General features: G+C 70.7%; 52 protein-coding genes and 1 tRNA gene (1 of these 53 only partly in view). 24 read left to right on the top strand and 29 right to left on the bottom strand.

Annotation, left to right across the window (positions count from 1 at the left end):
• The 13 genes from MFF58_RS04475 to MFF58_RS04535 form a co-directional block, all read right to left on the bottom strand.
• On the bottom strand, positions 1-12 hold the 5' portion of the coding sequence (locus tag MFF58_RS04475; RefSeq protein WP_238285621.1) for a DUF3096 domain-containing protein. The gene continues 132 nt to the left of window position 1, outside the view; the window shows 12 of its 144 coding nt (coding positions 1-12); its start codon is at positions 10-12; the stop codon falls past the left edge of the window.
• Between the two features lie 121 nt (positions 13-133).
• A complete protein-coding gene (gene pufC / locus MFF58_RS04480) occupies positions 134-1,246 on the bottom strand; it encodes a photosynthetic reaction center cytochrome PufC (RefSeq protein ID WP_238285622.1) in 1,113 nt (370 codons plus the stop codon).
• 10 nt (positions 1,247-1,256) lie between these two features.
• Positions 1,257-2,237 (bottom strand): photosynthetic reaction center subunit M, encoded by a 981-nt coding sequence (gene pufM, locus MFF58_RS04485; protein WP_238285624.1) that lies wholly within the window; start codon positions 2,235-2,237, stop codon positions 1,257-1,259.
• Positions 2,238-2,318: 81 nt separating this feature from the next.
• Positions 2,319-3,143 (bottom strand): photosynthetic reaction center subunit L, encoded by an 825-nt coding sequence (gene pufL / locus MFF58_RS04490; protein ID WP_238285625.1) that lies wholly within the window; start codon positions 3,141-3,143, stop codon positions 2,319-2,321.
• A 79-nt stretch (positions 3,144-3,222) separates the two neighbouring features.
• Positions 3,223-3,411: a light-harvesting antenna LH1, alpha subunit gene (pufA, locus tag MFF58_RS04495; RefSeq protein ID WP_238285626.1), complete on the bottom strand. Its 189-nt coding sequence runs from the start codon at positions 3,409-3,411 to the stop codon at positions 3,223-3,225.
• A 10-nt stretch (positions 3,412-3,421) separates the two neighbouring features.
• Positions 3,422-3,658 carry a light-harvesting antenna LH1, beta subunit gene (gene pufB / locus MFF58_RS04500; protein ID WP_238285627.1) on the bottom strand — a complete coding sequence of 79 codons (237 nt, stop codon included), beginning with the start codon at positions 3,656-3,658 and terminating at the stop codon, positions 3,422-3,424.
• 123 nt (positions 3,659-3,781) lie between these two features.
• Entirely contained in the window at positions 3,782-4,003 is a 222-nt protein-coding gene (locus tag MFF58_RS04505; protein ID WP_238285628.1) for a hypothetical protein, read from the bottom strand.
• Positions 4,004-4,038: 35 nt separating this feature from the next.
• Positions 4,039-5,505 carry a chlorophyllide a reductase subunit Z gene (gene bchZ, locus MFF58_RS04510; protein ID WP_238285629.1) on the bottom strand — a complete coding sequence of 489 codons (1,467 nt, stop codon included), beginning with the start codon at positions 5,503-5,505 and terminating at the stop codon, positions 4,039-4,041.
• A complete protein-coding gene (bchY, locus tag MFF58_RS04515) occupies positions 5,505-7,034 on the bottom strand; it encodes a chlorophyllide a reductase subunit Y (RefSeq protein ID WP_238285630.1) in 1,530 nt (509 codons plus the stop codon). The genes bchZ and bchY overlap by 1 nt, the downstream gene beginning before the upstream one ends.
• A gap of 5 nt (positions 7,035-7,039) precedes the next feature.
• Positions 7,040-8,044 (bottom strand): chlorophyllide a reductase iron protein subunit X, encoded by a 1,005-nt coding sequence (locus MFF58_RS04520; RefSeq protein ID WP_238285632.1) that lies wholly within the window; start codon positions 8,042-8,044, stop codon positions 7,040-7,042.
• A complete protein-coding gene (gene bchC, locus MFF58_RS04525) occupies positions 8,041-8,979 on the bottom strand; it encodes a chlorophyll synthesis pathway protein BchC (RefSeq protein WP_238285633.1) in 939 nt (312 codons plus the stop codon). Before bchC ends, MFF58_RS04520 begins: the two co-directional genes overlap by 4 nt.
• A gap of 93 nt (positions 8,980-9,072) precedes the next feature.
• Entirely contained in the window at positions 9,073-10,200 is a 1,128-nt protein-coding gene (locus MFF58_RS04530) for a methyltransferase (protein WP_238285634.1), read from the bottom strand.
• A gap of 38 nt (positions 10,201-10,238) precedes the next feature.
• Positions 10,239-11,108, bottom strand: coding sequence for a polyprenyl synthetase family protein (locus MFF58_RS04535; protein WP_238285635.1), 870 nt, complete (start codon positions 11,106-11,108; stop codon positions 10,239-10,241).
• 107 nt (positions 11,109-11,215) lie between these two features.
• Between MFF58_RS04535 and crtD the strand changes: the two genes are divergently transcribed.
• From crtD to MFF58_RS04585, 10 genes are all read left to right on the top strand, one after another.
• Entirely contained in the window at positions 11,216-12,751 is a 1,536-nt protein-coding gene (gene crtD / locus MFF58_RS04540) for a 1-hydroxycarotenoid 3,4-desaturase CrtD (protein WP_238285636.1), read from the top strand.
• The gene (locus MFF58_RS04545; RefSeq protein ID WP_238285637.1) at positions 12,748-13,605 is read left to right on the top strand and encodes a carotenoid 1,2-hydratase family protein; all 858 of its coding nucleotides are present in this window, start codon (positions 12,748-12,750) and stop codon (positions 13,603-13,605) included. The genes crtD and MFF58_RS04545 overlap by 4 nt, the downstream gene beginning before the upstream one ends.
• Before the next feature lie 299 nt (positions 13,606-13,904).
• Positions 13,905-15,143: a glycosyltransferase family protein gene (locus MFF58_RS04550; protein ID WP_238285638.1), complete on the top strand. Its 1,239-nt coding sequence runs from the start codon at positions 13,905-13,907 to the stop codon at positions 15,141-15,143.
• On the top strand, positions 15,140-16,420 hold the full coding sequence (locus MFF58_RS04555) for a glycosyltransferase family 4 protein (protein WP_238285639.1): 1,281 nt from the start codon (positions 15,140-15,142) through the stop codon (positions 16,418-16,420). The genes MFF58_RS04550 and MFF58_RS04555 overlap by 4 nt, the downstream gene beginning before the upstream one ends.
• Positions 16,408-18,354: a glycosyltransferase gene (locus MFF58_RS04560; RefSeq protein ID WP_238285640.1), complete on the top strand. Its 1,947-nt coding sequence runs from the start codon at positions 16,408-16,410 to the stop codon at positions 18,352-18,354. Before MFF58_RS04555 ends, MFF58_RS04560 begins: the two co-directional genes overlap by 13 nt.
• Positions 18,351-20,192, top strand: coding sequence for an ABC transporter ATP-binding protein (locus MFF58_RS04565; RefSeq protein ID WP_238285641.1), 1,842 nt, complete (start codon positions 18,351-18,353; stop codon positions 20,190-20,192). The genes MFF58_RS04560 and MFF58_RS04565 overlap by 4 nt, the downstream gene beginning before the upstream one ends.
• Positions 20,192-21,058 carry a hypothetical protein gene (locus MFF58_RS04570; protein WP_238285642.1) on the top strand — a complete coding sequence of 289 codons (867 nt, stop codon included), beginning with the start codon at positions 20,192-20,194 and terminating at the stop codon, positions 21,056-21,058. The genes MFF58_RS04565 and MFF58_RS04570 overlap by 1 nt, the downstream gene beginning before the upstream one ends.
• Before the next feature lie 242 nt (positions 21,059-21,300).
• A complete protein-coding gene (locus MFF58_RS04575; protein WP_238285643.1) occupies positions 21,301-23,202 on the top strand; it encodes an ABC transporter substrate-binding protein in 1,902 nt (633 codons plus the stop codon).
• Positions 23,199-24,215 carry an ABC transporter permease gene (locus MFF58_RS04580; RefSeq protein WP_238285644.1) on the top strand — a complete coding sequence of 339 codons (1,017 nt, stop codon included), beginning with the start codon at positions 23,199-23,201 and terminating at the stop codon, positions 24,213-24,215. Before MFF58_RS04575 ends, MFF58_RS04580 begins: the two co-directional genes overlap by 4 nt.
• Positions 24,212-25,357 carry an ABC transporter permease gene (locus MFF58_RS04585; RefSeq protein ID WP_238285646.1) on the top strand — a complete coding sequence of 382 codons (1,146 nt, stop codon included), beginning with the start codon at positions 24,212-24,214 and terminating at the stop codon, positions 25,355-25,357. The genes MFF58_RS04580 and MFF58_RS04585 overlap by 4 nt, the downstream gene beginning before the upstream one ends.
• A gap of 116 nt (positions 25,358-25,473) precedes the next feature.
• Here the strand turns inward: MFF58_RS04585 and MFF58_RS04590 are convergent, their stop codons facing one another.
• Both MFF58_RS04590 and MFF58_RS04595 read right to left on the bottom strand, forming a co-directional pair.
• Positions 25,474-27,687, bottom strand: a complete 2,214-nt coding sequence (locus MFF58_RS04590; protein ID WP_238285647.1) for a sensor histidine kinase — start codon at positions 27,685-27,687, stop codon at positions 25,474-25,476.
• A gap of 55 nt (positions 27,688-27,742) precedes the next feature.
• Positions 27,743-28,060: an Rdx family protein gene (locus MFF58_RS04595; RefSeq protein ID WP_238285648.1), complete on the bottom strand. Its 318-nt coding sequence runs from the start codon at positions 28,058-28,060 to the stop codon at positions 27,743-27,745.
• A gap of 427 nt (positions 28,061-28,487) precedes the next feature.
• On the opposite strand from MFF58_RS04595, the gene MFF58_RS04600 reads away from it, so the two are divergent.
• Positions 28,488-28,562 (top strand) — tRNA-Val (locus tag MFF58_RS04600).
• Between the two features lie 145 nt (positions 28,563-28,707).
• The gene (locus tag MFF58_RS04605; protein ID WP_238285649.1) at positions 28,708-30,240 is read left to right on the top strand and encodes an acyl-CoA carboxylase subunit beta; all 1,533 of its coding nucleotides are present in this window, start codon (positions 28,708-28,710) and stop codon (positions 30,238-30,240) included.
• 37 nt (positions 30,241-30,277) lie between these two features.
• Here MFF58_RS04605 and MFF58_RS04610 read toward each other — a convergent pair whose 3' ends face one another.
• The gene (locus tag MFF58_RS04610; RefSeq protein ID WP_238285650.1) at positions 30,278-30,739 is read right to left on the bottom strand and encodes an ABC transporter ATPase; all 462 of its coding nucleotides are present in this window, start codon (positions 30,737-30,739) and stop codon (positions 30,278-30,280) included.
• A gap of 410 nt (positions 30,740-31,149) precedes the next feature.
• Entirely contained in the window at positions 31,150-32,070 is a 921-nt protein-coding gene (locus MFF58_RS04615) for a metallophosphoesterase (RefSeq protein WP_238285651.1), read from the bottom strand.
• A gap of 198 nt (positions 32,071-32,268) precedes the next feature.
• Between MFF58_RS04615 and hemC the strand changes: the two genes are divergently transcribed.
• The 3 genes from hemC (at position 32,269) to MFF58_RS04630 (ending at position 34,727) form a co-directional block, all read left to right on the top strand.
• Positions 32,269-33,192, top strand: coding sequence for a hydroxymethylbilane synthase (hemC, locus tag MFF58_RS04620; protein WP_238285652.1), 924 nt, complete (start codon positions 32,269-32,271; stop codon positions 33,190-33,192).
• Positions 33,193-33,202: 10 nt separating this feature from the next.
• Complete coding sequence (locus tag MFF58_RS04625; RefSeq protein ID WP_238285654.1) at positions 33,203-34,075, top strand: PhzF family phenazine biosynthesis protein; 873 nt, start codon at positions 33,203-33,205, stop codon at positions 34,073-34,075.
• A 103-nt stretch (positions 34,076-34,178) separates the two neighbouring features.
• Positions 34,179-34,727, top strand: a complete 549-nt coding sequence (locus MFF58_RS04630; protein WP_238285656.1) for a sugar O-acetyltransferase — start codon at positions 34,179-34,181, stop codon at positions 34,725-34,727.
• A gap of 397 nt (positions 34,728-35,124) precedes the next feature.
• Here the strand turns inward: MFF58_RS04630 and MFF58_RS32200 are convergent, their stop codons facing one another.
• The 3 genes from MFF58_RS32200 to MFF58_RS04640 are packed head-to-tail and all read right to left on the bottom strand — an operon-like array spanning position 35,125 to position 37,837.
• A complete protein-coding gene (locus MFF58_RS32200; RefSeq protein WP_279603211.1) occupies positions 35,125-35,253 on the bottom strand; it encodes a hypothetical protein in 129 nt (42 codons plus the stop codon).
• A 9-nt stretch (positions 35,254-35,262) separates the two neighbouring features.
• A complete protein-coding gene (locus tag MFF58_RS04635; protein WP_238285657.1) occupies positions 35,263-36,333 on the bottom strand; it encodes a phytoene/squalene synthase family protein in 1,071 nt (356 codons plus the stop codon).
• Positions 36,314-37,837 carry a phytoene desaturase gene (locus MFF58_RS04640; protein ID WP_238285658.1) on the bottom strand — a complete coding sequence of 508 codons (1,524 nt, stop codon included), beginning with the start codon at positions 37,835-37,837 and terminating at the stop codon, positions 36,314-36,316. Before MFF58_RS04640 ends, MFF58_RS04635 begins: the two co-directional genes overlap by 20 nt.
• A 225-nt stretch (positions 37,838-38,062) precedes the next feature.
• Between MFF58_RS04640 and fcl the strand changes: the two genes are divergently transcribed.
• From fcl to MFF58_RS04655, 3 genes are all read left to right on the top strand, one after another.
• Positions 38,063-39,034: a GDP-L-fucose synthase gene (gene fcl, locus MFF58_RS04645; protein WP_238285659.1), complete on the top strand. Its 972-nt coding sequence runs from the start codon at positions 38,063-38,065 to the stop codon at positions 39,032-39,034.
• 77 nt (positions 39,035-39,111) lie between these two features.
• On the top strand, positions 39,112-40,149 hold the full coding sequence (locus tag MFF58_RS04650; RefSeq protein WP_238285660.1) for an SGNH/GDSL hydrolase family protein: 1,038 nt from the start codon (positions 39,112-39,114) through the stop codon (positions 40,147-40,149).
• A gap of 4 nt (positions 40,150-40,153) precedes the next feature.
• Positions 40,154-40,813, top strand: a complete 660-nt coding sequence (locus tag MFF58_RS04655) for a GDSL-type esterase/lipase family protein (RefSeq protein WP_238285661.1) — start codon at positions 40,154-40,156, stop codon at positions 40,811-40,813.
• Between the two features lie 87 nt (positions 40,814-40,900).
• On the opposite strand, the gene MFF58_RS04660 is transcribed toward MFF58_RS04655, so the two are convergent.
• Positions 40,901-42,655: a DEAD/DEAH box helicase gene (locus MFF58_RS04660; protein ID WP_238285662.1), complete on the bottom strand. Its 1,755-nt coding sequence runs from the start codon at positions 42,653-42,655 to the stop codon at positions 40,901-40,903.
• A gap of 403 nt (positions 42,656-43,058) precedes the next feature.
• On the opposite strand from MFF58_RS04660, the gene MFF58_RS04665 reads away from it, so the two are divergent.
• Positions 43,059-44,156, top strand: coding sequence for a calcium:cation antiporter (locus MFF58_RS04665; protein WP_238285663.1), 1,098 nt, complete (start codon positions 43,059-43,061; stop codon positions 44,154-44,156).
• Positions 44,157-44,230: 74 nt separating this feature from the next.
• Here MFF58_RS04665 and MFF58_RS04670 read toward each other — a convergent pair whose 3' ends face one another.
• Positions 44,231-44,968 (bottom strand): FAD-binding oxidoreductase, encoded by a 738-nt coding sequence (locus MFF58_RS04670; protein WP_238285664.1) that lies wholly within the window; start codon positions 44,966-44,968, stop codon positions 44,231-44,233.
• Positions 44,943-45,548, bottom strand: a complete 606-nt coding sequence (locus tag MFF58_RS04675; RefSeq protein ID WP_238285666.1) for a sulfite oxidase-like oxidoreductase — start codon at positions 45,546-45,548, stop codon at positions 44,943-44,945. Before MFF58_RS04675 ends, MFF58_RS04670 begins: the two co-directional genes overlap by 26 nt.
• 154 nt (positions 45,549-45,702) lie before the next feature.
• Here MFF58_RS04675 and MFF58_RS04680 point away from each other — a divergent pair, with 154 nt between their 5' ends.
• Entirely contained in the window at positions 45,703-46,005 is a 303-nt protein-coding gene (locus tag MFF58_RS04680; RefSeq protein WP_238285667.1) for a hypothetical protein, read from the top strand.
• Here the strand turns inward: MFF58_RS04680 and MFF58_RS04685 are convergent.
• The 3 genes from MFF58_RS04685 to MFF58_RS04695 form a co-directional block, all read right to left on the bottom strand.
• Positions 45,975-46,943 carry a DMT family transporter gene (locus tag MFF58_RS04685; RefSeq protein WP_238285668.1) on the bottom strand — a complete coding sequence of 323 codons (969 nt, stop codon included), beginning with the start codon at positions 46,941-46,943 and terminating at the stop codon, positions 45,975-45,977. The two genes, MFF58_RS04680 and MFF58_RS04685, sit on opposite strands and share 31 nt — an antisense overlap.
• Complete coding sequence (infA, locus tag MFF58_RS04690) at positions 46,940-47,215, bottom strand: translation initiation factor IF-1 (protein WP_012320343.1); 276 nt, start codon at positions 47,213-47,215, stop codon at positions 46,940-46,942. The genes MFF58_RS04685 and infA overlap by 4 nt, the downstream gene beginning before the upstream one ends.
• Positions 47,216-47,426: 211 nt before the next feature.
• Complete coding sequence (locus tag MFF58_RS04695) at positions 47,427-48,566, bottom strand: branched-chain amino acid ABC transporter substrate-binding protein (RefSeq protein ID WP_238285669.1); 1,140 nt, start codon at positions 48,564-48,566, stop codon at positions 47,427-47,429.
• A gap of 209 nt (positions 48,567-48,775) precedes the next feature.
• On the opposite strand from MFF58_RS04695, the gene MFF58_RS04700 reads away from it, so the two are divergent.
• Together MFF58_RS04700 and MFF58_RS04705 are read left to right on the top strand one after the other, a co-directional pair.
• Positions 48,776-49,981, top strand: coding sequence for an amino acid aminotransferase (locus tag MFF58_RS04700; protein WP_238285670.1), 1,206 nt, complete (start codon positions 48,776-48,778; stop codon positions 49,979-49,981).
• 4 nt (positions 49,982-49,985) lie between these two features.
• Complete coding sequence (locus tag MFF58_RS04705) at positions 49,986-51,017, top strand: hydroxyacid dehydrogenase (protein ID WP_238285671.1); 1,032 nt, start codon at positions 49,986-49,988, stop codon at positions 51,015-51,017.
• 189 nt (positions 51,018-51,206) lie between these two features.
• On the opposite strand, the gene MFF58_RS04710 is transcribed toward MFF58_RS04705, so the two are convergent.
• The 3 genes from MFF58_RS04710 to MFF58_RS04720 form a co-directional block, all read right to left on the bottom strand.
• Positions 51,207-52,001, bottom strand: a complete 795-nt coding sequence (locus MFF58_RS04710; protein ID WP_238285672.1) for a hydroxypyruvate isomerase family protein — start codon at positions 51,999-52,001, stop codon at positions 51,207-51,209.
• A gap of 3 nt (positions 52,002-52,004) precedes the next feature.
• Positions 52,005-52,676 carry an aspartate/glutamate racemase family protein gene (locus MFF58_RS04715; protein WP_238285673.1) on the bottom strand — a complete coding sequence of 224 codons (672 nt, stop codon included), beginning with the start codon at positions 52,674-52,676 and terminating at the stop codon, positions 52,005-52,007.
• A 102-nt stretch (positions 52,677-52,778) separates the two neighbouring features.
• Positions 52,779-53,816, bottom strand: a complete 1,038-nt coding sequence (locus MFF58_RS04720; protein ID WP_238285675.1) for a LacI family DNA-binding transcriptional regulator — start codon at positions 53,814-53,816, stop codon at positions 52,779-52,781.
• Positions 53,817-53,987: 171 nt separating this feature from the next.
• On the opposite strand from MFF58_RS04720, the gene MFF58_RS04725 reads away from it, so the two are divergent.
• Both MFF58_RS04725 and MFF58_RS04730 read left to right on the top strand, forming a co-directional pair.
• Positions 53,988-55,295, top strand: coding sequence for an alpha-hydroxy acid oxidase (locus MFF58_RS04725; RefSeq protein WP_238285676.1), 1,308 nt, complete (start codon positions 53,988-53,990; stop codon positions 55,293-55,295).
• A 276-nt stretch (positions 55,296-55,571) separates the two neighbouring features.
• The gene (locus MFF58_RS04730; protein ID WP_238285677.1) at positions 55,572-56,636 is read left to right on the top strand and encodes a lactonase family protein; all 1,065 of its coding nucleotides are present in this window, start codon (positions 55,572-55,574) and stop codon (positions 56,634-56,636) included.
• The last annotated feature ends 78 nt before the right edge of the window (positions 56,637-56,714 follow it).

The raw sequence follows: 56,714 nt of genomic DNA on the forward strand, positions 1-56,714 counted from the left end.
CGTGACGGTCACGGGCGCCTCCTGTGGCCAAGCTCGGCCGTGGGGTATCGACGTCCATAGCCCGTGGAGGTTCCCTGACGCTGATCTGAGACGAGGCAGCCCCATGGTCCGGGCCGCCTCGCTCATCGATCGGTCAAGGTTGGGTCGGTTTCGGCGTCGGCGTGTTCGTGCCGGGGATCGGATCCTTCGCCTCGCCGGTCGGCAGGCTCGCGGAGATCGTCGGGTGCGACAGCTCCGGATAGGGTCCGATGACGTTGGCTCCGTTCAGGGGCTTGTTCGCGCCGTTGTGGCAGGTGGCGCAATTGATCTTGGGCGCATCCCCCAGGACGCCGAGACGGTTTCGGGGGAAGGTCGAGGTCAGGGGCGTCATGTAGTCCTGATTCAGCTCACGCACCATGCGGATGCCGTACCAGGCGTGGACCCGGTTCGGCGTGCTGGTGTCCCACTGCGCCACCGAGCGGGTGTTGTGACAGAAGGTACAGTTCACCCCGAGCGACTGGGACATGCTGATCATGATCGCGAAGGTTTTCTCCGCGTCCTGGATCGGCTTGCCCTTGGTTTCGGGCAGCGCCGTGGTGGCGTTGACCCGAACCGCGTCTTCGGACGTCTCCTTGTGCTGGTAGAAGGCTTGGTAGACGTCGTAGGGCAGCGAGGTGTTGCCGACTTCGGGGGAGGCGATGTTCTGGCTGTTGTTGCGCGGGATGAACCGTCCCGCACCCTGGACCGGATGGTCGAACCAGATATTCGCCGGCACCGGATTGCCGCGGTGACAGGTGTAGCAGGTCACGCCCGCCTCGTGGACGTGGTTTTCCTTCCAGGTGGAGTTGATGGTCTGCGTCATCTGGAGCATGCGGCGGGCGACGCGCTTCTGGTAAAGCTCGTCGGAAGCCATGTTCTCGGTGCTGTGGCAGTAGGTGCAGCCCTGCTGCGGTGCGACCCATTCGGTGATCGACACCATCAGCCGGTTGAACTGCTCGGCCGAGAGGTCGCCCAGCACCTGCACGTTCTCGTAGACGGCCGACGCCTTGTCGCCGCCCGCATCGGCCGGATCGGCCGGTGCCGGCGCCCTGTTGGCCTCCGCCAGCGCCTCGTTGCCGGCCCGGGTGCGGATCAGATCCATCCCGGTGCCGCGGAACCCGGTCTGCTTGACCGCCATCGGCGGGTGGGTCCAGCCGGCACCACCGAACATCGCGATGGTGAGGAAGAGGGCGAGCGCACCGCCGACGACCGCAAGAATCGTCTTCATGACGTCCTCCTTACGGCCTCGGGCCGGGTGCGAGATGAGCGGGATCGACGATCGGGCCGTAGACCTGCGGGTACGAGGGTGCGACGCCGTGCTTGACCGCCCACAGGTACCAGTTGTCGACGACGGTGCCGGTGAGCAGGATGCCGATGCCGCCGGTGAGCGTGGTCAGGACCGCGAACCACCACGCCCAGCGATGGACCGATTCCATGGTGGCGTTGAAGCCCATGGTCCAGCGCCAGAACAGGGCGGCGCGCTCGGTGGCCGTTCCCCGATCGACGATCTGGTCGATCTCGCGCTCGGCGCCGTAGCGCGAGCAGGCCAGGATGGTGCCGCCGTGCATCGCGAACAGTAGCGTCGATCCGTAGAGGAACGTGATCGAGAGCATGTGGAACGGGTTGTAGAACAGGTTCCCGTACCGGAGCGAGAAGGCGGCGGTCCAATCGAGGTGCGGGAAGATGCCGAAGGGCACGGCCTCAGACCACGACCCCATCAGCAGCGGCCGGATGAAGCCGAGGACGAGGTAGAGCCAGATCGCCGAGGCGAAGGCGTAGGGGACGTGGAGACCGAGGCCCAGCGCCTTCGCCCGCTTGTAGAGGTGCACCCACCAGAGCAGGATCGACGTGGTGAGGAAGAAGCCGGCGATCAGCCACCAACCGCCCTCGTTGAGCGGCGGCAGGACCTTCAGGCCGTATTTCGGCAGCGGCGGCTCCAGTGCGAGCCACGGCAATTGCCGCACGAACTGGACGGGATCCCAGTTGACTGAGGCCCACATGTTGAGCCCGATGATCTCGAACGCGATCACCCCGCAGGTGATCGAGAGCGCCGCGATATAGCCGATGTAGATCGGGCCGACCTGGCTGTTGCCCAGCAGGCCGAACAGGTAGCTGTTGAACGGCTTGCCGACCCGGTCGTCGACCGCGACGGGAACGCCCTGATCCGGCACGAGCGGGCGCACCTGAACCTGCGTGAAGATGTTCTGGTAATAGGCCATGGCCTGCCCTCCCCCGGAGTGCCGCGCCGCTGGGCGGCGGCGACCCGTAATGCCCGTGTCGTCTCGTCCGCGTACCGCCGGTCACCGCCAGACGGGCAGGTTGAGCCACCAGCCCCACCATTGCGGCCAGCCCTGCGTCCAGAACGGACCGCTGATCACGATGCAGACCGCGCTCCAGAATCCCGCCGACAGCGCCAGGAACAGGCCCAGGCGGTGGATGCCCAGCGTGCCGATCGAGTAGCCGATCGTGTCGCGGAAGAACGTGTCCTCGTGCTCCGGTGTCTTCACCGTCTCGCCCTTCGAAGGATTGGTCGAGGACAGGATCAGGCCGCCGTGCATGGCCAGCGCCAGGGTCGTGGTGAAGAAGAACGTCACCGCCAGCATGTGAGCCGGATTGTAGTGAAAGTGGAGATATTGATATCCCGTGTTCGAAACCCAATCGAGATGGCTGAGAATACCGTATGGGAAGCCGTATCCCCACGCGCCCATCAGGAAGGGCCGGACCACCACGAGGGTGAAGTAGGCGAAGATCGCCATGCCGAAGGCGACGGGGACGTGATAGCCGATGCCGAGCTTGCGGCAGATTTCCACCTCGCGCAGCGCCCAGGACACGAAGGAGCCCAGCGCGCAGATCGTGATGATCTGCCAGAGGCCGCCCTCCTTCAGCGGCGCCAGCTTCAAGCCGTAGCTGATATCCGGCGGCGCGATGTTGATCTGCCAGACGTTCCAGGTCGGCCCGATCGCCGCGCCGTAGATCACCAGCGCGGTGCCGAGCACCGTGAAGAACAATCCGACCACGCCGAAGAAGCCGACGAAGAATGGCCCGACCCAGAAGTCGAACAGGTCGCCGCCCAGCAGCGTACCGCCGCGGACCCTGTATTTACGCTCGAAGCTCAGCATCGCCATGGCGGCTGCTCCTCAGTCAGGCCGGAGAAGAGGGTTGGGGGTGACCGCGGCCCTCGCGCGCCGCGGTCCGGACCGGGGGTCAGGCCGGCAGGTGCGGCAGTGCGAGCGTGATGGCGTTCGCCGCCTTGTTGGCCTTCGGACCTTCCAACCAGTTGAACCGGTCGGTGGAGAGAAGGATAAAATGGATCAGCAGCGCCAGGATGAAGAGGAAGGTGAACAGAGCCACCAGCGTGCGCCGCGGATCGAACAGCAACCAAACCTTATGCATGCGAGCCTCCTCAGCCGATCATCGTGACGAGGGCGCGGGCCGCATCGGTGACGCCGTCGAGTGACGCGTAGCCCTGCGGTCCTGGAAGCCACGGACGCCACAGCCAGACGAGGATGTGGGCGACCACGGCGATCGCCGTGAAGATGAGGAAGCTCGTCAGGAAGATCGCGTGGAACTCCTTGGCTTCCGGTTCCGTCAGCCCGGACAGGCTGCTCGGTCTTTCTGTTGTGACGGGTCCACTCGCCATGGTTCAGACCTCCGTGTGTTGGCCGCGCTTCTCGCGAAGCGCGACGGGTTCAGCCGTGTCGCTGGTACGGTCACGGCCTGACTTCCCCCGCGTCACCGGTCGGAAGCATCTCGAGCAGGGCGTTCAGCCCATGAAGGCGAAGGGGATGGCCTGCACCGCCATGGCGCGGGCCTCTCCGAAGATGGTGCGGCGCACGGGCGCGAGACCCGGCCGCGAGGCATCCCGGGAGGGCCGGAGGCGCCCGGCGGCCGCGGCTGCGAGGAAGAACGGGTAGGTCGCCGCCAGGATCAGCCGGAACTGGATCTCTTCCTGGTGCTGGCGGGGAGTCGGGACCATCGTTCGCATCGTCAGGTCTCCTTCGGGGTCAAGGGAAAGCAGGGTCACGCCGGGATCCCCCCGGCGAAATCGGTGCGGGCCCGCTCGACATGGGCGGTCGCCACGGCAGGGGATTCGGTGTTGCGGGCCGCGCGCTCGGCGGCGTCGCGCAGGCGCTTGGCGGCGGAGATGCGAGCCAGGACCGGTTGCGCCTCGACCAGCGCTTCGAGGGCCTGCCGCGCCGCCTCGTCCCAGGGCAGTTCCGCGTGGCGCCGCGCCGGGGTGGCCTCCACCGTGTCCATGTCGCGGGCGAGCGGCAGGATGTGGAAGAGGGTGTCGAACAGGGCGTTGCAGACCTCTTGGACGAGGTAGGTCGCGCCGGCGTAGCCCATGAACGGCGTGCCGGTGTGCCGCCGGATGATGGCGCCGGGGAACGAGGCGGGGACGTAGGTCGCCCGCGCGCCGCACTCGGCGAGGTACATCCGCTCGTTGAACGAACCGAACAGGACCAGGGGCGGCCTGGCGGCGATGGCGGCCCGCACGGCCGCGTTGTCGGGCTTCTGGCCGGCCGAGCGGCCGAAGGCGAAATGGCAGGGCAGCCCCATCTCGTCTTCGAGGAAGTGGCGCAGGCCGCGGGCGTAGGTCTCGGTGGCGACGATGCCGAAGCTCGCCGTTCCGAAGAAGTCCTGGGTCACCGACCGCCAGAGATCCCAGACCGGCTTGATGGTCGTGTGCCGCTCCCGCTCGATGAACGGCTCGGGATCCAGGCCCAGGATCTCACCGAGCGAGCGCAGGAACTTGGTCGTCGACAGGATGCCGATCGGCGCCTGCAGGTAGGGCCGCTCCAGATCCTCGCAGAGGAGCCGGCCGAACTCCCGGTACAGGCAGATATTCGCGTCGGCGTTGACCAGCTTCGGCACGTCGGCGAGGTGCGACCCGAGCGGGAAGGTCAGGTTCACCTCGGCGCCGATCCCCTCGACCAGCCGGCGGACCTCCGCGAGATCGGACGGCATGTTGAAGGTGCCGTAGGCCGGGCCGATCAGGTTCACCCGCGGCCTCTCGCCGGGCTTGCGCTCGGGCCGGGCCGGGATGCCCTTCTTGGCGAACTTCTTGGCGCCGTATTCCTGCCAGAGCCAGCGCATTGCCCGGTCGGCCGCCTGCCACTGGTCCTCGTCGATGGTGCGCGGCAGGAAACGCTGGAGGCCGGTGCCCTCCGGCGTCACGCCGCCGCCGATCATCTCGGCGATGGATCCGGTGACCACCACGCTGGGCTGGCCGGGATCGAGGGTGGCATGGGCGCGCTTCATGGCGCCCTCGGTCCCGTGCCGGCCGAGTTCCTCCTCGGCGAGGCCGGTGACGACGATCGGGAGCTCGTGCGGCGGCAGCGCGTCGGTGTAGTGCAGCACCGAAGTGACCGGCAGGTTCTCGCAGCCCACGGGGCCGTCGATGACGACCTGCAGGCCCTTGACCGCGGTGAAGACGTAGACCGCGCCCCAGTAGCCGCCGGCCCTGTCGTGATCGAGGATCAGCATCACGCCATCTCCCCGATCGGCTTCTTCGGGCCCTCGATCTTCGGGCCCTGGCGGCGCTGCGGCACCTCCTGCCAGACGCCGGCGGCATGACCGGTGCCGACACCTTCGAAGAAGGCGCGCATCGCGGCGAACCGCGCCTTGTTGCCCATCGCCGCGTTGATCACGGTCGCGAGCGAGCCGGCGCCGGCCGCGCCCATCAGGGGGCGCGCCGAGATCAGGTTGGTGAAGTACAGCGCCGGGGTGCCGCGCTCCTTGGCCCGCTGCACGACGGGGGTCGTGCCGATGGCGAGGTCCGGCTTCAGCGACTCGAAAGCGTAGAGGTCGTCCTCCAGGGAAGCCCGGTAGCGCACCTGGGTGCCGCGGGCCTCGAGCCAGTCGCGGTCGGCCTCGGACCAGGTCGTGCGCGGGCAGGCGGTGCCCACGTAGGGAACCTCGGCGCCGCTCTCGACGAGGAGTCGCGCCACGAGGAGTTCCGACCCCTCGTAGCCGGAGAGCGTGATCCGGCCCTTGATCGGCATGGCGCCGAGCGCCCCACGGATGCCCGGCAGGATCCGGTTCTTGGCCGCCTCGACGGTGGCGCGGGCGACACCGCAGGCCTCGCCGATCCGGTCGAGCCAGTCGGCGGTGCCGTCGACGCCGACCGGGGCGGAGCCGACGATGGGCCGGCCGGCAGCCTCGAACTCACGGATGGAGGCGGTGTAGAACGGGTGGATCGCGGCCACGGCGGCACAATCGAGCGCGCTGTAGAGTTCGCGCCACTCGCGCGTCGGCACCACCGGGCCGGCCGCGAGGCCGAGCGGCTCCAGCAACGCGCCGATCACCACGGGATCGGCCGGGAAGATCTCGCCGAGGAGCGCGATGCTCGGGCGCTCGGAACGTCCGCCGCGGGGGGCGGCGACCGGACCCCGCTCGACCTCCGAACGGGCGACCTTCAGCATGGCGCCCGCCAGCACGTCCTTGGCCTCGGCGTGGGTCGGAACCCCGAAGCCCGGCACGTCGATGCCGATCACGCGGACGCCGTCGATCTCCTTCGGGAGCAGACGCAGCGGCACGCCGGAGGCGGTCGGCACGCAGAGGTTGATGACGACGACGGCGTCGTAATCCTCGGTCCGTGCGGTGGCGTGGACCGCCTCGCGGATGTCCTCGAACAGCTTGCCGGTGACGAGCGTCTCCGAGTTGAACGGCACGTAGCCGACGCTGCGCCGCGCACCGTAGAAGTGGGACGTGAAGGTCAGGCCGTAAACGCAGCAGGCCGAGCCTGACAGGATGGTGGCGGTGCGGCGCATCCGCAGACCGACCCGGAGCGAACCGAAGGCCGGACACATGCTCTGGGGCTGGTCGTGCGGCCCCTGCGGATAATCGCTCCGCAGCTGCGCCAGGGTCTCCGACATGCCGGCCGCTTCGGCTGCCGCCCGCATCGCGTCGCCGCCGGCGTGGCAACCGACCCCGTCGCCCCGGGTGGCGGCGAGGTCAACATTTGCGGGCGCCTTGCGGGCCCGCAGATCGGCGATGTCGAGGGAGACGGCCATGCGCGTCAGACCTCGTCGTAGACGACTTCGAGGGACGGCTTGGACACGTGGGCGACGCCGCACATGTCCTCGTGGGTCGCCGGGACCAAGACCACGTCGCGGCCGGTGACGTCGCTGGAGAACAGGCCGAGCAGCCCGTCCTGCGTCAGCGGCGTCGGCCGATGCGGTGCCGCGTCGGCGACGTTGGCGGCCAGATCCGAGAACAGGCTGCCCCAGCGGCTCTCCGGTCGGCCGATGATCTCGTAGTTGGCGCTCTTGCGGCGGATGTCGTCGTCTGCCGGGATCGAGGCCAGGACCGGGATGCCGGCGGCGTCCGCGAAGGCCTGGGCCTCGCCGGTGCCGTCATCCTTGTTGATCACCAGACCGCCGACGCCGACATTGCCGCCGAGCTTGCGGAAATACTCCACCGCCGAGCAGACGTTATTGGCGACGTAGAGCGATTGCAGGTCGTTCGAGCCGACGACGATGACCTTCTGGCACATGTCCCGGGCGATCGGCAGGCCGAAGCCGCCGCAGACCACGTCGCCCAGGAAATCGAGCAGGACGAAGTCGAAGCCCCAGTCGTGGAAGCCGAGCTTCTCCAGCAGTTCGAAGCCGTGGATGATGCCGCGGCCGCCGCAGCCGCGGCCGACCTCGGGACCGCCCAGCTCCATGGCGTAGACGCCGTCGCGCTTGAAGCAGACGTCGCCGATGGCCACAGCCTCGCCGGCGAGCTTCTTCTTGGTCGAAGTCTCGATGATCGTCGGGCAGGCTTTGCCGCCGAACAGGAGCGAGGTCGTGTCGCTCTTCGGATCACAGCCGATCAGCAGGACCTTCTTGCCCTGTTGAGCCATCATGTAGCTGAGATTGGCCAGCGTGAACGACTTGCCGATGCCGCCCTTGCCGTAGATCGCGATGATCTGCGTCTCTTTCTTGGCCGGCGCGGTAACGACCGGATCCGGCTCGACCGCCGCCTCGGCGCGAAGCTGCGCGGCTTGGGACAGGGCGGCCTTGTTCAGTTGAACATTCACGCGGCGTTCCTCCAGTCGAGGATCATCTTCAGGCAGGACGGATCGGCGAATGCCGTGCGATAGGCGTCCTGTGCCTGGTTCGCCGGAACACGGTGCGTGATCAGCCCGTCGAGGGAGAGCCGGCCGCTCTCGATCAGCATCGTGACGGCCGCCGTGTCTTCCGGCCGGAACTCGGCGGAGATCCGGATCCTGGCCTCCCGCATGAAGGCCGGGGGGAAGGCAAAGCTGAGCGGGGCCTCGTAGAACCCGGCCAAGACGATCTCGCCGCCCGGCGCCAGGTGCGCGATCAGGTCGTCGAGGCCGGCGGCATTCCCGCTGACATCGGTGATCGTCGTGTAGTCGCGCCGCGGGTCCGCCTGCGGCGCGAGGATCGTGTAGCCGTGGTCGCCCGTCGCGCGGATAGGATCGGTCTCCCAGATCGTCGGCTCGGCACCGGCCGCCAGCGTCAGGCGCGCCAGAAGCCGCCCGAGGACACCGTGTCCGACGATCAAGGGTTTGGCGCCGGGCCGGATGCCACCGAGCGCGCGGTAGGCCGTCGCCGCGAGAGCCAGGAGGCAGGCACGTTCGCCGAGAGCCGGATCCACCGGAACCAGTCGCTCGGTTGGCGCGACGAGATGCGAGGCGGCGCCCCCGAAGAGGCCGCGAACGGAACCGAAGCAGCGCGCTCCCGGAACGTAGACGCTCTGCCCGACCCGGATCGAAGCACCTGGCTTCACGTCGACGACGGTGCCGACGGATTCGTAGCCGGGCACGAGCGGGTACCCCATCCCGGGGAACGACGGCATGCGGCCCGACCAGAGCAGGCGCTCCGTGCCGGTGCTGATACCGCTCCAGGACACGGCCACGACGGCATCGGCTTCACCGGCCGGAGTCAGCGGCAACCGCTGAATAGCAAGATGCTCCGGTTTTTCAAGGATGATGGCGAGCGCGTCCATGGCTGGAATCATCCGCCTGTGTTTGGCCGACTCTCTGGAGAGGGAGTCGCTTTGTGTCATCCTAGATAGACATACTTCAGCGTCAAGTCACACTTACACTTGGGCGTCTGATTTTTGGGCGCGGAGCACGCGAGTGAGCAGCGGCCGGCGGGTCGGAAGCTCCTGCACGTGCGCGAATCCCGCGCTCCGGAGCATCGCGCGGAGCTCCGCAGCGCGGCGCGGACGGCCGGAGCCCATCGCCAGCAGGTAAAAGCCGAAATACGCATCCCCGACCGGTTCGGCGCCGGGCGTGCCGGCCATCGGCTCCGCGAGGAGGAGCGTCCCACCGGGTGGCAAGGCGGCGCAGACGGCCGTGAGCAGCGCCAGGGCCGGTGCGTCGTCGTGGTCGTGAACGATCCGGACGAGGGAAACGGTATCGGCGCCGGCGGGCAGCGCGGCGTGGAAATCACCGCCGCGGCACGCGATTCGCGCGCCGAGCCCGACCCGCACGAGCCGGTCCGCGGCCCTATCGGCGACCGCCGGCAGATCGAAGAGGGTCAGCCTCGGTCCCGCATGCCGGCGAGCGACCGCCTCCAGGAAGGCTCCCTCTCCGCCGCCCACGTCCATGAGGTGCCCGGCCTGCGAAAGGTCGCAGGCGTCCAGCACGTCTTCGGCGATCAGCGCCTGCGAAGCGCCCATCAGGCCGCCATAGGGCGCGACCGTTCGTGCATCGCTCGCCGCGCCGTGCGCATAGGGCCAGTAGCCCGCCAACCGGGTCGGCTGGGCCGCGTCGCGCAGGAGTGCCACCGGATCCGCCAGATCGGCGTAGAGGAGCGCGTGGTGCTCGATCATCGCGGCGACGCCGGGATTGCCGACGAGCGCGGCGCCGAGATCGGCCAGCCCGTACCGGTCGCCGGATAGCGCCCGCAGCAATCCCAGCGACTCGGCGGCGCCGAGCAGGCGGCGCGCGTTCTCCGGCGGAAGCTCAAGCCGTCGCGCCAGCGCGTCGACGGACAGCGGTCCGCCGGCCAGGATCGAGAAAAGGTCCAGGCGGACGCAGGCGGTGAGGACCTGGGTGTAGACGAACCCCGCGCAGAGATCGAACAGCGCTCGGGTGTTCCGGCGCGCGATGCCGCGGGTCAGCGGGAAGCCCGCCGCCCAGCGCTGGAAGCGGGGGCTGGCGACGAGGCGGTTGCGCCACGCGAGCCATCGGTCGGTCCAGCCGCGCGGAACCGGTGGCACCGGCGGCACCGCGCCGGTGCCGGGAAGGGAGCCCGCGCTCAGGCCACCACCGCGCGCAGGCTCGCGGGCAGGAAGAGCCGCGCCTGCGCCTCAATCTCCGCGGTCAGTCCGGCCGCCCCGGGGCAAGCCGGGATCGACGCCACGGCCTCCCGGGTCAGGCGCGACAGGCGCGCCATCGCCCCGTCGGTGCCGAGCAGCGCGGCAGCGTTGGGCCGGCCCAGAGTGGCGTCGCGCCCGGCGGGCTTCCCGATCTCCTCCTGGCGGCAGGCCACGTCGCGCAGGTCGTCGGCCACTTGGTAGGCCTCGCCGAGGCACTCGCCCAGGCGGCGCCAGGGCTCCGGTTCGGCACCGGCGGCCGCCGCGCCCGCCACCGTAGCGGCTGCGAACAGGGCCCCCGTCTTGGCCTGCTGGTAATCGCTCAGGCTGATATGCGCCTCCGATTCCCAGGCCTGTCCCGCCGCGATGCCGGATGGGGAGCCGGCGGCGCGTCCGAGCAGACCGACGAGGCGGACGAGCCGCCCAGGGCGCCGGCCGGCTGCGCGGGCCACCGTCTCGAAGGCGAGGACGATGAGCGCGTCGCCGGTCAGCACGGCGATCGGCTCGCCGAAAGCCACGTGGACGGCGGGCTTCTGCCGGCGCATCGGCGCGTCGTCGAAGCAGGGCAGGTCGTCGTGGACCAGGGAGGCGCAGTGCAGGAGTTCGATCGCCGCCGCGGCGGCTTCGGAACCTGCGGGATCGTCGTCCCCGCAGGCCCGCGCCACCGAGAGGCAGAGGCGTGGGCGGATGCGGTGGCCGCCCGGGAAGACCGCATAGCGCAGGGCTTCGGCCAGGAGGGGGGGCGCACCGGGCGCCTCGGCGTAAGCGACGGCGCGATCCAGCGCCGTCTCGATTCGGCGACCCGGCTCCATGCGTTGCCCCCGTGTTGTGTGCGGTTGTCAGCAACAAGTGTCATTTCTTATTGACACTTTCGCGACCGCAGATCAATCCGGCTTCAGGGTCGAAGCGTGAGGCAAGCGTGGCGCAAGAGCGCGTCGTCGTAATCGGTGCCGGTATCGGCGGCCTCGCCGCGGCCCTCCGGCTGGCCGATGCCGGCCTCGACACGATCGTCGTCGAGAAGGCGCCGCATCCGGGCGGGAAGATGCGCAGCATCCCTGCGGGAGGCCGCATGATCGAGGCCGGCCCCACCGTTTTCACCATGCGGTGGGTCTTCGAGGAGCTGTTCGCCGAATGCGGCGCGCGATTCGCCGAGCGGGTCGCCCTCGCGCCGGCCAGTCTGCTGGCCCGACACGCCTGGAGCCGCGACGAGCGGCTCGACCTCTTCGCCGACATCGAGGCGTCGGCGGCGGCCATCGCGGATTTCGCCGGTCCCCGGGAGGCCGAGGGGTACCGGCGCTTCTGCGCGCGGTCGGCCGAGGTCTACCGGACGCTCGAGGGACCGTTCATCCGCGAGGGGCGGACCAGCCCGGCCGGCCTCGCGCAGCGGGTCGGGCTGTCGGGCCTCGGCGACCTCTGGCGGATCCAGCCCTTCGCCACCCTGTGGTCCGCCCTCGGGACCTTCTTCCGCGATCCGCGGCTGCAGCAGCTGTTCGGCCGCTACGCGACCTATTGCGGCGCATCGCCGTTCACGGCGCCGGCGACGCTGATGCTGGTCGCCCACGTGGAGCAGGCAGGGGTCTGGACGGTCGCGGATGGGCTCAGCGGGCTGGCGCGGGCGGTGGCTGACCTCGCCGCCGAGCGCGGCGCCGCGTTCCGCTACGGCGCGCAGGTCGAGCGCATCCTCACCGAGCGCGGCCGCGTCGCCGGCGTGGTGCTGGCCGACGGCGAGCGGATCGCGGCGGACCGCGTCGTCTGCAACGCCGACTGCGCCGCGCTGGGCGCGGGCCTCCTCGGACCGGAGACCGCCGCCGCTGGCGAGCGCCTGGCCCCCACCGACCGCTCGCTCTCGGCCGTGACCCTGTGCGCCGCTGCGACGACGCGGGGCTTTCCGTTGTCCCACCACACGGTCTTCTTCTCCCAAGACTACCGTGCGGAGTTCGACGCGATCCTGCGGGCGCGCCGCCTACCCGCGGATCCCACCGTCTACGTATGCGCTCAGGACCGGATCGAGGGGCACACCATGCCCGACGGGCCCGAGCGCCTTCTGATGCTGGTCAACGCCCCGGCGGACGGCCGGGACCACCCGCCCTCACCGACGGAGATCGAGACATGCGCGAGGAACCTGTTCCGCCGGCTGGGGGCCTGCGGCTTGAGCCTGGACATGGCCTCGCCGGCGGTGACGACGACGCCGCGGGACTTCAACGCGCTGTTTCCCGGGACGGGGGGAGCCCTGTACGGGCGGGCAGCCCAGGGCTGGGCGGCGACCTTCAAGCGCGCCGGAGCGCGGACGGCGGTGCCGGGCCTCTATCTGGCGGGGGGTTCGGTGCATCCCGGCCCGGGCGTGCCGATGGCGGCGCAGTCGGGCCGGCTAGCGGCGGCGGCGATCCTGGACGACCGCGCTTCGACGGCCCGGTCGCGCGGAATGGCTACGCGTGGTGGTACGTCGATGCGGTGAGCGACGACGGCCGCCAGGGCCTCACCATCATCGCGTTCATCGGCAGCGTGTTCTCACCCTATTACGGCTGGAGCATCGACAAGGACCCGTTCGCCCACTGCGCGATGAACGTGGTGCTGTACGGCAGCCCAAGCCGCTTCGCCATGACGGAGCGCGGCGCCGCCAGCCTGTCGCGCAGCGCCGACCACATCGCCATCGGCCCGAGCGCCATGCACTGGGACGGCACCGCGCTGACGGTCCGGATCGACGAGCGCGGCGCGCCGGTGCCGCACCGGATCCGCGGCACGGTGCGGCTGGAGCCCCGGGGCTTCACAGGCGGCCCGTTCCACCTCGACCGGGCCGGCCGCCACCGCTGGTGGCCGATGGCGCCCTCCTCGCGAGTGGAGGTGGCCTTCGACCAGCCGGATCTGCGCTGGCGCGGCAGCGGCTACTTCGACACGAACGACGGCGACGAGCCGCTCGCCGCCGCCTTCTCCCGCTGGACGTGGTGCCGGGCCGATCTGCCGGACGGCGCCGCGATCCTGTACGACGTCCAGCACCGGGAGGGCGGCGGCCAAAACCTGTCGCTCCGGTTCTCCGCCGATGGAAGCCGTCGCGAAATCCGGCCACCCGCCGCCGCGCCGCTGCCGGCGACGTCGTTCTGGCGCATGGCCCGCGAAACCCGCAGCGACGACGGCCGCGCCCGCGTACTGGCCACCTACGAGGACACGCCCTTCTACGCCCGGTCGCTGCTGGCCTCGACGCTGTGCGGCGAACCGGTGCGGGCGATGCACGAGAGCCTCTCGCTCGACCGGTTCCGCAACCCGCTGGTGCAGCTGATGCTGCCCTTCCGGATGCCGCGGCCGATGGCCTGACCGGGGGCGACCGGTACAGCCTCTCGGCGCCGCCGCGCGAGGCGCCGCAAGAAGCTCCTTTGCGCCGCATGCCGGCCCGGGTTGAAGGGGTCCCGGCCTGAACGTCGGGACGTCCAGTACCCTGCGGACGGCGAGGCTTTTCCGAGGGGGCGCGCTCACGCTCGTCCGTTCCGGACGGTGAAACGCCGAGACGCATCGCGCGGCGCCTCGGCTATCCAACCGGTTTGCCGCTCGGACCGGCTTGTGCGAGACGGCTGCGGCTGCGATCCTCGCGCCGTCAACCGAGGCGGTCTGAACCGATGCGCGTGGACGAGCCGGCCCCCGCCTCCCGCGTCCTGATCTACAGCCACGACACCTTCGGGCTCGGCCATTTGCGCCGCTCGCGGGCCATCGCCAACGCCATCGTCGGCGGTGACCGCGGCGCGCGGGCGATGATCGTCTCGGGATCGCCGGTGATCGACCGCTTCGCCTTCGCGGCCGGCGTGCGCACGGTCCGGTTGCCGCCGGTGACGAAGTTCCCCGACGGCAACTATGCCAGCCTCGATCCCGCGGTCCCCCTCGCCCGGACCGTGGCACAGCGCTCGGCCGCCATCGCTCGAACCTGCGCGGCCTTCCGGCCCGACCTGATCCTCGTCGACAAGGAGCCCGCCGGGTTCCAGGGCGAGCTGATGCCTGTGTTGGACAGCGCAGCCGCCCGCGGGATCCGGCTGGTGCTCGGCCTGCGCGACGTGCTGGACGACGCCGACCGCCTCGTGCCCGAATGGGAGCGCAAGGGCGCGATCGAGACGATGGCGCGATTCTACGACGAGATCTGGGTTTACGGCCTGAGCCGCATCCACGCGCCCTTGGCCGCCCTGCCGATGGATCCCGAGACAGCCGCCCGGATCGATGCGCGGTTGACCTACACGGGCTATCTCCGCAGGGAGCTGCCGGACCGCCGGGCCGGGCGCGAGGAGCCCGCCATGGCCGACGGGCCGTTCATCCTCGTGACGCCGGGCGGCGGCGGCGACGGGGCCGCGCTCATCGACTGGGTGATCGCCGCCTACGAGGCCGATCCCGGGATCCCGTTGCCGGCGCTGATCGCGTTCGGACCCTTCCTCGACGCCGCCACCCGGGACGGCTTCGCGACGCGCATCCGCGGGCTCGCCGGCCGGATCGCCGCCATCACCTTCGACAGCGAGATCGAGTTCCTGATGCGCAAGGCGGCCGGCGTCGTGGCGATGGGCGGCTACAACACCTTCTGCGAGATCCTGTCCTTCGACCGCCGCGCCATCCTCGTGCCGCGGACCGAGCCGCGCCGGGAGCAGGCGATCCGGGCCCTCGCGGCGGAGCGGCTCGGCCTCGTGCGGGTGCTGCTGGAGGAGGACGGCCGCGCGCCGGAGCGCATGGCCGCGGCCCTGCGCGCCCTGCCGGACCAGACCGAGCCGTCGCGCGTCTTGGTCCCGGGCCTGCTCGACGGGCTCGAGGCCGTGGCGCGCCGGGTGCGGGCACTCGCCCGCGCAGGGGACGGGCAGCAAGCCCTGCGGGCGATCTCGTGACGACCGGCCGGATCGCCGTGGTGCTGAAGGGGTATCCGCGGCTCTCGGAAACCTTCATCGCCCAGGAGATCCTGGCGCTGGAGCAGCGCGGTCTGCCGCTGGAGATCTGGTCGCTGCGCCAGCCCACCGACCGGGCGCGACACCCGATGCATGGGCAGATCTCAGCCCCGGTGGCCTACCTGCCGGAATACCTCCGCGCGGCGCCGCTGCGGGTGCTGCGCGGTCTCGGCGCCGCCCTGCGGCGACGCCGGCTGCCGGCGCTGCTGGCGCTCTTCGCCCGCGACCTGCGGCGCGACCCCTCGGCCTCCCGCCTGCGCCGGCTGGGGCAGGCGCTGGTGCTGGCCCGCGAGCTGCCCGGAGCGGTCACCCACATCCACGTCCACTTCCTCCACACCCCGGCCAGCGTCGCCCGCTACGCCGCCCTGCTGACGGGGCGCGGCTGGAGCTTCTCGGCCCACGCCAAGGACATCTGGACGACCCCGGACTGGGACCTCGCCGAGAAGCTGCGCGACGCCGCCTGGGGGGTCACCTGCACCCGTGACGGCCTCGCCCGCCTCGAAAGCCTCGCCCCGGGAAAAACGCTCCTCGCCTATCACGGCCTCGACCTCGGCCGCTTCCCGGCTCCCCCCGCGCGGCATGACGGGCGCGACGGAACCGATCCCGAAGCCCCTCTCCGTCTGCTCTGCGTCGGCCGGCTCGTCGCCAAGAAGGGGCACGACGACCTGATCGAAGCCCTCGCCGCGCTGCCCGCCGGGCTGCACTGGCGCCTGGACCTGATCGGCGGGGGCGAATTGCGGGAGGCCCTCCAAGGGCACGTGCGCGCCCGGGGCTTGGCCGACCGGGTCGCGTTCCGCGGGGCGCTTTCGCAACCCGAGGTCGTGGCGGCGATGCGCGCCGCGGACCTGTTCGTCCTGCCGACCAAGCCGGCCCCGGGCGGCGACCGGGACGGGTTGCCGAACGTGCTGATGGAGGCCGCGAGTCAGACGCTGCCGATCCTGGCGACCGCCTTCGCGGGCACGCCCGAATTCATCCGCGACGGTCTCCACGGGATTCTCGTGCCGCCCGGCGATCCGGCGGCGCTGGCCGGCGCCGTGCTACGCCTCGCCGGCGATCCGGATCTGCGGCACCGGATCGGCGACGCGGCGCGGGGGCGGCTCGTGCGCGAGTTCTCGGCCGAGGCCGCCGTGACGCTGATCGCGGCACGGCTGCGCGCCTCGGCGGGATTGCCGGGCGCCGCCGAGCCGGGCGAGACGGAGCTGACCGCGTGCGCGTCCTGATCGCGGTCACGCATCTCCTCGGGGCCGGACACCTCACCCGGGCAGCCGCATTGGCACGCGCCTTCGCGGAGGCCGGCCACGAAGCCGCGCTGGTCTCCGGCGGCGTACCGGCCCCGCTGGTGCGGCTCCACTGCGTCCGCCTCGTCCAGCTGCCGCCGCTGCGGATCGCCGGGACGGACTTCGCCACGCTGCTCGGATCGGATGGCCGCCCCGCCGACGCGGACCTGCTGGCGCGACGCCGGACGCTGATGGTCGAGGCGGATGCGGCCTTCGCGCCGGACGCGGTGGTGACCGAACTCTTCCCCTTCGGACGCCGGGCCCTCGCGGCCGAGTTCCTGGCCCTGGTGGAGGCCGCCCGGGCGCGCCGGCCGCGCCCGCTCGTCCTCGCCTCCGTGCGCGACATCCTCGTCGCCTCGACGAAGCCCGAGCGGATCGCGCAGGCCCATGCCCGCGTGGCGGCGCTCTACGACGCCGTGCTGGTGCACGGCGATCCGGCCCTCGCGCCGCTGGACGCGTCCTGGCCCCTTGATCCGGCCACGGCCAGCAAGCTCACCTACACCGGCTACGTGGACGAGGGCGCGCCCCCGGCCCCGGCCGCCGCCCGCGCGGGCGTGGTGGTGGCGGCCGGGTCCGGTCCGGCCGGGCTGATCCTGCTGCGCGCCGCTGCCGAGGCGGCGCGGCGGCGGCCGGAACTCGGCTGGCGTATCCTGGCGGGTCACGGCGTGCCGGAGGCGGCACTGACCGCGATGGCGCGCGACCTTCCGGACGGGACCGTTTCCCGCGCGCGGCCGGACTACCGCGACCTGCTGGCCGAAGCCGCGCTTTCCGTGAGCCAGTGCGGATACAACACCGCCACGGATCTCCTCGCCACCGGGACGCCGGCGGTTCTCGTGCCCTTCGAGGCCGGGGGCGAGACCGAGCAGCGGCTGCGTGCCGAGCGCCTCGCGGCGCGCGGCCTCGCCCGGGTCCTGCCGGAGGCGGCGTTGAGCGCCGAATCGCTCCTGCACGCCGTGGACGCGCAGCGCGCCGCGCCCCTCCCCGGCCGCCACGGCATCGACCTCGGCGGGGCCCGGCGCACGGTGGCGATCGTCGAGGAACTGCGCGCCGGGCGGGGATCGGTCCGCCACCCGCCGCGGACGCCGCGCCGGGGCCGCGATGCACTCCGTTCCGCGCTCGATACCGCTGCCGACCGCGGCCGGTCCGTGCCGTTCTTCTGGCGCGACGACGACGCGGTCACGGCGACCCCCGCCCTCGACCGACTGATCGCCCTCGCCGCGCGGCACGCCACTCCGCTGCTGCTGGCCGCGATCCCGAACGGGCTGGCGCCCGTCCTCGGGCTTCGGCTCGAGGAGGCCGGGCACGTGAGCGTCGCGATCCACGGGCTGGCACACCGCAACCACGCGCCCCCCGGTGAGAAGCCCGCCGAGTTCGGCGCCCACCGGCCGCTCGACGCTCTGCGCGCCGACGCCGCCACGGGGCTGCGGATCGCCCGCGACCGCCTGCCGAAGGCGTCGGTCCTGCCGGTCTTCGTGCCGCCCTGGAACCGCTTGGCGCCGGATTTCGCGGCCGCCCTGTCGGATCTCGGGTATCGCGGGCTCTCGGCGGTGCCCGGACCCGACGTGCCGGGCCTGCGCCGGCTTGACGCCACCCTGGATCCCATCGATTGGCGCGGCACGCGTTCCCTGGGAAACCCGGACGCGCTGCTCCGCGATCTCGCAGCCGCGGTCGCGGAGGGACGGACGGTCGGCCTCCTGACCCACCACCTCGTCCACGACGCCGCGATCTGGTCCTTCGTGGAAGAGCTGATCCCGGTGCTGGTCAAGCATCCGGCGGTACAGGTCGTGGATTTTCGACACCTGTTCGATCAGGTCACGGTGGACTCCGATGCGGGGCCTTCTAAGTCTCGGGTTGCCCGGATCGCGAGGACTGGTTGAGCCCACTTCTGTCCATCCGCGACCTTGCGGTCGCCTTCCGCACGGAGAGCGGACCGTTCGAGGCCCTGCACGGTCTGTCCCTCGACGTACCGCGCGGTCGGACCCTGGCGCTCGTCGGTGAATCGGGATCGGGCAAGTCGGTGACCGCGCAGGCGATCCTGCGGATCCTACCGCCGTCGGCCGCCATCACCCGGGGCCAGATCCTGTTCCGCGACGGATCGTCGGAGACCGACATCGCGCGGCTCCCCGCCGAGGGGCCGGCGATGCGGGCGGTCCGCGGGCAGCGCATCGCGATGATCTTCCAGGAGCCGATGACCTGCCTGTCGCCCCTCCACACGATCGGCGACCAGATCGGCGAGGCCCTGCGCATCCACACGGGCGCGGACCGCAAGGAGGCCGACGCGCGGACTGAGGAGTCGCTCGCCCGCGTCGGCTTCCCGGATCCCCACCGGGCGCTCCGGACCTACCCGTTCGAGCTCTCGGGGGGGCTGCGCCAGCGCGCCATGATCGCCATGGCGCTGATCCTGAAGCCCGCCCTGCTGGTTGCCGACGAGCCGACCACCGCGCTGGACGTCACCACCCAGGCGCAGATCCTCGCCCTCCTGGCCCGTCTCCAGGAGGAGACCGGCATGGCGATCCTGCTGATCACCCACGACCTCGGCGTCGTGGCCAACATCGCCCACGACGTGGCGGTGATGTATCGCGGCCGCCTCGTGGAGGCCGGTCCCCGGGATACGGTCATGCGCACCCCGGGCCACGCCTATCTGCGGGCCCTGCTCCACGCGGTGCCGCGGTTCGACATGGCGCCCGGCGAGCGGCTCACGCCCATCCGGCCGGCCCGGGCCGAGATTCCGCCCGGGCAGGCGCGTCCGCCGCTCGCCGGTCCGGTGCTCGAGGTCGAGGGGGTGAGCAAGACCTTCACGCTGCGCGCCGGCCGCCTGTGGCAGAAGCCGCGGCTGGTCCACGCCGTCGCGGACGTGTCCCTGAGCCTCAAGGCCGGAGAGACGCTGGGCCTCGTCGGCGAGTCGGGCTCGGGCAAGACCACCGTCTCGAAGATGATCATGCGGGCGCTGGCGCCGGATTCGGGCCGGATTTTGTTCGACGACGGCAGCGGTCCGCGCGACGTCCACACCTTGAGCGGTGACGCCCTGTTCGCCTTCCGGCGCAACGTCCAGTTCGTGTTCCAGGACCCCTACGCGTCCCTCGATCCGCGGATGACGGTGCGCCAGATCCTGTCCGAGCCGATGGAGATTCACGGCGTCCCCGCGCCGGAGCGGCGGCAGCGCTGCCGCGACCTGATGGCGATGGTCGGCCTGGAGCCGGGCGGCCTCGGTCGCTACCCGCACGCCTTCTCGGGCGGCCAGCGCCAGCGCATCGGCATCGCCCGGGCGCTTGCCGCCAAGCCGCGCCTGCTGGTGCTGGACGAGCCGGTCTCGGCCCTCGACGTGTCGGTGCAGGCGCAGATCCTGAATCTGCTCAAGGACCTCCAGGCGGCCCTGGGCCTCTCCTACCTCATCGTCTCCCACAACCTCGCGGTGATCGACTACATGGCGGATACGATCAGCGTGATGTGCCGGGGCCGGATCGTCGAGGAGGCTCCCCGCGCTGCCCTGTTCCGCCGCCCGGTCCACCCCTACACGCGGGCGCTCCTCGCCGCGGTGCCGGATCCGAGCCTCGACCACCCCCTCGACTTCGCCGCGGTGACGGCGGAGCAGAACGATCCGACCCGCTGGGCGGAGCCGTACCGGCTGGGGCCCGACGAGGCCGGCACCATGCGGGCGATCGAGGCCGGGCACCGGGTGCGCTTCGGCGGCGCGCAGGCCGCGGAGGCCGCGTGATGCAGCAGCGCCCGCCCGTATTGCTGGAGCGTCTTCGGCGCCGGGTCCTGTCGCCGCTGTTCGACCGGCTGGGCTACGACCTCGTCCCGGCGGCGCCGGACTGGAGCCATCGGCCGACCTCCGCGCACGAGGTGGCGACGCTTCTCGGAGCCGCGGCGGCGATCCTGGAGCGCGACCTCGCTGCCGCCGGCCTGGAGCCGGACGGCGACGTCCTGGAGCAGGTCCAAACGTTCTGGACGCTGATTCCGACGGCGCCGGTCCGGCAGCGCCGGGGCGGCAGCGGCTTCAACGGCGCGCTGCAGCTCTACGTGGCGATGCGGGCTCTGAAGCCGGACTTCGTGGTCGAATCGGGTGTGTTCCGCGGGCTGACCACGTGGGTGATCCGGCAGGCGCGGCCCCAGGCCGAGATCTTCTGCCACGATCCCGACCTGTCGGGGCTGCAGTACCGCGACGTCCGGGCCCGCTACAGCACCGCCGACTGGTCGACGGCGGACTGGTCCCGGCTCGATCCGGCGCGGACGGTGGCGTTCTTCGACGATCACGTCGCGCAGGGCCGGCGGGTCGTGGAGGCGCAGGCCCGCGGCGTCACCCGGCTGCTGTTCGACGACGACGCGGCCGGCCACCGGATCCACGCCCATGGCGGCCCGGCCCATCCGACCATCGCGATGATCACCGGACCCGAGCGCAGCCGGGAGCCGATCCGCTGGATCCGCAACGGCCGCCTCTTCGAGCAGCCGGCCGAGGACGCCCTCCTGCGCGAGGCAGCCGGTCTGATCGGGCGCTCCCACGCCTTCGACGACCTGCACCGGGCCACCGGGTACTCGCCGGCGCGCCTGACCTCCGTGACGCTGCGGGGTGGGCCATGAGCGGATCGGACGCGCGGATGCTCCCTCCCCTCTCTCCAGGTGAAAGCGGTCTGAGACGGGCGTCGCCGGACGAGCAGAACCGTGCAGAACGGGGGTGCGTTCGCCATGACGGGAGCGCCTCCTTCGGAAGCCACGCTTCCGTCATCGCCCCCCTCACGGCGCAGGGGCAGCCCTTCCCCGCAGGGGGGGAAGGGAGAGAAGCGGATGAGGCGATTCCGCTCGACCGGAAGGAACCCCTACATTTGCAGCCTCGAACAGCGGAGCGGGCGAGCGGCGTCTCTCGCCGTGCCCTGCTGGGCGGAGCCGGTGCCGCCCTGCTCTGGCCGCGCGGCAGCCGGGCCGATGCCGACGTCCCCGCCCCTCCCACCGCCCCCTTCGTCGCCGATCTCCCGGCCCGCGGGCGGAAGATCGGCGCGACCGGCGGGACGATCCGCACGCTGATCGCCAAGGCGCGGGACGTCCGCTACCTCTCGGTCTACGGCTACACCCGCCTCGTCGGCTACGATTCCGACCTGACCCTGCGGCCCGACGTGCTGGAGCGCGTCGACGTCGAGGGCGGCCGGTTCACCTTCACGCTGCGGGACGGCCACCGCTGGTCGGACGGGCACCCGTTCACCACGGAGGACTTCCGCTACTTCTGGGAGGATGTGGCCAACGAGAAGGCGTTGAGCCCGGAGGGGCCGCCGGCCTTCTTCCTCGTAGATGGAAAGCCGCCGCAGGTCGAGTTCCTCGATCCGCGCACGGTCCGCTACAGCTGGGACCGGCCGAATCCGATGTTCCTGCCGGCGCTCGCCGCCCCGCGCGACCCGCTGATCTACCGCCCGTCGCACTATCTCAAGCCCTTCCACGCCCGCTACGTCGGCAAGGACGCGGCGGATGCGAAGGCCAAGGCGCTGAAGCTGCGCGGCTGGCCGGCGATGCACAACCGCCTCGACGACAATTACGAGCTGAACAACCCGGATTGCCCGACCCTACAGGCCTGGGTACCCCGCACCCGGTCGCCCGCCACGCGCTTCCGCTTCGAGCGCAACCGCAGCTACCATCGCGTCGACACGGCCGGCACGCAGCTCCCCTACGTCGACTCCATCGTGATGGACGTGGCCTCGCAGGGCCTGCTCGTCGCCAAGACCAACGCGGGCGAGGCGGACCTGATGTTCCGCGGCCTGTCGATGCTCGACATCCCGAGTCTGAAGGAGGGCGAGAAGGCGCACCGGTACCGCACCAACCTGTGGCCCGTGGCCCGCGGCTCGGAGATCGCCCTCTACCCGAACCTGACCACCCTCGACCCGGTGCTGCGCGCCCTCAACCGCGACGTCCGCTACCGCCGCGCCCTGTCGCTCGCCATCGACCGGCGGACGCTCAACAACACGCTCTTGTTCGGCCTGGGCACCGAGGGCAACGACACGATCGTGCCCGAGAGCCCCTTGTTCTCGCCGGAGCTCAGGACGCTCCACGCCACCTACGAGCCCGCGCAGGCCGCGCGCCTCCTCGACGCGGTGGGGCTGGACCGCCGCGACGGCTCGGGCACGCGCCTCATGGCCGATGGGCGGCCGCTCGAGATCGTCGTGGAGAGCGACGGCGAGGCCGAGATGGTCCTCGACGCGCTCCTGCTCATCACCGAGTTCTGGCGTGAGGTCGGCATCCGCCTCATCACCAAGCCGCAGGAGCGCACGAACCTGCGCCGCCGCTCCGTGGGCGGCCTCACCGTCATGGTCGCCGCCCAGGGACTCGACCTCGCGGTGCCGACCGCGATCATGCCGCCGACGGAGCTGAGCCCGGCCCAGGCCGAGCATTATTCCTGGCCGCTCTGGAGCCTGAACGTCGAGAGCCACGGCAAGAGCGGTCAGCCCTGCGACGTGGCGGAGGTGCGACAGCTCCTCGACCTCGACCGCCGATGGCGCGACACGGACGATGCGGGGACGCAGGCCTCGATCTGGCGCGCGATGTTGGCGAACCACGCGGAGAACACCTGGGTGATCGGCACCGTGGCGGGCGCGCTGCAGCCGGTGGTCGGCGCCGACCGCCTGATCAACCTGCCCAAGCGCGCCCTGTATTCCTGGGAGCCCAACGCGATGATCGGCGTGCAGCGCCTCGACGAGATGTTCTTCGACAGCGGCGCCGACACGCGCGCGGAGGCCCGGTGATCGGCCAGATCCTCCGCCGCGTCGTGACCATGGCGCTGACGCTCCTCGTCATCTCGGCGCTGGTGTTCGTCATCATCAAGCTGCCGCCCGGCGACTACCTGACCAACCGGATCATGGAGCTTCGCGCCACCGGCGACGCGAGCTCGGTCGCGAAGGCCGAGCTTCTGATCCGGCAATACGGCCTCGACCGGCCGGTCTGGCAGCAATATCTCATGTGGATCGGCGTCATGCCCGGCGCCGCGGGCTTCTCGGGCCTGCTCCAGGGCGATTGGGGCTGGTCGTTCGAGTACGACAAGCCGGTATCCGAGGTCGTGGGCGACGCCCTCTGGCTGACGCTGCTGATCAACCTGACGGCCGTCATCTTCGTCCATCTCGTGGCGATCCCGGCGGCGATCTACTCCGCAACCCATCGGCACACCGTTGGGGACGCGGTCGTGACGCTCCTGGGCTATTTCGGGCTCGCCGTGCCGGGTTTTCTGCTGGCGCTGATCCTGCTGTTCTACGCCAACCGCCTGTTCGGCCTGTCAATCGGCGGCCTCTACGATTCGGCGCTGACCAACCAGCCCTGGACCTGGGAGAAGGTCCGCTCCCTCCTGGCGCACCTGATCGTGCCCACCCTCGTGATCGGGCTCGGTGGGACCGCGGCGATGATCCGGCGCATGCGCGCCAACCTGCTCGACGAGCTCGCCAAGCCCTACACGGTCACGGCCCGGGCCAAGGGGCTGCCGCCCCTCAAGGCGCTGCTGAAATATCCGTTCCGGATGTCGCTCAACCCGTTCGTGGCGGATATCGGCAACCTGCTGCCGCACCTCGTGTCGGGTTCGGTGCTGGTCTCCCTGGTGCTCAGCCTGCCGACCGTGGGTCCGCTGCTCCTCGACGCCCTGCGCAGCCAGGACCAGTTCATGGCCGGCTTCATCCTGATGTTCGTGGCCGGCCTGACGCTGGTCGGCATGCTGATCTCGGATCTGACCCTGGTCTGGCTCGACCCGCGCATCCGCATGGGCCTGCGATGAGCGACGGGACCGCCGCCGGCCACTACGTCGATCCGGCGCCCTTCGAGCCGGAGGCGCGGGGCGAGAGCCCGGTCGGCTCCGCCTCGGCCTGGCGGCTGATCCTGCGCAAGTTCCTGCGCCACCGCATCGCCGTCGGCTCGGCGCTGATCCTGCTCGCGCTCTACGCCACGGTGCCGTTCGTGGAGATGCTCGCCCCCTACGGCCAGGCGCGGCGCAACGGCGACTTCCTGTACGCCCCGCCCCAGGGAGTCCACCTGTTCCACGAGGGGCGGTTGGTCGGCCCGTTCGTCTACCCGTACCGGGCCCATCTCGACCTCGATACCTTCCGCCGGAACTACGTGGTGGACGGAGCGGCTCCCCAGCCGCTGCGTTTCCTCTGCCGGGGCGACGGCTACGACTGGCTGGGGCTGATCCACACCGACCTGCACCTCGTCTGCCCACCGGAGAACGGCACCCTGTTCCTGCTCGGCACCGACAAGCTGGGCCGCGACCTGTTCTCGCGCATCATCTACGGGGCGCGAATCTCCCTGACGATCGGCCTCGTGGGCGTGGCGATCTCCTTCGCCCTCGGGCTCTTCTTCGGCGGGATCGCCGGCTATTTCGGCGGGCTCGTGGATGCCGGCGTGCAGCGGCTGATCGAGGTGGTGCGCTCCCTGCCGGAGCTGCCGCTCTGGCTCGCCCTGTCGGCGGCGCTGCCGCCGAACTGGAGCCCGCTGCTGATCTTCTTCGGCATCACGGTGATCCTCGGCCTGCTCGACTGGCCCGGCCTCGCCCGTGCCGTGCGCGGCAAGCTGCTGGCCCTGCGCGAGGAGGATTTCGTGCAGGCCGCCGAGCTGATGGGCGCCTCGCCCACAAGGGTGATCGGCCGCCACCTGATTCCCAACTTCATGAGCCACCTGATCGCCTCGGCGACCCTGTCGATCCCCACCATGATCCTCGGCGAGACCGCCCTGTCGTTCCTCGGCCTGGGCCTGCGGCCTCCGGTGACGAGTTGGGGCGTCCTCCTGAACGAGTCTCAGAACCTCGCGGCGGTGCAGCTATACCCGTGGCTGCTGCTGCCGGTGCTGCCGGTTCTCGTGACCGTGCTGGCCTTCAACTTCATGGGCGACGGCCTTCGGGACGCAGCCGATCCGTATCACTGACCCCGGGGCCGAAGCGGACGGGTGGGGCGGGGATCCGGCGTCCCGGTCAAACCGCCGGACGATGGTCCGCCAGTCCGGGGCGGTGACGACGCGAACCGCCGGGCGCCGTCACGCGCCTATCCCGCCAGAGGCAGCGGCGCGATCCGGGCCGGCGCGGCAACGCTCTTGCGCTCCGCCAGGCCGGGGGCGGGCACCGGCGCGTTGATGGTGCAGACCACCCCGGTCGGCTCGTAGGACAGGCAAACGTCGCCGGCGAGTTCGCGGGCGAGGCTGCGCTCGATCAGGCGCGATCCGAACCCCGTGCGGGTCGGCTTCTTCACCGGCGGGCCGCCGCTCTCGGCCCAGCGCAGGAACAGCTGTGTCTCCGCCTCGCGCCGCACCGTCCAGGAGATCTCGACGCAGCCGCCCTCCTTCGAGAGCGCGCCGTACTTCACCGCGTTGGTGCCGAGTTCGTGCAGGGCCATGGCGATCGAGAGGGCGAGCCGCGGCGGCAGGCGCAGGGCCGGCCCGACCACTTTGAAGCGGGAGGCCCGGCCATCGGCGGATTCGAGCGGCCGGATCGCGTCCGCCACCACGGCCGACAGCTCCGCGCCCTCCCAGCTCTCCCGGGTCAGCACGTCGTGGACGCGCGCGAGCGCCAACAGCCGCGCCTCGAAGGCGGCCCGGGCCGCATCGGCCTCGGCGCCTTCCAGTCCGCGCAGGGACTGTGCGGCGATCGACTGCACGGTGGCGAGGGTGTTCTTCACCCGGTGATTCAGTTCGTGGATCAGGAGCAGCAGGTGCTCCTCGGCGTTCTTCGCCTCCGAGATGTCGATGTTGCAGCCGGTGTAGCCGAGGAAATTCTGGTCGTCGTCGAGCCGCGGCACGCCCTCACACTGAAGCCAGCGCACCACCCCGTCCTTGTCGATCACCCGAACCTCGAGGCGGAACGGACTGCGCGCGTCGAAGGCCTCCGCAAAGGCCGCGCGGAACGAGTCCAGGTCGTCGGGATGGACGATGCGGTGCCAGCCGGCGTCGGCGAACTCCGAGGCCGGCATCCCGAAGAGGTGCTCGAAATGGAGGTTCGCGAAACTGACCGCGCCGGTCTCGTCGGTCATCCAGATCAGCGCCGGTGCCGAATCAGCCATGTGGCGGAAGCGCGCCTCGCTCTCGCTGAGCGCGGTCAGGCCCCGGCGCGTGTCGGCCAGGGCCCGGTCGCGCTCCTCCTCCCGGGTGCGCAGCCGCAGCGACGCGTCCGACAGGACCGAGCCGAGCCGCTCGATCTCGTGCACCGGCGACGATACCCGCGGGATGGCCTCGCCACGCGCCAGAGCCGGCCCCGAGGCGGCCAGCAGACGGAGCGGGCGCGAGACCCGGGACCAGAGGTTCACCGCCAAGACCGACGAGGTCGCCAGCACGAGCAGGCCGAAGCCCGCAAAGGCCCAGATCCAGCGCCGCACGCGCGCGTCCACGAGGGCCTGGGGGATGCTGGTGGCGACCATCCAGCCCGTGAGCCGGGAGCGCGCCTCGATGACCACGACCGGCTTGTGCTGCCGGTCCTGGCCCTCCCAGACGCCGGGCGTCGCCGTCTGGACCTGCCGGAGGCTGGCGAGGCGCGGGCGCCCGATCACGGCCTCGGGATCCGGCAGGCGCGCCAGCACGGTGCCGGCCCGATCGGTGATTCCCGTGGTCCAGCCCGGCACGACCTCGCGGGACAGGATGCCCTGCAGGCGGGCGAGCGGAACCGTGAAGCTCAGGATGTAGGCGGCCTCGCCGTCCATCATCACCGGAACGCCGACCGAGTAGGTCGCCTCGGCGGGAGTCGGCCCCGGCACGTAGCCGCTGACCATGGCGCGCTGGGTGCCCCGGGCCAGTTCCTGGTCGAAGGGCAGCGTCATCACCGGCAGCGGCGCGCCGCGGGGAACGCCGGTGTTGACAACCTCCTGGCCGTTGGGCCGGCGCAGCAGCACATCGAGGTCGATCGATTCCCGCACGAGGCGGGCCTGCCCGTCGAAGGCCTCGAAGTCGCCCTGGCGGATCCGGGGCGAGGTGGCGAGCGTCTGCAGCACCGACACGAGCCCCGCGGTGTCGCGATCCAGCGACAGGCCGATCCCGCGGACGTTCTCGCGCGCGTCCTGCTCGAAGCGCGAGCGCTCGGCGGAAGCGTAGCGCATCAGCAGGATGCTGGTGAACAGGAGCCCGGGGCCGATGAGCGCGACCACGAGCGCGATCAGGTAGACCTGCGTGGAGAAGCCGTTGCTCCTGAAGCGGTTGATCCGCCGCGCCAGCCAGGTGCGGCGCGCGGGAATCACCGCGGGAACGCCGCCCTTCCTGTGGTGATCCGGACTCAAGCGGCGCCCCTCCCCGGCCCACGGATATCCGCGGGCGCCTGGCTGTTGCCTCGCCTCATGGCCGGTCGATATGGCCGAGATCGCGCCCCGGGTCGAGGCGATCGCGCACGCGCTGCTTGAGCGCCTTCACGTCGGGGAAGCCGCCGTCGCGCACCCGCTCCCACACGACGTGGCCGTTCATCTCGATGCGGAAGGCACCACCGGATGCGGGAACCAGGGCCACTTCGCCGAGATCGTCGCGGAAGGTCGAGAGCAGTTCCTGCGCCATCCAGGCGGAGCGCAAGAGCCAGTTGCACTGGGTGCAGTAGGTGATCGCCACGCGCGGCCGCTCCGCCCGCGCTGCGCCCTCTGCCGTCACGTCGCTGCCGGGCATCGCGCCCGCTGGCCCCTCGTGCATGCCCGCAACAGCGCACCGGGCCGGCGACGTTGTCAACCGTGGACCGGCGGCTGGCCGCAGGATCGCGCCTCGGTTTGCACCTGTGGATTGCTCCGGAGCCGGCTCGCGGTCGGTGCTGCGCTGAGTCGGAACTGGGACCCGTTTTCCTGGACGTGCCCCGGACTACGGCGCGTGGAGGGACACGCGCCGCCGGCGGCCCATGCGGCGGGCCCGGGTTGCCGTGCGGAGCCGGGAACAGGCCGGGGCAGCGGTGCCGTGCCCGGTTTTCGGCCTCACGCCACCGAAGGTGGCGCGCCGTGCTTGACGTCCTGGGCCGCCGCGCCCTAGAAGGCCCGCCACCGGGTCGCCACGCTTCGAAGCGCAGGCGGGCGCCGGGCGTACGCTTCACGCGACACGCCGGTACGGACGGTTAGCACAGCGGTAGTGCGTTCCCTTCACACGGGAAAGGTCGCAGGTTCGATCCCTGCACCGTCCACCATCCCCCTCCCCCCGAAAATCGGACCCGCGCGTCGGTTTGCCACCGGATAGACGCGTGCTAAGGGCGCACGATCGGCGAACACATAAGCTTGGATCCGGGCCGAACCCGGGTCGCGGCGACCGGTAGGGGAAGGGCGGAAACAGCCATGAAGGATATCCTCGACAAGCTCGCGGACCGCCGGGCGCAGGCCCGGCTCGGCGGCGGTGAGAAGCGCGTCGAGGCGCAGCACAAGCGCGGCAAGCTCACGGCGCGGGAGCGCATCGAACTCCTCCTCGACCACGGGTCGTTCGAGGAATTCGACATGTTCGTGCAGCATCGCTCCACCGATTTCGGCATGGAGAAGCAGAAGATCCCCGGCGACGGCGTGGTCACCGGCTGGGGCACGATCAACGGCCGCACGGTGTTCCTGTTCTCCAAGGACTTCACGGTGTTCGGCGGCTCCCTCTCGGAGGCGCACGCCCAGAAGATCGTGAAGGTGCAGGACATGGCGCTGAAGATGCGCGCCCCGATCATCGGCATCTTCGATGCCGGCGGCGCGCGGATCCAGGAGGGGGTGGCCGCGCTCGGCGGCTACGGCGAGGTGTTCCGCCGCAACGTCATGGCCTCGGGCGTAATCCCGCAGATCTCGGTCATCATGGGACCGTGCGCGGGCGGCGACGTCTACTCCCCCGCCATGACCGACTTCATCTTCATGGTCCGCGACACGAGCTACATGTTCGTCACCGGGCCGGATGTGGTGAAGACGGTCACCAACGAGGTCGTGACCGCCGAGGAACTCGGCGGCGCCAAAGTCCACACCAGCAAGTCGTCGATCGCCGACGGCTCCTTCGAGAACGACGTGGAGGCGATCCTCCAGATCCGTCGCCTGCTCGACTTCCTGCCGGCCAACAACACCGACGGCGTTCCGGAACTGGAGAGCTTCGACGACGTCAACCGCCTCGACGCCTCCCTCGACACGCTGATCCCCGACAATCCGAACAAGCCCTACGACATGGGCGAACTGATCCGCCGCGTGGTCGACGAGGGCGACTTCTTCGAGATCCAGGCGGCTTACGCGCGCAACATCATCACGGGCTTCGGCCGGATCGAGGGGCGCACGGTCGGCTTCGTGGCCAACCAGCCGCTGGTTCTGGCCGGCGTGCTCGACTCGGATGCCTCGCGCAAGGCCGCGCGCTTCGTGCGCTACTGCGACGCCTTCGGCATCCCGATCGTGACCCTGGTGGACGTGCCGGGCTTCCTGCCGGGCACGGCGCAGGAATATGGCGGGCTGATCAAGCACGGCGCGAAGCTGCTGTTCGCGTACTCGCAGGCGACGGTGCCGCTGGTCACGATCATCACCCGCAAGGCCTTCGGCGGCGCCTACGACGTGATGGCGTCCAAGCACGTCGGCGCGGACGTGAACTACGCGTGGCCGACCGCCCAGATCGCCGTGATGGGTGCCAAGGGTGCGGTGGAGATCATCTTCCGCAGCGAACTCGGCGATCCCGACAAGATCGCGGCCCGCACCGGCGAGTACGAGGACCGGTTCCTGTCGCCGTTCGTGGCGGCCGAGCGCGGCTACATCGACGAGGTGATCATGCCGCACTCGACCCGCCGCCGGATCGCCCGGGCCCTGGGCATGCTCCGCACCAAGAAGATGGAGCAGCCCTGGAAGAAGCACGACAACATCCCGCTCTGAGGCGGGCGGCTGCCCGCCCGGCGGTCCGTCGCTGGCCTCAGCTCCGGTCGCTGTGCTCGATCACGGCGCACAGGGTCAGCGGTCCCTTGTCGGGCGACACCATCGCCGAGCAGGTTACCCGTGCGCCGCCCAGATCGACGTTGCTGTGGCGCAGCTTGGTGGCGACGGCCTGAGCCTTATGGGCGGCCTCCGTGATCACCGCGGCGTCGATGCCGGTCACCGCGTGGCCGGCCTGGCCGAACAGCGTGTAGTAGCTCTCCGGCGGGTTCGCGCCGCGGTACTGCGCGCCCACCGACGACAGGGCGGGCATCCCGCAGGCGAGGGTCAGGGTCATGTCGGGCCCTGCCGTGAAGCTGGCGTAGTCGCTTCGGCGTTCGGAGGCCTTGGCCTCCGTCTCGGCCGTGACCTTGTCGATCAGGGCGTCACAGGATTCCGCGCGGGCGGACCCGTGGCCGGCCGCGAGGGCTGAGACGATCAGGACGGGAAGGAGCGCGCGCATCCCGGCGAGGTAGCGCGGCGATGCCGGGCTGACGAGCGGCGCGGCGTTCCGGCGCGGGCACAGCGGACCGCACGCTGTCGCGACCGCGATGAGGGACGCAATTCACGGTCTCCTGAGCTTCGGCGACCCGGGGCCATCGCTGGAGCGGCCATCTCCGCGGCGAGCGATGGCGCCATCGCCAACCTAACATGCGACGACGAAGCCGCTGGCGGCTTCAATGACCGCTACGGCATTCCAAAGTTCCGCAGACGGATCTGGTCTTCCGAGCGGCCGTTGGTTACGGGACGGGACCGACGGGCTTCATCGGATTCCGGGTTCCGCTGCATGGCCCCGGGATGACGCGACGAAGGCTGGAGCGGCCACGCGAGGCCCGCACGAGGCGACCGCAAGCCTCAGGCGCGATGGCGCATTCAGGTGCCCGTCCCCGCCGTTTCGCTCGAGCCGAGCTCCAGCAGAACGATCTCCGGCGGCACGCCGAAGCGGACCGGGATCCGGCTCATGCCGAATCCGCCGGACACGATCATGTGCCGTCCATCCTGGACGACGTGACCGTAGGAGTAGTCGCGGCCGTGGACCTTGCGGATCGCCGGCGAACGGCCGAACAGTCGCACCTGTCCACCATGCGTGTGCCCGGACAGGGTCAGCGCCACGCGGTCGGGCAATTCACGGAAGATGTCGGGCTCGTGGGCCATCAGGATCACCGGCGCCGAATCGGTGACCGCCGCCAGCGTGCGCGGCACGTCGGCGAAGCTCACCCATTCCCACATCTTCTGGAACGGCTGCTGATCGGCCAAGCCCGCGATCCAGAAGGGCCGGCCGTCCTTGACCAAGCGCACGGCCTGATTCTCCAGAACCGGGATGCCGCGTGCCTCCAGGATGCGCTTCACGGCCGGCGTCCCGCGTCCGGAGAGCTGGACGCCCGCGTCGTCCCACCAATCGTGGTTGCCGAGGATCGCGTGGGTGCCGAGAGGCGCCTTCAGGCCCTCGACGATCCGGGCGAAGTCGGTGAGCGGCAGCTTGCGCCACGCGATCCGCCCAGCCGGGTAGTCGCCGAGCATGAGGATGAGATCGGGCTTTAGCGCGTTGGTGGCGTCGACGATCTCCGCCACCCGGTCAAAGGGCATGAACGGCTCGCACACGTGGAAATCCGCCAGCACCGCCACGCGCAGGGTGAGCGCCGGATCCCAGTTCGGCAGATCCGGCGCGTAGGGTGTCACGACCAGCCGGTGCAGCGGCTCGACGTCGAAGGCGTAGACGCCAGTCGCAGCCATCAGGCCGGCGCCGGCCCCCAGACCCGTCAGGAACTGCCGTCGACTCGGCAGGATGAGCATCGCGATGGTCCCGTGGCGTCTGGATTTGGCGGAGATCCGTCTGGGCGCGCAGTCCGGCGAAACCGGGGCGGACGCGCGATACGGTCCAGCCAGACACGGGCATGGTTCAGAAAGTCTTGAATTCGGCCGCACAGCATGGCTTGGCGCGGCAGGCGGTCTATAAGACGTGTCTGTTCGCGCGAGCTGATCCGGAACCCCATGTTGAACCGCCCCCTGCGCATTGGAACCCGCGGCTCCCCGATGGCGCTCGCGCAGACCGGGATGGTGCGTGACCAAATCGTGGCGGCCAATCCGGGGCTCGAGACCGAGCTCGTGGTCGTCACCACGGTGGCCGACAAGATCCTGGACCGCCCGCTCTCCGAGATCGGCGGCAAGGGCCTGTTCACCAAGGAGCTGGAGCAGGCGCTGTTCGCCGGCGAGGTCGACGTGGCCGTCCATTCCATGAAGGACGTGGAGACCTGGCTTCCCGAAGGCCTGACGATCGCCTGCATCCTCGAACGCGACGACCCGCGCGACGCCTTCCTGTCGCCGCACGCGGACGGTCTGGCGGGCCTGCCCGAAGGCGCACGCGTCGGCACGTCGTCCCTGCGCCGCGGCGCGCAGGTCCTGATGCGGAGGCCGGACCTCCGCGTGGTTCCGCTGCGCGGGAACGCCAACACACGGATGCGCAAGCTCGAAGCGGGTGAGTGCGATGCGACGCTCCTGGCGCTCGCCGGCCTCCAGCGCCTCGGCCTCGAGAGCATGGCGCGCAGCGTCCTGCCGGTGGAAGAGATGCTGCCGGCCGTCGCGCAAGGGGCGCTCGGGATCGAGTGCCGATCGGACGATGCCCCGATCCGCGACCTCCTCGCGCCCATCGCCTGCGCCCGTACCACCACGGCGATCTCGGCCGAGCGCGCGCTCCTGGCCGAACTCGATGGATCCTGCCGCACGCCGATCGCCGCCCTGGCGCGGATCGCGGGCGGGAAACTGTCGCTCGACGGCCTGTTGTTCCTGCCGGACGGCAGCCGGCACTGGGCCGTCTCCCGCGACGGATCGGTGGCGGACGCGGAGCGGATCGGCCGCGATGCCGGCGCCGCCTTGAAGGCGGCGGCCGGGGACACTTACGCCCGCCACCTCCAGTGAGGCTGAGCCGATGCCGCCGGTGACCCTGGTCGACGTGTTCACCCACCAGGGACGCGGCGGCAACCCGTGCCCGGTCGTCTCGCGGGCCGACGGCCTCGACGCGGAGTCCATGCGGGCGGTCGCGGCGCAGTACGGCCACGAATCCGGCTTCGCCCTGCCCGCCGGGGACGGCGCGCACGATCTGCGGTTCCGCTTCTTCGTACCCAATCACGAGATGGAGATGTGCGCCCACGCGGCGATCGGGACGCTCTGGGTGCTCGCCCGCGAGGGACGCCTGCCGGCCTCGCCGGTGCGGATCGCCACCGCCAGCGGGTCGGTGACCGGGTTCGTGGCGGCGCGCGGTAAGGGCCTGTGGTCGGTCTCGATCACGCAGCCGGCCGGTGGCCTCCGGTTACTCGATGCCGGGCAGGACGAGGCGGTCCTGGCCGCCCTCGGGATCGGGCCCGAGATGCTGGCCGAGCGGCCGATCCGCAACGCGGTCACGTCACGGGTGAAGACGCTGGTGCCGATGCGGGACGCCGCGGCGCTGAACGCCCTCACGCCGGACCCCAATGCCGTCGAGGCCGTCTGCACGGGTATCGGCTCGACCGGGTTCTACCCCTACGCCGTGCTGGACGAACCGGACCGTGCGTTCGAGGCGCGCCAGTTTCCCCGCGCCTCCGGGTATCCCGAAGATGCGGCCACCGGGATCGCGGCGGCGGCCCTGGCCTTCGGGTTGCTGGAGGACCGCCTCGTCACCGCGGAGGACCGGCCGATCCGCATCCTCCAGGGCCGGGCCATGGGCCGGCTTTCGGAGATCCGCGTCCGCCTCGGCTTCGCGGACGGCCACCCGATCGGCTGCCTGCTGGAGGGCGACGTGGCACTCGGCACGGTAGACGCGTAGAGCCACGCCCGCATCTCTGGGGCGGCATCCCGGCTCGACGGAGGCGTGCGGATCGCAGGCACGGCCCCGAAGGCGATCGTCAGCGACGGGGACATCCAGCACGATGAAGACGCAGAAGCAGAAAATGCTGGCCGGCGAACTCTACATCGCCGACGATCCGGAACTCGCAGCCGACAACGGTCGCATCTCGGCTTGGCTGGACCGCTACAACGCCACGAGCACGCGGACCCAGCCGGAGCGTCAGGCGCTCCTGGAGGAGGCCTTCGCCAGCGTCGGGGAGGGCTGCAACATCCGCCCGCCCTTCCACTGCGATTACGGCTACAACATCAGCCTCGGCCGCGGCGTGTTCCTGAACTTCAACTGCTGCATCCTCGACGTGGTCTCGGTCACGATCGGCGACCTGACGCAGATCGGCCCGGCCGTGCAGATCCTGACGCCCGATCACCCGCGCGATCCGGTCCAGCGCCGGCAGATGCTGGAATTCGGCCGCCCTGTGGTGATCGGCGCGAATGTCTGGATCGGCGGCGGTGCCATCATCCTGCCGGGTGTGACGATCGGGGACGACGCCATCATCGGCGCCGGCAGCGTGGTCACGCGCGACGTCCCGGCCGGCGCCACGGTCATGGGCAATCCGGCCCGGCCGAAACCGTGATCCCGGAGGCGCGCTGACGGCCGCCGGCGATGCGGCCGCCACTTGGCACGGAGCGAAAGCAACAGGTCGGCGGGTCATCGCTGCGCGGCATGCGCGAGGGATGAATGCCTTCGACGGTAGCGGAAGACCGCAGGCCTACCCATCAAAGCCGAGGCTGAGGCCGGGATCAGCGGACGGCCCCGGCGAGATCCAGCGGCCAGTTCGGCCACGACGTGGCGAGATCGCCCTGGTGGAGCGGCATCCGCGCCGTGTCCGGTAAGGCCTAAGTGAAATCGCCGTCGACGTCGAGGGCGGCTCCGGTGTAGCGGGACACGGGCCCGTCGACGGCCCGGCTGCGGCAACCGGCTGATCGGCGCGGCGTCGCGGGTGGTCGAGGTGGGCAGACCGGAGCGCCCTATCAATCCGGCTTGCGGTCACGGTCGCGCCGGATGCTCCGGCGAACCGACACCAGCTGCCAGAGGCCCAATCCGAACACGACTGCGAAGGCCAGACCGAGATCGAGGGCTGCGAACAGGCCATCGCTCATGCCGGGTCCTCACGACGGCGCCGACCGGCCGAACGCCTCCCGCTCCCGCATCCGCTCGATCAGGTCCAGCACGTGCACGACGCGGCCGCCCACGTCCCACCAGGGTCGCAGGGCGGAGCGCTCGCGCGCCACGCCGAGGGGCTGAGACGTCACCGCGGCGATCAGGAACGCCGCCGCCGGAAGCGCCGGCGCCGTGGGATCGGTTGAGTCGAAGCTTTTGCGGGTCGCACGAAGGATCAGGGCCAGCTTCCGCCCCGAGCCGACCCGCGCGCGTGCCGTGACGGAATCATGTCCCTGTGCGGCGACGATGTGCCCGATCTCGGCGTAGATCAGGCTCGCCGCGCGGATCGCAGGCCGGCAGGGGGGCGGGAGCGCCGCGATGCCGGCATCCGCCCGGGCATAGAGGCGATCCGCCTCGGCGAGGAGCCGCGCGACGATGCCGGCCAGGGCCGGGCTCGGCCGCGGATCGGCCAGGAAGGCGTCCGGATCGAGCCCCGCCTCGACCATCCAGTCGAGGGGCAGGTAGAGCCGCCCCATTCGCGCGTCCTCGCCCACGTCGCGGGCGATGTTGGTGAGCTGCATCGCGGCGCCGAGGTCGCAGGCTCGGGCGAGCGCGGTCGGCCCGCGAGCGCCCATGATCAGCGCCATCATCGCCCCCACGGAGCCGGCGACCCGCGCCGCGTAGGCGTGGAGGGCGTCGAGATCGGCGTAGCGCCGTCCCTCCGCGTCCCAGGCGAACCCCTCGATCACGGCACGCGGCAGCGCCTCGGGGATCGCGTAGGTGCCCACGACTTCCGCGAAGGCGCGGTCGGCGTGCGTATCGGCCGGCCGACCCGCGTAGGCGCGGCCGACCCGGTCGGCGAGGCGTGCCACCGCGTCGCGCCGGTCGGCGGGGTCCGCGGCCTCGTCGACGAGGTCGTCGGAGAGACGGCAGAAGGCGTAGAGGCCATAGGCAGCCTCGCGCACTTCGCCCGGGAGCAGCCGCCCGGCGGCGTAGAAGCTCTTGGAGCCGACGCGGATCGCGGCGCGGCAGGCGGTACGGTCGGCCGCAGCAGCGAATTCAGGCGGTAACGCGGGCATCGGGGACCACGCTGTCGAGGATGCGGGCAGAGGAGAGAACGCCGGGCAGGCCGGCGCCCGGATGGGTCCCGGCGCCGACCAGATAGAGGTTGCGCACGGCGCTCGACTGATTGTGCGGCCGGAACCACGCCGATTGCGTCAGCACCGGCTCCAGGCCGAATCCGGAACCGCGGTAGCTCTGGAAGTCATCCTGGAAATCCTGCGGCGTCGTCACCAGCGAGGTGACGATGGACGCGGACAGGCCCGGCATCACGCTGGCTTCCAGGATCCGGGCGATCCGCTGCCGGTACGGCTCCGCCAGCGCCCGCCAGTCCTGGCCGCCCGCGAGATTCGGCACCGGCGCCAGCACGTAGAACGCGTCGCATCCCGGCGGTGCGAGGCTCGGATCGGTGGCCGTGGGACGGTGCAGGTAGAGGCTCGCATCCTCGGCGAGCACCTTCCGGTCGAAGATGTCGGCGAGCAAGCCGCGGTAGCGCGGTCCGAGCATGATCGTGTGGTGATCCACCTCGGAATAGCGGCGCTTGGTGCCGAAATACCAGACGAACAGGCCCATCGAGGAGCGGGTACGGCGGAGGCGGCCGGGACTCCAGCGCTGGGTTTCCGGCAGGAGCCGGGCGTGCGTCACCGCCGAATCCGCGTTCGAGACCACGAGATCGGCCGCGACGGTCTCGCCGCTGGCCAGCTCGACGCCGGTGGCGGCGCCATGTTCGACGCGGATGCGGGCCACATCGACGCCCAGGCGGACCCGCCCGTTCTGGCGACGGATCAGCCGCACCAGCCCATCGACCAGCTGCCCGGTGCCGCCCAGGGCGAAATGCACGCCCCAGCGCCGTTCCAGATCGGCAATGAGGCAGTAGATGGCGCTCGCGCGGAACGGGTTTCCGCCGATCAGCAGCGGGTGGAAGCTGAACACCGTCCGCAGCCGCTCGTCGCGGATGAAGCGGGCCACCACGTAGTAGACCGAGCGGTGCCCGGACAGGCGCAGCAGGTCGGGGGCGATCTTCAGCATCGACGTGACGCTGCCGAACGGCACGTGGCCGAGCTGCTCGAAGCCGATGCGGCAGACCGCCCGGCTATGGGCCATGAAGCGCTCGTAGCCCACCACGTCGTCGGGCGCGAAGCGGGCGACCTCGGCGCGCATCCGGTCCGGGTCGCCGCTATAGGCGAAGGACGCGCCGTCGGCGAAGCGGATCCGGTAGAAGGGATCCATCGGCACCAGCGTCACGTCGTCGGAAAGGCGTCGACCGGCGAGCGTCCAGAGCTCCTCGAACAGCTGCGGGGCCGTGACGATCGTGGGTCCCGCGTCGAACGTGAAGCCGTCCTGCCGGTGAACCCGGGCGCGCCCGCCCGGCTGTTCGAGCCGCTCCAGCACCGTCACGCGGTAACCGCGGGCGCCGAGGCGAACTGAGGCGGCAAGACCACCGAAGCCGGCCCCGATAACCACCGCGTGCGGTCGCGGGTCGGTCGTCTGCGCCTGCCGGTGGTCAACCGCTAGTGTCAACATGAGTTGACACTAGCGCGACGGTTTCGTGCCGCGCAAGATCGAAAAGTGCGGCCGTCCGGATCCGGATGATCCGTGGCGTCGCTCGGACGCGATCGGACCCGCGTGACGGCCCCGTTGCGCGATTGCCATGCGCCTCAGAAAACGCGTGTTTGCGCGGCGATATCCGGCCCGGAGGAGGCTATAGGCCTTCGCGAGTTGCGCATTAATTGGGGATCAGGAAGCGAGATGGACGGTGGCGGCAAGACCATCTTCGTGGCGGGCCACCGGGGGATGGTGGGCTCCGCGATTGTGCGTCGCCTGCGCGAACTCGGGCACGGGCGGATCTTGACCGCCGATCGCGGCGCGCTGGACCTCCTCGACCAGGCGGCGGTCCTCCGGTTCTTCGGCGAACACCGGATCGATCAGGTGTATCTGGCCGCCGCCAAGGTTGGCGGGATTCATGCCAACAACACCTATCCGGCCGAGTTCATCCACGAGAACCTGCTGATCCAGTCGAACCTCATCCACGCCGCGCACGTGGCCGATGTGGACCGGCTGCTGTTCCTCGGCTCCTCCTGCATCTACCCGAAGCATGCCGAACAGCCGATGCGCGAGGATGCGCTGCTCACGGGCGTGCTGGAGCCGACCAACGAGCCCTACGCCATCGCCAAGATCGCCGGCATCAAGATGTGCGAGAGCTACAACCGGCAGTACGGGCGCCGCTACCGCAGCGTCATGCCGACCAACCTCTACGGGCCGAACGACAACTTCCACCCCGAGAACGCCCACGTCCTCCCGGCGCTGATGCGGCGCCTGCACGAGGCGAAGGCCGCCAGCAGCCCGGCCGTCACCGTCTGGGGGACCGGCCGCGCCATGCGGGAATTCCTGCACGTGGACGACATGGCCCGCGCGAGCGTCTTCGTGATGGAGATGGACGACGCGGTCTACGCCCAGAACACCCGGCCGGACCTGTCGCACATCAACGTCGGGACCGGCGAGGATTGCACCATCCGGCAACTCGCCGAATCGCTGGCGCGGGTGATCGGGTACGAGGGTGCGCTGGAGTTCGACTCCAGCAAGCCGGACGGCACGCCGCGCAAGCTGATGGATGTGTCCCGCCTGCGGACCATGGGCTGGCGGCCGGAGATCGACCTGGAAGACGGCCTCCACCAGACCTACCGCTGGTTCCTGGAGAACAACGCGACGCTCCGGCGCTGACCGGCGCGGCCGCGGGACGGTCCGGGCATCCGACGCCCCGACCGCGATCGATCATCCGCACCGAGAGGATCCGCATCATGGCCCAGGGGCCGGCTGACGAGAGCGAGCACGCGCGGCGGCAGAAGTTCCTGAAGAACTTCCGGAGCTTCGACGCCAACATCCGTTTCCCCGCGCCCTACGTGCAGTTCGCCGGGAAGCCCCAGGCGAGCATGGCGGAAACCGGCTGGCGCTACGACGCACTCGGCTACCGCAACGACGTGCACGTGCAGCCGCGGTCCGCCGGGGAGTCGCTGCGGATCTTCGTGGTCGGGGACAGCACGCTGGTCGACGGCCAGACTTTTGCCGACACGGTCCCCGGCCGCCTCGAATCGGGGCTCAAGCAGGTCCACGGTCCCGGGTCGCGCGTCCACAATTTCGGCGTGACCTCGGCCTGCCTGAACCAGATGATCGCGCTGGTCACGACGCGGCTGATGGATCTGGAGCCGGACGCGATCCTGATCGTCGGCGGATCCACCGACATCTTCCAGCCCTGGAGCTTCGATCCGCGCGCGGGCTATCCCTACAATCACTTCGCCACCGAGTGCCTCTACGACTTCGTCTTCGACCCCCGAAAGGAGGGCGGGGACGCACCCGAGTTGTCCTACGAGCGGCTGCAGGAGATGATCTTCGGCCGCCTCGAAAATCTGCGGGCGCTGACTCACTGGCAGTCGGACATCTGGGAATGGGAGGTCGTTCGGCAGTTCGAGCTGGGGCTGAAGCGCCTGGCGCGCCTCGCACCGGGGATCGGAGCGCCGATCCGCTTCGTCCTCCAGCCGAGCGTGGTCCGCAAGGTCGAGCGGGCGGGCGACGAGGCGGGAGCCGCCTCGGGCGAGTTCCTGGCCTATCTCGACCGGCAATACGGGCGCTTTGAGGGTGTCCTCGACCGGCTCGGCTCCGAGTTCGCGGCAGATGCCCCCTTCGCGGTCCGCGATCTCAGCCGGCTCTTCGCGGAGGACGCGCATCCGCTGTTCACCGACATCGTGCATCTCAACGGGGAAGGCCGGCAGCGGATGGCCGACCGGCTCCAGCAGGAGGTGGCCGACATCCTCGGCACGTCGGTCGGACCGGCCGCCTAGGGCCGTGAACGGGCCGATCGTCTTCATCGGGGATTCGATCACCGAGCTCTGGGGCTTCCACCGGGCGGCGACCTTCGAGGCCTACGACCTGATTCCCCGGGGCGGTTCCGGCGAGACGGCGCGCTGGATCACCATGCGGTTCCGCCGCGACCTCGAGGAGACCGGCGCCACGGGCGTGCATCTCCTCTGCGGCATCAACGATATCGGCCGCAATGAGGGGGCGTTCGTCCCCGCCGAGGAGATATGCCGGATCCTCGCCGGCATGCTCGATGAGGCGCGGGCCCTCGGCGTTGCCGCCTGGATCGGCGCGATCATGCCGGCGGCGCGCATCCCCTGGAATTCGGAGGTGCGGGACGCGCCGGCGATGATCGCCGCCGTGAACGCGTGGCTGCGCGACCACGCGCACGCGCACGGCGCGGTCTTCATCGACTACCACGCGGTGCTGGCGACCGGGGACGGAGCGTTGCGGGAGGAATACGGTACCGACGGGCTGCATCTCAGTCCCGCCGGCTACGCTGCCATCGAGCCGTTGATGCTCTCGGCCCTGGGACGGATCCCGCCGATGGCGGCACCGGTGCCGAAGCCGTCCACAGGCCGCCGCGCCGGCATCGCCATCGCGGCCGTTCTGGCGGCCCTGGCGGCGCTGATCCTCGGTACCCGCTGAAAGTCCAAGCGCGTGCGGTCGGCGGTGCTAGGGCGGGTCGCGGAGCGCGTCGCGTCCAACTGCGCCGCCGCGTCCCCGATCCGCCGGTCAGCCCCGGCCGGTCTGCCGCCCGGGCCTCTGATCGACCTTCGACCCGGGCCGCTCGACCTTGCGCTGGTGCTTGCCGGCGCGCGGGCTCGCGAAGCCCTTGGGGCCGCCGGGGCGGCCCTTGCGCTCGGCCGGTGCCACGTCGCCGGTGAGCGCCTCGATCTGGATCTCCGGCGAGCCGTTGCGCGCGAAGGCGTCGGCGAAGCGCGCCGCCGCGTTGCCCCGGACCTCGAACTTGGTCTCACTGTCGAAGATCCGGATTGCACCGATCTCCTGGCGGTCGACGCCGCCCCGGCGTGTCAGCATCGGTAGCAGGCGGCGCGGATCGGCGTTGTCGCGCCGACCGAGATTGAGCCGGAACCACACGGCGGGACCCATGGCGGCGATCCGCTCCGGATCCATCGGATCGTAGGGCGGCCGCTCGCCCCGGGGGGCGCGCCCCTCGCCGGGATCGCTAACCTCCTCGGGGGCCGGGAGGCGGGTGCGATAGACGCGGGCCAGGAGCGCGGCGAGTTCTTCCGGACTCTTGCCGGCCAGCAGCGTCTCGGCCAGCGCGACATCCTCCTCGGCCGGAGGCTCGGCGAAGAGCGGGTCGGAGAGCATGCGCTCGCCGTCGAGGCGACGGATTTCGTCGGCCGAGGGCGGGCCCGACCACTCGGGGCTGATCTTGGCGAGGGCGAACATCTGCTCGGCGCGCCGGCGACGGGAGTTCGGGATCAGGAGCACCGAGGTGCCCTTGCGGCCGGCACGGCCGGTGCGCCCGCTGCGGTGCTGCATCACCTCGGCGTCGTGCGGAAGGTCGGCGTGGATCACGAGGCTCAGGGACGGCAGGTCGATGCCGCGGGCGGCCACGTCGGTGGCGACGCAGACCCTGGCGCGGCCGTCGCGCAGGGCCTGGAGCGCGGCATTGCGGTCGCCCTGACCGAGTTCGCCCGACAGCGCGACCACGGAGAAGCCCCGCTCGGTCAGGCTCGCCTGGAGATGGCGGACGGCGTTGCGGGTGTTGCAGAAGACCATGGCGGTCTTGGCATCCGCCTCGCGCAGCAGGTTGAGCACCACGTGCTCGGTCTCCCGCGGCATGATCCGCACCGCCCGGTAGGCGATGTCGGCGTGCCCCCGAGTCTCACCCTTGATGGCGAGGCGGAGGGCACCGTGCTGATACCGTTCGGCCAGCGCCTCGATGCCCTTCGGCAGCGTGGCGGAGAACAGGTAGGTCGCCCGCTCCGGGGGCGTGGCCGAGAGGATGAACTCGATATCCTCGCGGAAGCCGAGATCGAGCATCTCGTCGGCCTCGTCGAGGACAACCGCCCGCAGCGCCGTCGGGTCGAGGTTGCGGCGCTCGAGGTGGTCGCGCAAGCGACCGGGCGTGCCCACGACGATGTGGGTGCCCTCGGCCAGCATCCGGCTCTCCCGCCGTGGATCCATGCCGCCGACGCAGGCCGCGACGCGGCCGCCGGCGGCGCCGTAGAGCCAGGACAGCTCGCGCTGGACCTGGAGCGCGAGTTCCCGCGTCGGGGCGATCACCAGGGCGAGCGGGGCGGCCGGCGGCGCCAGCATCTCCGCCTCGCCGATCAGGATGCTCGCCATGGCGAGACCGTACGCGACGGTCTTGCCGGAGCCGGTCTGAGCGGAGACGAGAAGGTCGCGGGAGCCGGCGGCCGCCTCGAGCACCGCGGCCTGAACCGGGGTGGGGTCCGCGTAACCGCGGTCGGCTAGAGCCCGCGCGAGGGGGGCGGGCAGGGTCGGGAAAGGCAAGTTCTGAGGACTCTCAACAGCCGCGCCGCGCCCGGCAGCGCGCCATCGCGCGGCGGGGGAATCAGACGCCGGACTTTATTCGGGTGTCGTAAGGGTAACGCGTTGCGAGCCGGCTGACCACTCCCGCCGCAGCATGGGGCGGTTGCACCCGCTCGATCCACAGTGTGGGGACCCCGTCGTCGACGGATTCGCGGTCGTATGACGGGCTGTAGACCCGACTGATCATGGCAGTGCACTGAAGGCGGCCCGAGCCAGCGCGCCCGCGTGAGCGGGGTGCAGCCGGAATGCTTCCCTGTGCGCGCAGGGACAGGGGAGCCGACTCCGTCGCGGCGGCCTGCTAAGGCACGGTCCAGGATCGCCCCTTCCCGGCCGCGCCGCGACCCGACTGGAGTACAGCCTCGTCATGATCGCAGCCCTTCGGGTGGGGACAGCCTGGGCGACGGTCCTCGCCTTCGCGTGGTTCGGCAAGGCGTGGCTCGGCGACCTGTCGCAGCCGCTCTTTGCCGGCGTCCTGTTCGCAGGGCTGCTCGCCGTCATCGTCTGGGCGGCTTTCGGAGTGGTGCACGAAGCGGAGGAGTTGGCGCACCTTCTCGGCGAGCCGTTGGGCACCCTCGTGCTGACGCTCTCCATCGTCATCATCGAGGTGGCGCTGATCTCCGCCGTGATGCTCTCGGCCAAGGACGCGCCCACGCTGGGACGCGACACGATGTTCGCGGTCCTGATGATCGTGCTGAACGGCGTGGTGGGTCTCGGCCTCCTCGTCGGCGGCCTGCGCCACCACCAGCAGCGCTACAACCTCCAGGGGGCCTCGGCCTTCCTCTCGGTGATCATCCCGCTGACCACCATCGCGCTGATCATCCCGAACTTCACCAGTTCCACGAGCGACGGCACGCTGACGACGGTCCAGGCGGTGACGTTCTCGGTGTTCACGATCGCCCTCTACGGCGCGTTCCTGCTGATCCAAACGGGCCGTCACAGCGAGTTCTTCCTCGACGCCGAAGCCCGGGAGACGTCCGAACCCGAGAGCGCCTCCGGAGCGGTGTCGCGCGGCAGCGTCGCCAAACATGTTGGCTTGCTGCTCGCCAACGTCCTGCCGATCGTCATCCTGGCCAAGAGCCTCGCGGTGATCCTCGATCACGGGATCGCGGCCCTGGGTGCCCCATCGGCGCTGGGCGGCGTCCTGATCGCCGCCATCGTGTTCACCCCCGAGGGCATCTCGGCGCTCAAGGCGGTGGCCCGCAACGAGCTTCAGCGGGCGATCAACCTGTGCCTCGGCGCGGCGACCTCGACGGTCGGTCTCACCGTGCCGGCGATCCTGGCCATCGGCCTGCTCACCGGTCAGACGGTGGTGCTGGGGCTGAAACCGACCGAGATGACGCTGCTCGCCGTGACACTCATCCTCAGCGCCCAGACCTTCTCGGGCACGCGCACCACGGTCCTGGAGGGCGCGGTGCACCTCGTGCTGTTCTTCGTCTACCTTGTCCTGATCTTCAGCCCCTGACGGGAGGGTCGTCGGACGGCTTCGGCTGCCGCGGCCCGGCCCATCGCCGCACGGTCGGGACCCGACCCCGGCATTCAGGCGCCGAAGCGTTCGGTGCGGATCAAGCCGGGCGCGACACCGGCCGCCATGATCAGGTCGGACGCCGCGGCGACGAACCGGTTCGAGCCGCAGAGAAACACCTTCCCGGGTGCGCCGATCCGGGTCAGGGCGCCGGCGACGAGGGCGGCGTCGATCCGCTTGCCGCCGGGCTCGCGCGTCGCCGCCAGATGCAGGGAGACCTGGGGATCGGTCGCGGCGAGCTGCTCCAGTTCGGCGAGCGCGATCATCTCCGCGTGGGTCCGGGCCGAGTAGATCAGGGCCGCCGGGATCGCCCGCCAGTGCTGCGCCCGGCGGCGGAGCATCGCCAGCAGCGGCACCACGCCGGACCCGCCGCCCCCCAGGAGCAGCGGCCCGCCATCGGGTCCATCCCAGGAGAACGAGCCGCCGATCGGACCTCGCATCTCGACCCGGTCGCCCACGTCCGCGCATTGCGAGAACCAGCCGGAGACCTCGCCGTCCGGCAGAGCCTCGATCATCAGCTCGAAGGTGCCGCTGCCGTCCTGCGCCGAGGCGATCGAGTAGCTGCGCTGGGCCTGATAGCCGTCCTCGGCGGTGAGGCGGACATCGACGTGCTGCCCGGCGCGATAGGTCTGCGCGAGGGCGCAGCGCAGCCGAACGCTCTTCACGTGGGGGGTGACGGGCGCGATCGCGGTGATCTCGGCCTGGTGCCAGCGAAAGACGATGGGCTCAATCACCGATGTAGCGCTGCTCACGCCAGGGATCCCCGTACATGTGGTAGCCGCGCAGCTCCCAGAAGCCGGCGGTGTCGGTCTGGGTGAAGCGCAGGCCCTTCAGCCATTTGGCACTCTTCCAGAAGTAGAGATGCGGTACGAACAGCCGCGCCGGTCCGCCGTGATCCGGATGGATCGGCTCCCCGGCGTAGCGGGTCGCCACCAAAGCACGCCCGCCGACGAGGTCGGCCACCGGCACGTTGGTGGTATAGTCGTCGTAGGATTCCGCCAGAAGGAAGCCGGTCGGCGCGGCGATGCCGGCATCCGCCAGCAGGTCGTCGAAGCTGACGCCCTCCCACGTCGTGTCGAACTTCGACCACTTGGTGACGCAGTGGATGTCCCCATGCCACGTCGTGCGCGGCAGCGCCTCGAACTCGTCCCAGCTCCATGCCTTGATCGGCCGGGATCCCTCGCGGATCGTGAACCGCCACGTGGCGCGATCAACGATCGGGTTCGGTCCGATCTGCAGGATCGGGAAGTCGTCCGTGAGATACTGGCCGGGCGGAAGGCGCGCGCCCGTCTCGGAGGGCTGCCTGCGCCCGACGAAGCCACGTGTCACCATGCCGGTCTCCGATCACCGCTGCCGGATCGGTTTGGTGCGGCGGAACACCCCACGTCAAGCCGGTATGTGCGGCCGAACAAACGCCCCAAAGCTCAGGCGTGCTAGCAGCAGGTGCCGATGATCGGCACGAATCGCCTGCTTTCAGGGGGATGTCATGAAGTACCTTCTCGCGACGAGCCTTGTCGTCGGGAGCCTCGCCACTCTCGCGCCAGCCGCCCAGGCCCGCGACGGGATCGGTGCCGGCGGCGCGGCTGCCCTCGGCGTGCTCGGCGGCCTAGCCGTCGGCGGTGCCATCGCGTCGGCCAACAACGGCTACTACCCGGGTCGCCCGGTCTACCGTGCCCCGCCGCCCGTCTACGTGGAAGAAGATTACGGCCCGGTCTGCCACTTCGAGCGCCGCCGGACCGTCGACGCCTACGGCGACGTCTACGTCCGCCGCGTCCGCGTCTGCGAGTAGGCGGCCTCCGGGGTCGCCTCGGCGGCGCGTGCCGGCTTCAGGCGCTCGGCGCAGGCGATCCCGCAGAGTACCAGGGTCAGGGCGGCGGCTTCCGTCGTTCCGAACGGCTCGCCGACCAGCAGGACGGCGAGGAACGCGCCGAAGATCGGGACGAGGTTGACGAACAGCCCGGCCCGGTTCGGGCCGATCAGCTCGACGCCGCGCATGAAGAAGAGCTGCGCCAGCAGCGACGGCCCGAGGCCGACGAACGCCACCATGAGCCAGCCTTCCCGGTTCGGCCAGACGGCGTGCCCCGTCGCCCATTCGACCGCCAGCGGCGGCAGCGACGTCACGAGGGCGGCGAGCGCCATGGCGGCGAAGAAAGCCAGCGCCGGCACCTTCGGCCGCGTCGGCAGGAAGATCGTGTAGCCGGCGTAGAGCAGGCACGCGCCGAAGACGAGGACGTCCCCCCGGTTGAAGGCGAGGTTGGCGAGGACCGACCAGTCGCCGTGCGTGGCGGCCAAGCCCGCGCCGATCAGCGTCAGCCCGACACCCAACATCTGCCCGGCCGTGACCGGAACCCGGTACGCCAGCCGATTCAGGACGATCACCAGGACCGGGATCGCGCCCTGGAACAGAGCCAGATTGATCGCGCCGGTATGAACGCCGGCCGCGTAGAACAGGCAGTTGAAGCCCGTGTAGCCCAGCCCGCCCATCAGCAGGATGCGCAGCCAGTACGGGCGCAACTGCGGCCACGCGGCCGCGAGCCGGCGCGCGGCGAAGGGCATGAGCACTGCGCAGGCGAAAGCCCAGCGCAGCGTCGTGATCACCTGAGGGGACACGTGGCCCGGCGCCCAGCGACTGGTGACCGCATTGCCGGCCCAGAGGAGCGCCGTGACGGTGAGCAGCAGATAGGCGGACGTGGCCGAAGAAGCCCGGAACGCGGGCTTCGATCTCAACGGCGTCGGAACTGGCCGCCGCGCACGGGAGGACGCGGACCGGAGGAACGCTCGTCCTTGTGGCGGAACACGAGGCGTCCCTTCTCCAGGTCGTAGGGCGACATCTCGACCGTCACCCGGTCGCCCGCGAGCGTCTTGATGCGGTTCTTCTTCATCTTGCCAGCCGTGTAGGCCACGATCTCGTGGCCCTGGTCGAGCTGCACGCGGTAGCGCGCATCCGGCAGGATCTCGATCACGAGACCGTCGAACTGCATCAATTCTTCTTTCGCCATGCACCTTCTCCAGTCGGACCGTCCGGCAGCAGGCGTTCCGGCAATGCGTGTTCGGCTGTCATCGAGCTCGGGAAACGCCGCAGGGCGCGGATCCGATCCGACGGATCGCCCGCGCCAGCTCAGCAGCACCGCACGCATGTAGTCGCCGCGGGAACCGGCGGCAAGTCACGGCGGCGACAGCCTTTCCGTCATCGACATGAATCGACGCGATTCATGGGGCGGCAACCTCGTTGCCGGCGTAGTCGAGGCGCCCGTCCGGGCTTCGTCGCCAGATCCTCAGGACGATCGGGCTGCCGGTCCGGTCGCCACGCGCATCGAACCCTACGGGACCGAGAAGCGTGCGCATCGGCCCGGCCCGCAGGGCGTCGGCCACCGAGCGGCCATCGGCGATCCGTCCGGTCTTCGGGTCGGCGGCACGGGCCCGCTCGACGGCCTCGGCCAGGATCTGCACCGCCGCGTAGGCGCCGGAGGCCACGCTGTCCGCCTCGGAACTCCTTGCCGACGACCGGACACCGCGGACCTCCGGCAGGCGCGGTGGATCCGGTGACAGGGTCATCACGGTCCCCTCTCCCAGGGCGCCGGCCGCGGTGGCGAAGCCGGGATCGAGGATGCCATCGCTCGCCACCAGCGTCGCGGCGAGGCCGGCATCCCGCATCGCGTGGAGCAGGATCGCGGCTTCCGGGGCGAGGCCGCCGAAATACACCGCGTCGATCCGCGCCGCCTTCAACCGGGCGACGAGCTCGGACAGATCCCGCGTGCCGCGGGCAAACCCGTCGAACAGCACCTCGGGCGTGCCGGCCTCCTTCAGCCGGGCTGCCACCGCCTCGGCGAGGCCGCGACCGAAGGTCGAGCGATCGTTCAGGATGCCGATCCGGCGACCGGCGAACGCCCGTGCCAGGTAGGCTCCGGCCGCCTGACCCTGCTGCGCGTCGCTCGGGCTCAATCGAAACAGGTTCCAGAGGCCCCTGCCGGTGAGCGGCGCATAGGTTGCGGCGGATGTCACCGACACGGTGCCGGCATCCTCGTAAACGGGTGCGGCAGAGGCGACCGCGCCGGATTCGAACGGCCCGACCACGAGGCGCACGCCGTCGGCGGCGAACTTCCTGGCCACCGCCACGGCCTGCCGGCCCTCGCCCGCATCGTCGGCCGGGACGAGCACCCAGCGCGGGCGCCCCCCGGCGGCCCGATTGAGATCGATCACCGCCTGCTCGGCGCCCTGCCGAAGCCCCTGCCCGAAGGCCGCGTCTGGCCCGGTCAACGGCGCGGACAGACCGATCCGCACCGGCGCCTGTGCGCTGGCCGGGGCGACGGCAAGAAGGCCCGCGACGATCAGGGTGAGGCGACGGATCATGGCGACATTCTAAGGCCTGGAGCGCGCGTTTCGGAAGGGCCGCGGCGGTGGTGAAACCGGATCGTTGAGCGGATCGGGATGCTGATGCGCGCGGCGGCGCTGGCAAGCGGGCGCGATGTGCGAAATAAGGGCGCTGGCTCGGCTTGTCGCCGGGCGTGCCGGGGCGCCAGCGCGTCGCCGACGAAGACCCTCTGGGACGATTGACGATCATGACCTCGCTGTTCGCCGGCATCCAGGACGCGCCGCTCGATCCGATCATGCGCCTGTTCGAGGCCTTCAACGCCGATCCGAGCCCGAAGAAGCTCAACCTCGTGGTCGGCGTCTATACGGATGCGGACGGCAAGGTGCCGCGCCTACGCGCCGTGCAGACGGCGGAGAAGCGCTGGATCGAGAAGGGTCTGCCGAAGACCTACCGGCCGATCGAGGGCACCAAGCCGTTCCGGGACGCGGTCCAGGCGCTGCTGTTCGGCGCCGGCGCCCCCATTCTGTCGCAGAACCGCACGGCGACGCTCCAGAGCATCGGCGGCACAGGCGCCCTGAAGACCGGCGCGGACATCCTCGCCAAGCTCTACCCGGACGCCACGGTGGCGGTGAGCAACCCGAGCTGGGAGAACCACAAGGCCCTGTTTACCCAGGCCGGCTTCACCGTGGTGGACTATCCCTACTTCTCGGCCGAGACCGGGGGCGCCGACTACCCGGCCATGAAGGCTTACCTTCGGGATCTTCCCAAGGGCTCGATCGTCGTGCTGCACGCCTGCTGCCACAACCCGACCGGCGCCGACCTCACCATCGACGAATGGCGCGACCTCGTCCCCCTGATGGCGGAGCGCGGCCTCGTGCCGTTCCTCGACATCGCCTACCAGGGCTTCGGCAACGGTCTCGACGCCGATGCCGAGCCTGTGCGCCTGTTCGCCGAGTCGGGTCAGGAATTCCTGGTGGCGTCCTCCTTCTCCAAGTCGTTCTCGCTCTACGGCGAGCGCGTCGGCGCCCTGACCATCGTGGCCGAGAATCCGAGCGCGCGGGCGAAGGTCGAGGCGTTCGCCAAGCGCCTCGTCCGGGCGAGCTACTCCAACCCGCACACGCACGGGGCGGCCATCGTCGAGATCGTTCTCACCGATCCGGAGCTGCGCGCCGACTGGGAGCGGGAGCTCGCCGAGATGCGCGACCGGATCCGCGCCATGCGCGAGCGCATGGCCGACAGCCTGCAGCAGCGCCACCCCGAGCGCGGCTTCGACGCCATCAAGGTTCAGAAGGGCATGTTCTCCTACACCGGTCTGAGCCCGGCCGAGGCCACCCGCCTTCGTGAGGAGCACGAGGTCTATGCGCTGGAGACCGGCCGGATCTGCGTGGCGGCGGTCAACTCTCACAACATCGATCACGTCATCGACGCGATCGACGCCGTGGTGAAGGGCTGAACCGATGGCGGCCCTCAAGCGCGTTTGCCGGTTCAACGTGTGGATCAATCCGATCTTCGACGAGCGATTGAGGGCCGAATCCGACATCGACCTGCAGGTGGGTGACCTGCGGGGGCCCGAGAGCGCCCTCCAGGCGCTGCTCGAGCAAGCTCACGTCTTCCACGTCTCCCCGGCACGGGACGAGCTGCCGCGCCGGTGGCACGTGACGGACGATCTGCTCTCCTCCTGCCCGAATCTGCTCGCCGTCTCGTCGGGCGGTGCGGGCTTCGACACGGTGGATGCCGCCGCCTGCACGCGCGCCGGCGTCGCGGTGGTCAATCAGGTGGGCGGCAACGCCCGCTCGGTGGCGGAGCTGGCGATCGGCCTCATGCTCGCCGTCTCACGCAAGATCTGCGTCTCGGATCGCCTGCTCCGAACGGCGCGGGGTTTCTCGCGGGAATCGCTGATGGGTCACGAGATCGGCGGCTTGACCCTGGGACTGGTCGGGATCGGGCATACCGGTCGCGAAGTGGCCAAGCTCGCCCGCGGCTTCGACATGCGGGTCCTGGCCTACGATCCTCTGCTGACGTCGGACGAGATCAGGGCGCGCGGCGCGGAGCCGGTGGATCGGGCGCGGCTGCTAGCCGAATCCGACATCGTCTCCCTGCACTGCCCCCTCGACGACACCACCCGCGGCAGCTTCGACGCGCAGGCCTTCGCGGCGATGAAGCCGGGTGCGCTCTTCGTGACGACCGCCCGGGGCGGCGTGCACGACGAGGCCGCGCTCGCCGCGGCGCTGACATCCGGGCACTTGGCCGGTGCGGGCCTCGACGTCTGGGCGCCGGAGCCGCCGCCCCTCGACTCGGCGCTGCTCAAGCTCGACACCGTTGTGGCGACCTATCACACCGCAGGAGTCACCCACGAGGCGCGCCGCAACGTGGCGGCTTGGGGGGCCGAGCAGGTCATCGGCATCCTCAAGGGCGAGCGGCCGCCGCGCCTCGTCAATCCGGAGGTCTGGCCGGCAGTGTTGGAACGCCGGGCGCGGCTGCTGGGCTGAGCGGCCCGCGGCGGTATCGCCGAGCTTGGCAGCCCTCTAGGGTTCACAGCGATCGCTCATGGCGAGGTACCGCGCGGTAGTCCCGCGGGACATCTCCAGCCGGCCACGCGATCCCCGGCGGCCTTCACCGCGCTCCGATGCCTCCGAAGGCCACCGGGGATCAGGTGTCCCGGTCCCCTGGCAGCCCCGCTAGGTCGCCGATCGCATCCAGCCGAGCCCCGCGTCGGTCCCGGATTCGGGATGATACTCGCACCCGACGAGGCCGTGGTAGCCGACCTCCTCCAAAGCCTCGAAGATCGGATCGAACGCGATCGTCCCGGTACCGGGCTCGTGCCGGCCCGGATCGTCGGCGATCTGGACGTGAGCGATGAGCGGCGCGTGCGCCCGGATCAGCGCGGCCGGGTCGTGACCCAGGCAGACGCAGTGATAGGCGTCGAACAGGAGCTTGACGTTATCGCGGCCGATGGCCTCGATCGCCTGCACCGCGACCAGCGGATCGTCGATGACGTAGTCGGCGATCGAACCCGGCCCGATCGGCTCCACGATCACCGTCATGCCGCGTGCCTTGGCGGCGTCGGCCGCGAAGGCAAGGTTGTCGAGGTAGGTATCCCAGAGGCGTGACTGCTCGACGCCGGCCGGCCGCACCCCGGCCATCGGATGAACCATGCGGCAGCCGAGCCGGGCGACGTAATCGAGCGTCGGCTCGATGGTCGAGCGGTAGTACTCTATCTTGTCGGGTAGTGCGGCGAAGCCCTTCTCGCCCTTGGCGGCGTCACCGGCCGGGAAACCCGTCTGGACCAGCGGCACGCCCGCCCGTTCGAGCCACCCCGCCACCTCCGGCGCCGGCGTCGCGAACAGGTTCGGATGTTCGACCGCCCTGAAGCCGGCGCGCGCGGCGGCCGCGAAACGCTCGGCGAGCGGCAGCTCCGTGAAGAGGAAGCCGCAATGGCCGCTCAGGCGGTTCTTGAAGGCACCGAGCTTCATGGTTCAGGCGCTCCTGCCGGTTTCGATCATCGCGCGCATCCGGTCCACGGCCGCGTGCGGCGCCGTGAGCACGGGGATCGACACGGCCTTCCGAACCGCTTCGGCCGCCCGCGACGTGGAGAAATGCGCCAGCATGATCGCGTCGCACTCGGCCAGTTCCGGCGCCCGCTCGGCGATCAGTCGATTGTGGGTCTCGGCGTCACCGGCGCGCAGGCGCGTCATGGCTTCGTCGACCAGGATCGTCCGCAGGGTCGCCGGGCGGCCGGACTGACCCACGAACTCCTCGAACTCGTCGGTCATGGTACCGATCGATGGCCCGAAGGTCGCCAACATGCCGATGCGTTCGCCCTGGGCGATGGCCGCGCGAAACATCGCCTCGTTGGGCTTCAGCACCGGCACAGGCACGTCCTCGATCAACCGGTCGATGGCCGGTCCGAAGGCCGAGCAGGTGATCAGGATGCCGTCGGCGCCCATGTCGTGGCCGTAGCGACCGAAGCGCACGAAGCGCTCGATCATGCCCTCCGAGATCTCGCCGGGCTCCCGCGCGCGATCGAGGGACAGGCCGTCGTCGAGGAGATTGACGATTTCCGCTTCAGGCCAGCGCTCGGAAAACGCGGTCTGGATCGGCGCCATGGCGACCGGCGTCGCGTGCAGGAGGACGATGCGGGGGGCCATGCTGCGTCTCGGGTTCGGTACGCCGGCCGCGAAGCCGCGCCGACGATCAACTTGTAAGCGATTTCAAAACGGGAGCAAGATAGCACCGGCTGTGGCCTGCGCCTAGCGCGGCGGTGCGGTGCTGGCGCGGAGGATCAGCTCGGCGTCGATCTCGGTCAGGCGCACCACCGGCTTGCCCTGGATCCGGGCGATCAGGTGGTCGCCCGCCGCGTGCCCGATCTCGGCGGAGTGGATGCGGATCGTCGTCAGCGGCGGATCGAGGAAGGGCGCGAAATCGGAATCGTTGTGGCCGACCACCGAGAGATCGCCCGGTATAGCGAGCCCGCGGGCCCGGGCCTCGATCATGGCGCCGAAGGCGATCTGGTCGGTGCCGCAGATGATCGCGGTCGGCGGCGGACCGCCGGCCAGCATCTGGCGGAAGCCGTCGCGGCCGCCGCCGATGCCGTACGAGATCTCGATATCGTGCTCGGGGGCGAGCGACAGGCCGCGGGCCGCGAGCGCCTGGGCGATGCCGATCACCCGGGCGCCGCCGCGATCGTTGTCCTTCCTCAGGCCGGAGATCACGCCGATCCGGCGATGTCCCAGGTCCATCAGGTAGTTGGCCGCCCGGGCCGCCGACGCGGCGTTGTCGAACCCCACGCAGGGGCGCTGCTGCGACAGGCTGAAGGTCTGCACCATCGGAATGCCGGTGCTGGCGATCCGGGCGTGAAGGTCCGGATGGTGGATGTCGCCGACCAGCATCAGCCCGTCGACGCCGCGCTCCAGCAGAAAGGTCGCCTCCCGAAGTTCGTCGTCCAGGTCGTACCCGGCATTGGCCGCCACCAGGGTGTAGCCCGCCTGGCGCAGCCGCTCCTGGAAGCTCGAGAGAACGCGGACGAAAGCCTCGTTCTCGATATTTGGCACGACGGCGCCGACCGCCATGAACCGGCGCGTCGAGAGGGCCCGGGCAGCCCCGTTGGCGACGAAACCGAGATCCTGGGCAGCGCGCATCACGGCTTCGCGCTTGTCGGCCCGGACGCCGGCGGACCCGTTGAGCACCCGGGAGACCGTCGCGGTCGAGACACCAGCCCGTCGGGCGACATCCCGCGCGACGGGACCGCGCGACGGCGGCTCGAGGATCATGCCCGGCAGGTCCAGCACTGAAATCGGTTCTCCCCCTTGGGCGGCCTCGATGCGCATGCGCGCCGCAACCAGCGAACTGGATCGGCAGTATATTGACACCGCACCACCCCGCTGGCTATCTGAAAGCGCTTTCAAAAAACGCCGTCCGACGGGACGCTTCCGTTCCGGACGGCCATCAGGGAGACGCGGATGGCGATGCCCGACCGGCCGGCTTCCGGCGCGGGAGCGCCGGAGCGCGACTCGCCGACGGTGGGCGGGGCCGACGCGAGTGCGGCCGGCATCGCCGCCCCGCAGGCGATCGTCACAAGTTTGAAGCGCAGCGACGCGGTCACCCCTTACCGGTTCCGCGACCTGCTGGCGCTGGACGATTTCGAGCGGCACGCCCGGCGGCTGCTGCCGCCGATGATCTTCCAGTACGTCTCCGGCGGGGTCGAGACCGGTTCGGCCCTGGCGCAGAGCCGCGGCGCCTACGCCGACTACGCCCTCGTGCCGCGGCTGATGCGGGACACGTCGGCGCGGGACACCGCCACGACGCTGTTCGGCCAGACTTACGCGGCCCCCTTCGGGATCGGGCCGCTCGGCGGGGCCGCCTTCATCGCCTATCGGGGCGACCTCGTGCTGGCCGAGGCGGCGCGGCGGATGAGCCTGCCGATGTGCCTGAGCGCCTCCTCGCTGATCAAGCTGGAGGATGTGCACGCCCAGAATCCGCAGGCCTGGTTCCAGGGCTACCTGCCGGGCGATCAGAATCGCATCGACCACCTCCTCGACCGAGTCGAGGCCGCCGGCTACCGGACCTTCGTGGTGACCGCCGACACCCCCACGCTGGGCAACCGGGAGCACAACACCCGCAGCGGCTTCTCCATGCCGATCAAGGTGACGCCGAAGGTGGCGTGGCAGAGCGCGACGCACCCGCGCTGGCTACTGGGCACCGTCGCCCGCACGTTCCTTAAGCACGGGGCGCCGCACTTCGAGAACACCGAGGCCGAGCGCGGTCCCCCGATGATGTCGCAGGGCGCGGTGCGCAACACCATCGCCCGCGATCAGCTCTCGTGGAAGAATCTGGAGGCGATCCGGAAACGCTGGTCCGGGAATCTGCTCGTGAAGGGGCTGCTGGCCCCGGAGGATGTCGAGATCGCTCGGGGATGCGGCGTCGACGGGGTGATCCTCTCGACCCACGGCGGCCGGCAGCTGGACTACGCCGTCGCGCCGCTGGACGTGCTGCCGGAGATCGCCGCCCGAAAGGGCGGGCTGAAGATCATCGTCGACAGCGGCATCCGCCGGGGCACCGACGTGATGAAGGCGTTGGCGCTGGGCGCCGACTTCGTCCTGCTCGGCCGGCCCTTCATGTTCGCCGCGGCGCTCGGCGGGGTGGCGGGCGTCGAACTCGCCATGCGGATCCTCAAGGAGGAGCTGAACCGCGACATGGCGCTGATCGGCGTGAACCGCCTGTCGGAGCTGAACCCCGACTTCCTCCGTCGCGTCCCGCGGCGGGCCTGAGCCACGGGGAAGCGGATTGGGCATGATCGTCTCTCCAGTGACCATCACCGCGCCGGACCGGACGGGCCGTCCGCCGTTCCGGGTGGCCGCAGGCGAGCCTGGAGCAGAAGCGAGACGTTGGAGGGGCTGCGAGGCGCGATCCCGTCCCCGTGGGCCCAGAGAAGCAACCCAGGGCAGCGCGACCTCGCCGATCATGGCGCCATTCGAGTGCGTCCCCTCGCGCGCGAGAGCGACGCGAGCGTCGCAGCAGCCTATTCACTCAGCCGGACCCATCGCATGACCGGAGCCGCGCCTGCCCCTCTGGGCCTCGCCTTCGTCGGCTGCTTCACCACGGAGCGACGCAGGGCCCGCGGCCGGGGCATCGACGTGTACCGGACGGGAGCCGGCCTCGACACGTGGACGCATCTCGGCCGGGTCGAAGGGATCACCAACCCGTCTTTCCTGGTGGCCGATCCGGGCCGCGCCGTGCTCTACACGGTCCAGGGTGACGGCGAGGCGGCCAGCGCCTTCGCGGTGACGCCGGACGGAACCCTTCGCGCCCTCGGCGCGGCCGCCACGGGCGGCACCAACAGCGTGCATCAGGCCCTCGACCCGAGCGGCCGGTTCCTGATCGTCGCCAACTACGCCAGCGGCTCGGTCGCCCTGCTGCCGGTCCGCGCGGACGGCGCACTGGAAGAGGCTTGCCAGATCCTGAGCCTACCGGGCGAGCCGGGCCCGCACCGGACCGAGCAGGCCTGCGCCCACCCGCACCACGTGGTCCTGTCGCCGGATGGACGGCACGCGATCGTCCCCGACAAGGGCCTCGACCGGGTCTTCGTGCTCCGGCTGGACGGCGAGAGGCTCGCGATCGCCTCGGAGGTTGCGATGCGGCCGGGCGCCGGGCCGCGCCACCTCGCCTTCCACCCGAGCCGGAACCTCGCCTTCCTGGTCAACGAGCTCGATTCCAGCATCGCCACCTGCCGCTGGGATGCCGCGTCCGGCACGCTGCAGCCCCTGCATCTCGTCCCGACGCTCCCGCCCGACTTCTTCGGCGCGAGCACCGCCGCGGCCATCGTGGTCACGCCGGATGGCCGCCACCTCTACGCATCGAATCGCGGTCAGGACGGGATCGCGCGCTTTCACGTGGACGCGGAAGGCGGACGGCTCGACCCCGCCGGCTGGACGCAGGCGGGCGGCCGCGACCCGCGCTTCATGGTGCTGGCACCGGGCGGGACGAATCTGCTCGTCGCCAACGAGCAGGGCGACAGCCTGGCCGAGTTCGCCATCGATCCCACCAGCGGGGACCTCACCCGAACGGGTTCGCGCCCGAGCCTGAGTCCCTGCACGATCGCGTTCCTGTGAGGAGGCCCAGAGCCAGTGTGAGCGCGCGATATTGGATAGCGCCGGTTCCGCCCACCCTCTCCCCTCTGCGGGTGAAGG

It is taken from the genome of Methylobacterium longum, assembly GCF_022179385.1.
Taxonomy (GTDB): domain Bacteria; phylum Pseudomonadota; class Alphaproteobacteria; order Rhizobiales; family Beijerinckiaceae; genus Methylobacterium; species Methylobacterium longum.

Coding starts and splice junctions, on each gene's coding strand:
- hemC (WP_238285652.1), top strand. CDS start 32,269: ATGTTGAACCGCCCCCTGCGCATTGGAACCCGCGGCTCCCCGATGGCG.
- MFF58_RS04705 (WP_238285671.1), top strand. CDS start 49,986: ATGGCGGCCCTCAAGCGCGTTTGCCGGTTCAACGTGTGGATCAATCCG.
- pufB (WP_238285627.1), bottom strand. CDS start 3,658: ATGGCGAGTGGACCCGTCACAACAGAAAGACCGAGCAGCCTGTCCGGG.
- infA (WP_012320343.1), bottom strand. CDS start 47,215: ATGGCGAAAGAAGAATTGATGCAGTTCGACGGTCTCGTGATCGAGATC.
- MFF58_RS04675 (WP_238285666.1), bottom strand. CDS start 45,548: ATGGTGACACGTGGCTTCGTCGGGCGCAGGCAGCCCTCCGAGACGGGC.
- MFF58_RS04725 (WP_238285676.1), top strand. CDS start 53,988: ATGGCGATGCCCGACCGGCCGGCTTCCGGCGCGGGAGCGCCGGAGCGC.
- MFF58_RS04695 (WP_238285669.1), bottom strand. CDS start 48,566: ATGATCCGTCGCCTCACCCTGATCGTCGCGGGCCTTCTTGCCGTCGCC.
- bchY (WP_238285630.1), bottom strand. CDS start 7,034: ATGGCCGTCTCCCTCGACATCGCCGATCTGCGGGCCCGCAAGGCGCCC.
- bchZ (WP_238285629.1), bottom strand. CDS start 5,505: ATGCTGATCCTCGATCACGACAGGGCCGGCGGCTACTGGGGCGCGGTC.
- MFF58_RS04635 (WP_238285657.1), bottom strand. CDS start 36,333: ATGCCCGCGTTACCGCCTGAATTCGCTGCTGCGGCCGACCGTACCGCC.
- MFF58_RS04710 (WP_238285672.1), bottom strand. CDS start 52,001: ATGAAGCTCGGTGCCTTCAAGAACCGCCTGAGCGGCCATTGCGGCTTC.
- MFF58_RS04505 (WP_238285628.1), bottom strand. CDS start 4,003: ATGCGAACGATGGTCCCGACTCCCCGCCAGCACCAGGAAGAGATCCAG.
- pufA (WP_238285626.1), bottom strand. CDS start 3,411: ATGCATAAGGTTTGGTTGCTGTTCGATCCGCGGCGCACGCTGGTGGCT.
- MFF58_RS04715 (WP_238285673.1), bottom strand. CDS start 52,676: ATGGCCCCCCGCATCGTCCTCCTGCACGCGACGCCGGTCGCCATGGCG.
- MFF58_RS04665 (WP_238285663.1), top strand. CDS start 43,059: ATGATCGCAGCCCTTCGGGTGGGGACAGCCTGGGCGACGGTCCTCGCC.
- pufC (WP_238285622.1), bottom strand. CDS start 1,246: ATGAAGACGATTCTTGCGGTCGTCGGCGGTGCGCTCGCCCTCTTCCTC.
- MFF58_RS04610 (WP_238285650.1), bottom strand. CDS start 30,739: ATGCGCGCGCTCCTTCCCGTCCTGATCGTCTCAGCCCTCGCGGCCGGC.
- MFF58_RS04700 (WP_238285670.1), top strand. CDS start 48,776: ATGACCTCGCTGTTCGCCGGCATCCAGGACGCGCCGCTCGATCCGATC.
- MFF58_RS04730 (WP_238285677.1), top strand. CDS start 55,572: ATGACCGGAGCCGCGCCTGCCCCTCTGGGCCTCGCCTTCGTCGGCTGC.
- pufL (WP_238285625.1), bottom strand. CDS start 3,143: ATGGCGATGCTGAGCTTCGAGCGTAAATACAGGGTCCGCGGCGGTACG.
- MFF58_RS04640 (WP_238285658.1), bottom strand. CDS start 37,837: ATGTTGACACTAGCGGTTGACCACCGGCAGGCGCAGACGACCGACCCG.
- MFF58_RS04650 (WP_238285660.1), top strand. CDS start 39,112: ATGGCCCAGGGGCCGGCTGACGAGAGCGAGCACGCGCGGCGGCAGAAG.
- MFF58_RS04570 (WP_238285642.1), top strand. CDS start 20,192: ATGCAGCAGCGCCCGCCCGTATTGCTGGAGCGTCTTCGGCGCCGGGTC.
- MFF58_RS04585 (WP_238285646.1), top strand. CDS start 24,212: ATGAGCGACGGGACCGCCGCCGGCCACTACGTCGATCCGGCGCCCTTC.
- MFF58_RS04550 (WP_238285638.1), top strand. CDS start 13,905: ATGCGCGTGGACGAGCCGGCCCCCGCCTCCCGCGTCCTGATCTACAGC.
- fcl (WP_238285659.1), top strand. CDS start 38,063: ATGGACGGTGGCGGCAAGACCATCTTCGTGGCGGGCCACCGGGGGATG.
- MFF58_RS04595 (WP_238285648.1), bottom strand. CDS start 28,060: ATGCCCGGCAGCGACGTGACGGCAGAGGGCGCAGCGCGGGCGGAGCGG.
- MFF58_RS04605 (WP_238285649.1), top strand. CDS start 28,708: ATGAAGGATATCCTCGACAAGCTCGCGGACCGCCGGGCGCAGGCCCGG.
- MFF58_RS04630 (WP_238285656.1), top strand. CDS start 34,179: ATGAAGACGCAGAAGCAGAAAATGCTGGCCGGCGAACTCTACATCGCC.
- MFF58_RS04680 (WP_238285667.1), top strand. CDS start 45,703: ATGAAGTACCTTCTCGCGACGAGCCTTGTCGTCGGGAGCCTCGCCACT.
- MFF58_RS04535 (WP_238285635.1), bottom strand. CDS start 11,108: ATGGAGCCGGGTCGCCGAATCGAGACGGCGCTGGATCGCGCCGTCGCT.
- bchC (WP_238285633.1), bottom strand. CDS start 8,979: ATGGACGCGCTCGCCATCATCCTTGAAAAACCGGAGCATCTTGCTATT.
- MFF58_RS32200 (WP_279603211.1), bottom strand. CDS start 35,253: ATGAGCGATGGCCTGTTCGCAGCCCTCGATCTCGGTCTGGCCTTCGCA.
- pufM (WP_238285624.1), bottom strand. CDS start 2,237: ATGGCCTATTACCAGAACATCTTCACGCAGGTTCAGGTGCGCCCGCTC.
- MFF58_RS04615 (WP_238285651.1), bottom strand. CDS start 32,070: ATGCTCATCCTGCCGAGTCGACGGCAGTTCCTGACGGGTCTGGGGGCC.
- MFF58_RS04625 (WP_238285654.1), top strand. CDS start 33,203: ATGCCGCCGGTGACCCTGGTCGACGTGTTCACCCACCAGGGACGCGGC.